This window comes from Paenibacillus sp. sgz302114 (assembly GCF_056120345.1).
The window spans coordinates 1-57,006 of the sequence record NZ_JBVYOI010000015.1; the positions used below are offsets into that span (position 1 = coordinate 1).

56 protein-coding genes (1 of these 56 only partly in view) are annotated in these 57,006 nt (G+C 53.6%); 34 read left to right on the plus strand and 22 right to left on the minus strand.

Annotation, left to right across the window (positions count from 1 at the left end; translation table 11 throughout):
* Positions 1–93, plus strand: a 93-nt coding sequence (locus AC0LWF_RS24100; RefSeq protein WP_474654169.1) for an IS3 family transposase, incomplete at its 5' end; no start/stop codon positions are given.
* Between the two features lie 64 nt (positions 94–157).
* On the opposite strand, the gene AC0LWF_RS24105 is transcribed toward AC0LWF_RS24100, so the two are convergent.
* On the minus strand, positions 158–3,028 hold the full coding sequence (locus tag AC0LWF_RS24105) for a response regulator (RefSeq protein ID WP_474654083.1): 2,871 nt from the start codon (positions 3,026–3,028) through the stop codon (positions 158–160).
* A 167-nt stretch (positions 3,029–3,195) separates the two neighbouring features.
* On the minus strand, positions 3,196–4,425 hold the full coding sequence (locus AC0LWF_RS24110) for a multidrug effflux MFS transporter (protein ID WP_474654084.1): 1,230 nt from the start codon (positions 4,423–4,425) through the stop codon (positions 3,196–3,198).
* A 198-nt stretch (positions 4,426–4,623) separates the two neighbouring features.
* Between AC0LWF_RS24110 and AC0LWF_RS24115 the strand changes: the two genes are divergently transcribed.
* From AC0LWF_RS24115 to AC0LWF_RS24165, 11 genes are all read left to right on the plus strand, one after another.
* On the plus strand, positions 4,624–5,439 hold the full coding sequence (locus tag AC0LWF_RS24115; RefSeq protein WP_474654085.1) for an amino acid ABC transporter substrate-binding protein: 816 nt from the start codon (positions 4,624–4,626) through the stop codon (positions 5,437–5,439).
* A gap of 18 nt (positions 5,440–5,457) precedes the next feature.
* Entirely contained in the window at positions 5,458–6,132 is a 675-nt protein-coding gene (locus tag AC0LWF_RS24120) for an ABC transporter permease subunit (protein ID WP_474654086.1), read from the plus strand.
* 38 nt (positions 6,133–6,170) lie between these two features.
* Positions 6,171–6,917, plus strand: coding sequence for an amino acid ABC transporter ATP-binding protein (locus AC0LWF_RS24125; RefSeq protein ID WP_474654170.1), 747 nt, complete (start codon positions 6,171–6,173; stop codon positions 6,915–6,917).
* Positions 6,918–7,764: 847 nt separating this feature from the next.
* Positions 7,765–9,099: an arsenic transporter gene (locus tag AC0LWF_RS24130; RefSeq protein ID WP_474654087.1), complete on the plus strand. Its 1,335-nt coding sequence runs from the start codon at positions 7,765–7,767 to the stop codon at positions 9,097–9,099.
* A gap of 27 nt (positions 9,100–9,126) precedes the next feature.
* The gene (locus tag AC0LWF_RS24135; protein WP_474654088.1) at positions 9,127–9,804 is read left to right on the plus strand and encodes a DUF2642 domain-containing protein; all 678 of its coding nucleotides are present in this window, start codon (positions 9,127–9,129) and stop codon (positions 9,802–9,804) included.
* A gap of 347 nt (positions 9,805–10,151) precedes the next feature.
* Positions 10,152–10,982: an electron transfer flavoprotein subunit beta/FixA family protein gene (locus AC0LWF_RS24140; protein ID WP_474654089.1), complete on the plus strand. Its 831-nt coding sequence runs from the start codon at positions 10,152–10,154 to the stop codon at positions 10,980–10,982.
* Positions 10,979–12,025: an electron transfer flavoprotein subunit alpha/FixB family protein gene (locus tag AC0LWF_RS24145; protein WP_474654090.1), complete on the plus strand. Its 1,047-nt coding sequence runs from the start codon at positions 10,979–10,981 to the stop codon at positions 12,023–12,025. The genes AC0LWF_RS24140 and AC0LWF_RS24145 overlap by 4 nt, the downstream gene beginning before the upstream one ends.
* Positions 12,018–13,313: an FAD-dependent oxidoreductase gene (locus AC0LWF_RS24150; RefSeq protein WP_474654091.1), complete on the plus strand. Its 1,296-nt coding sequence runs from the start codon at positions 12,018–12,020 to the stop codon at positions 13,311–13,313. The genes AC0LWF_RS24145 and AC0LWF_RS24150 overlap by 8 nt, the downstream gene beginning before the upstream one ends.
* Entirely contained in the window at positions 13,314–13,610 is a 297-nt protein-coding gene (locus AC0LWF_RS24155; RefSeq protein WP_474654092.1) for a ferredoxin family protein, read from the plus strand. It begins immediately after the preceding gene.
* Positions 13,611–13,615: 5 nt separating this feature from the next.
* The gene (locus AC0LWF_RS24160; RefSeq protein ID WP_474654093.1) at positions 13,616–13,762 is read left to right on the plus strand and encodes a hypothetical protein; all 147 of its coding nucleotides are present in this window, start codon (positions 13,616–13,618) and stop codon (positions 13,760–13,762) included.
* Between the two features lie 139 nt (positions 13,763–13,901).
* A complete protein-coding gene (locus AC0LWF_RS24165) occupies positions 13,902–15,491 on the plus strand; it encodes a sensor domain-containing diguanylate cyclase (RefSeq protein WP_474654094.1) in 1,590 nt (529 codons plus the stop codon).
* Between the two features lie 180 nt (positions 15,492–15,671).
* On the opposite strand, the gene AC0LWF_RS24170 is transcribed toward AC0LWF_RS24165, so the two are convergent.
* Positions 15,672–15,890: a hypothetical protein gene (locus AC0LWF_RS24170; RefSeq protein WP_474654095.1), complete on the minus strand. Its 219-nt coding sequence runs from the start codon at positions 15,888–15,890 to the stop codon at positions 15,672–15,674.
* 409 nt (positions 15,891–16,299) lie between these two features.
* Complete coding sequence (locus tag AC0LWF_RS24175) at positions 16,300–17,220, minus strand: tyrosine-type recombinase/integrase (RefSeq protein ID WP_474654096.1); 921 nt, start codon at positions 17,218–17,220, stop codon at positions 16,300–16,302.
* 168 nt (positions 17,221–17,388) lie between these two features.
* Between AC0LWF_RS24175 and AC0LWF_RS24180 the strand changes: the two genes are divergently transcribed.
* The 3 genes from AC0LWF_RS24180 to desA all read left to right on the plus strand — a co-directional run bounded on the left by AC0LWF_RS24180 (position 17,389) and on the right by desA (position 19,324).
* A complete protein-coding gene (locus AC0LWF_RS24180; protein WP_474654097.1) occupies positions 17,389–17,592 on the plus strand; it encodes a cold-shock protein in 204 nt (67 codons plus the stop codon).
* A 112-nt stretch (positions 17,593–17,704) separates the two neighbouring features.
* Positions 17,705–17,977 (plus strand): HU family DNA-binding protein, encoded by a 273-nt coding sequence (locus AC0LWF_RS24185; RefSeq protein ID WP_474654098.1) that lies wholly within the window; start codon positions 17,705–17,707, stop codon positions 17,975–17,977.
* 354 nt (positions 17,978–18,331) lie between these two features.
* A complete protein-coding gene (gene desA / locus AC0LWF_RS24190) occupies positions 18,332–19,324 on the plus strand; it encodes a Delta(5) desaturase DesA (protein ID WP_474654099.1) in 993 nt (330 codons plus the stop codon).
* Between the two features lie 427 nt (positions 19,325–19,751).
* Here desA and AC0LWF_RS24195 read toward each other — a convergent pair whose 3' ends face one another.
* Positions 19,752–22,073: a bifunctional diguanylate cyclase/phosphodiesterase gene (locus AC0LWF_RS24195; RefSeq protein ID WP_474654100.1), complete on the minus strand. Its 2,322-nt coding sequence runs from the start codon at positions 22,071–22,073 to the stop codon at positions 19,752–19,754.
* A gap of 200 nt (positions 22,074–22,273) precedes the next feature.
* On the opposite strand from AC0LWF_RS24195, the gene add reads away from it, so the two are divergent.
* The 3 genes from add to AC0LWF_RS24210 all read left to right on the plus strand — a co-directional run bounded on the left by add (position 22,274) and on the right by AC0LWF_RS24210 (position 24,946).
* Positions 22,274–23,299 carry an adenosine deaminase gene (gene add, locus AC0LWF_RS24200; RefSeq protein ID WP_474654101.1) on the plus strand — a complete coding sequence of 342 codons (1,026 nt, stop codon included), beginning with the start codon at positions 22,274–22,276 and terminating at the stop codon, positions 23,297–23,299.
* A 45-nt stretch (positions 23,300–23,344) separates the two neighbouring features.
* A complete protein-coding gene (locus tag AC0LWF_RS24205) occupies positions 23,345–24,463 on the plus strand; it encodes a ThiF family adenylyltransferase (RefSeq protein WP_474654102.1) in 1,119 nt (372 codons plus the stop codon).
* Positions 24,464–24,745: 282 nt separating this feature from the next.
* Complete coding sequence (locus tag AC0LWF_RS24210) at positions 24,746–24,946, plus strand: cold-shock protein (protein ID WP_090575021.1); 201 nt, start codon at positions 24,746–24,748, stop codon at positions 24,944–24,946.
* Positions 24,947–24,997: 51 nt separating this feature from the next.
* On the opposite strand, the gene AC0LWF_RS24215 is transcribed toward AC0LWF_RS24210, so the two are convergent.
* Together AC0LWF_RS24215 and AC0LWF_RS24220 are read right to left on the minus strand one after the other, a co-directional pair.
* On the minus strand, positions 24,998–25,417 hold the full coding sequence (locus AC0LWF_RS24215) for an ImmA/IrrE family metallo-endopeptidase (protein ID WP_474654103.1): 420 nt from the start codon (positions 25,415–25,417) through the stop codon (positions 24,998–25,000).
* A 14-nt stretch (positions 25,418–25,431) separates the two neighbouring features.
* On the minus strand, positions 25,432–25,845 hold the full coding sequence (locus AC0LWF_RS24220; RefSeq protein ID WP_474654171.1) for a helix-turn-helix domain-containing protein: 414 nt from the start codon (positions 25,843–25,845) through the stop codon (positions 25,432–25,434).
* Between the two features lie 195 nt (positions 25,846–26,040).
* Here AC0LWF_RS24220 and AC0LWF_RS24225 point away from each other — a divergent pair, with 195 nt between their 5' ends.
* The 3 genes from AC0LWF_RS24225 (at position 26,041) to AC0LWF_RS24235 (ending at position 30,848) form a co-directional block, all read left to right on the plus strand.
* Positions 26,041–26,421, plus strand: a complete 381-nt coding sequence (locus tag AC0LWF_RS24225; protein ID WP_474654104.1) for a phage holin family protein — start codon at positions 26,041–26,043, stop codon at positions 26,419–26,421.
* A gap of 81 nt (positions 26,422–26,502) precedes the next feature.
* On the plus strand, positions 26,503–28,839 hold the full coding sequence (locus AC0LWF_RS24230; RefSeq protein ID WP_474654105.1) for an ATP-dependent DNA helicase: 2,337 nt from the start codon (positions 26,503–26,505) through the stop codon (positions 28,837–28,839).
* Between the two features lie 134 nt (positions 28,840–28,973).
* Positions 28,974–30,848: a glycoside hydrolase family 127 protein gene (locus tag AC0LWF_RS24235; RefSeq protein WP_474654106.1), complete on the plus strand. Its 1,875-nt coding sequence runs from the start codon at positions 28,974–28,976 to the stop codon at positions 30,846–30,848.
* Positions 30,849–30,957: 109 nt separating this feature from the next.
* On the opposite strand, the gene AC0LWF_RS24240 is transcribed toward AC0LWF_RS24235, so the two are convergent.
* The 5 genes from AC0LWF_RS24240 to AC0LWF_RS24260 all read right to left on the minus strand — a co-directional run bounded on the left by AC0LWF_RS24240 (position 30,958) and on the right by AC0LWF_RS24260 (position 35,482).
* Positions 30,958–31,737 carry an anti-sigma factor gene (locus AC0LWF_RS24240; protein ID WP_474654107.1) on the minus strand — a complete coding sequence of 260 codons (780 nt, stop codon included), beginning with the start codon at positions 31,735–31,737 and terminating at the stop codon, positions 30,958–30,960.
* Entirely contained in the window at positions 31,737–32,309 is a 573-nt protein-coding gene (locus tag AC0LWF_RS24245) for an RNA polymerase sigma factor (RefSeq protein WP_474654108.1), read from the minus strand. The genes AC0LWF_RS24240 and AC0LWF_RS24245 overlap by 1 nt, the downstream gene beginning before the upstream one ends.
* Before the next feature lie 97 nt (positions 32,310–32,406).
* On the minus strand, positions 32,407–33,318 hold the full coding sequence (locus AC0LWF_RS24250; protein WP_474654109.1) for a cupredoxin domain-containing protein: 912 nt from the start codon (positions 33,316–33,318) through the stop codon (positions 32,407–32,409).
* 10 nt (positions 33,319–33,328) lie between these two features.
* Positions 33,329–34,927, minus strand: a complete 1,599-nt coding sequence (locus AC0LWF_RS24255; RefSeq protein WP_474654110.1) for a plastocyanin/azurin family copper-binding protein — start codon at positions 34,925–34,927, stop codon at positions 33,329–33,331.
* Positions 34,928–35,020: 93 nt separating this feature from the next.
* Entirely contained in the window at positions 35,021–35,482 is a 462-nt protein-coding gene (locus tag AC0LWF_RS24260; protein ID WP_474654111.1) for a GNAT family N-acetyltransferase, read from the minus strand.
* Between the two features lie 241 nt (positions 35,483–35,723).
* On the opposite strand from AC0LWF_RS24260, the gene AC0LWF_RS24265 reads away from it, so the two are divergent.
* Positions 35,724–36,236: a metallophosphoesterase family protein gene (locus tag AC0LWF_RS24265; protein WP_474654112.1), complete on the plus strand. Its 513-nt coding sequence runs from the start codon at positions 35,724–35,726 to the stop codon at positions 36,234–36,236.
* A gap of 24 nt (positions 36,237–36,260) precedes the next feature.
* Positions 36,261–38,246, plus strand: coding sequence for a GTP-binding protein (locus AC0LWF_RS24270; RefSeq protein WP_474654113.1), 1,986 nt, complete (start codon positions 36,261–36,263; stop codon positions 38,244–38,246).
* Between the two features lie 565 nt (positions 38,247–38,811).
* Here the strand turns inward: AC0LWF_RS24270 and AC0LWF_RS24275 are convergent.
* A complete protein-coding gene (locus tag AC0LWF_RS24275) occupies positions 38,812–39,150 on the minus strand; it encodes a cupin domain-containing protein (protein ID WP_474654114.1) in 339 nt (112 codons plus the stop codon).
* Positions 39,151–39,328: 178 nt separating this feature from the next.
* Positions 39,329–40,363 carry an NADH:flavin oxidoreductase/NADH oxidase gene (locus AC0LWF_RS24280; protein WP_474654115.1) on the minus strand — a complete coding sequence of 345 codons (1,035 nt, stop codon included), beginning with the start codon at positions 40,361–40,363 and terminating at the stop codon, positions 39,329–39,331.
* Between the two features lie 175 nt (positions 40,364–40,538).
* Between AC0LWF_RS24280 and AC0LWF_RS24285 the strand changes: the two genes are divergently transcribed.
* The 4 genes from AC0LWF_RS24285 to AC0LWF_RS24300 all read left to right on the plus strand — a co-directional run bounded on the left by AC0LWF_RS24285 (position 40,539) and on the right by AC0LWF_RS24300 (position 45,187).
* A complete protein-coding gene (locus AC0LWF_RS24285; RefSeq protein WP_474654116.1) occupies positions 40,539–41,684 on the plus strand; it encodes a nitric oxide synthase oxygenase in 1,146 nt (381 codons plus the stop codon).
* A 132-nt stretch (positions 41,685–41,816) separates the two neighbouring features.
* Positions 41,817–43,694, plus strand: a complete 1,878-nt coding sequence (locus AC0LWF_RS24290; RefSeq protein WP_474654172.1) for a DEAD/DEAH box helicase — start codon at positions 41,817–41,819, stop codon at positions 43,692–43,694.
* A 99-nt stretch (positions 43,695–43,793) separates the two neighbouring features.
* On the plus strand, positions 43,794–44,318 hold the full coding sequence (locus AC0LWF_RS24295; RefSeq protein WP_474654117.1) for a GNAT family N-acetyltransferase: 525 nt from the start codon (positions 43,794–43,796) through the stop codon (positions 44,316–44,318).
* Between the two features lie 473 nt (positions 44,319–44,791).
* Positions 44,792–45,187, plus strand: coding sequence for a VOC family protein (locus AC0LWF_RS24300; protein ID WP_474654118.1), 396 nt, complete (start codon positions 44,792–44,794; stop codon positions 45,185–45,187).
* A gap of 60 nt (positions 45,188–45,247) precedes the next feature.
* On the opposite strand, the gene AC0LWF_RS24305 is transcribed toward AC0LWF_RS24300, so the two are convergent.
* The gene (locus AC0LWF_RS24305) at positions 45,248–46,750 is read right to left on the minus strand and encodes a stalk domain-containing protein (RefSeq protein WP_474654119.1); all 1,503 of its coding nucleotides are present in this window, start codon (positions 46,748–46,750) and stop codon (positions 45,248–45,250) included.
* 88 nt (positions 46,751–46,838) lie between these two features.
* Positions 46,839–47,381, minus strand: coding sequence for a Gmad2 immunoglobulin-like domain-containing protein (locus tag AC0LWF_RS24310; RefSeq protein WP_474654120.1), 543 nt, complete (start codon positions 47,379–47,381; stop codon positions 46,839–46,841).
* 130 nt (positions 47,382–47,511) lie between these two features.
* Here AC0LWF_RS24310 and AC0LWF_RS24315 point away from each other — a divergent pair, with 130 nt between their 5' ends.
* From AC0LWF_RS24315 to hmpA, 3 genes are all read left to right on the plus strand, one after another.
* Complete coding sequence (locus tag AC0LWF_RS24315; protein WP_474654121.1) at positions 47,512–48,033, plus strand: hypothetical protein; 522 nt, start codon at positions 47,512–47,514, stop codon at positions 48,031–48,033.
* 69 nt (positions 48,034–48,102) lie between these two features.
* Positions 48,103–48,837, plus strand: coding sequence for a WecB/TagA/CpsF family glycosyltransferase (locus AC0LWF_RS24320; RefSeq protein ID WP_474654122.1), 735 nt, complete (start codon positions 48,103–48,105; stop codon positions 48,835–48,837).
* 251 nt (positions 48,838–49,088) lie between these two features.
* Entirely contained in the window at positions 49,089–50,342 is a 1,254-nt protein-coding gene (gene hmpA / locus AC0LWF_RS24325) for an NO-inducible flavohemoprotein (RefSeq protein ID WP_474654123.1), read from the plus strand.
* A gap of 23 nt (positions 50,343–50,365) precedes the next feature.
* Here hmpA and AC0LWF_RS24330 read toward each other — a convergent pair whose 3' ends face one another.
* The 3 genes from AC0LWF_RS24330 to AC0LWF_RS24340 all read right to left on the minus strand — a co-directional run bounded on the left by AC0LWF_RS24330 (position 50,366) and on the right by AC0LWF_RS24340 (position 51,799).
* Entirely contained in the window at positions 50,366–50,869 is a 504-nt protein-coding gene (locus AC0LWF_RS24330) for a Crp/Fnr family transcriptional regulator (protein WP_474654124.1), read from the minus strand.
* A gap of 86 nt (positions 50,870–50,955) precedes the next feature.
* Positions 50,956–51,462, minus strand: a complete 507-nt coding sequence (locus AC0LWF_RS24335) for a ferritin (RefSeq protein WP_474654173.1) — start codon at positions 51,460–51,462, stop codon at positions 50,956–50,958.
* Between the two features lie 112 nt (positions 51,463–51,574).
* Positions 51,575–51,799 carry a DUF1450 domain-containing protein gene (locus AC0LWF_RS24340; RefSeq protein ID WP_474654125.1) on the minus strand — a complete coding sequence of 75 codons (225 nt, stop codon included), beginning with the start codon at positions 51,797–51,799 and terminating at the stop codon, positions 51,575–51,577.
* A gap of 211 nt (positions 51,800–52,010) precedes the next feature.
* Here AC0LWF_RS24340 and AC0LWF_RS24345 point away from each other — a divergent pair, with 211 nt between their 5' ends.
* The 4 genes from AC0LWF_RS24345 (at position 52,011) to AC0LWF_RS24360 (ending at position 54,931) form a co-directional block, all read left to right on the plus strand.
* Positions 52,011–52,208, plus strand: a complete 198-nt coding sequence (locus tag AC0LWF_RS24345) for a YwbE family protein (RefSeq protein ID WP_474654174.1) — start codon at positions 52,011–52,013, stop codon at positions 52,206–52,208.
* 97 nt (positions 52,209–52,305) lie between these two features.
* A complete protein-coding gene (locus AC0LWF_RS24350; protein ID WP_474654126.1) occupies positions 52,306–52,773 on the plus strand; it encodes a CcdC family protein in 468 nt (155 codons plus the stop codon).
* Positions 52,774–52,779: 6 nt separating this feature from the next.
* Positions 52,780–54,375 (plus strand): ankyrin repeat domain-containing protein, encoded by a 1,596-nt coding sequence (locus AC0LWF_RS24355; protein ID WP_474654127.1) that lies wholly within the window; start codon positions 52,780–52,782, stop codon positions 54,373–54,375.
* A 97-nt stretch (positions 54,376–54,472) separates the two neighbouring features.
* On the plus strand, positions 54,473–54,931 hold the full coding sequence (locus AC0LWF_RS24360; RefSeq protein ID WP_474654128.1) for a MarR family winged helix-turn-helix transcriptional regulator: 459 nt from the start codon (positions 54,473–54,475) through the stop codon (positions 54,929–54,931).
* Between the two features lie 542 nt (positions 54,932–55,473).
* Here AC0LWF_RS24360 and AC0LWF_RS24365 read toward each other — a convergent pair.
* The 3 genes from AC0LWF_RS24365 to AC0LWF_RS24375 all read right to left on the minus strand — a co-directional run.
* Positions 55,474–56,055, minus strand: coding sequence for a hypothetical protein (locus AC0LWF_RS24365; RefSeq protein ID WP_474654129.1), 582 nt, complete (start codon positions 56,053–56,055; stop codon positions 55,474–55,476).
* Between the two features lie 6 nt (positions 56,056–56,061).
* Positions 56,062–56,436, minus strand: a complete 375-nt coding sequence (locus AC0LWF_RS24370) for a hypothetical protein (protein WP_474654130.1) — start codon at positions 56,434–56,436, stop codon at positions 56,062–56,064.
* A 313-nt stretch (positions 56,437–56,749) separates the two neighbouring features.
* Positions 56,750–57,006: the 3' end of a YceI family protein gene (locus AC0LWF_RS24375; RefSeq protein WP_474654131.1), read on the minus strand. The gene runs 277 nt beyond the window's last position; 257 of the gene's 534 nt are visible here — the last part of the coding sequence; its start codon lies beyond the right edge, outside the window — the gene reads right to left on this strand; the stop codon is at positions 56,750–56,752.

Genomic DNA, 57,006 nt, shown 5'->3' on the forward strand with positions numbered 1-57,006 from the left:
GTTCGAGAATATATTCACTACTATAACTCAATTCGTATTCAGACGAAACTAAATAACCAGTCGCCGGTTGAATTCCGACGACTGGCTGCTTAACTTGAAAGGTGTTTTGATCCCTGTCTCACAAACAGGGGTCAGTCCCTAATCAGGGACCGACTTTTTATTCTATCCAGCTCGCTTCAAGCAGCACCGCCTGCAGCTCTAGCTCCGCTTGCAGCAGGAGGGCGCTTGCATCCTCGCGTTCGTCCGCCTGCAGCGCAGCTTGCAGCTTGGCCATTAATGCGGAGAGTCGGTCGGCTCCGATGTTGGAAGCGACGCCTTTCAGCGTATGGACATGCAGTACCGCTGACTTCAAGTCGCCTGCAGTGAAAGCTTCACGCGCCTCATGCAGGCTGAACGCGTGTTTGTTTATGAACAGCCCGATAATTTGGTGGTACAAGGCGCTATTGCCGCCTAGCCGCCCGACCACGGTTGCTTGGTCGAGATGCGGCTCAGCCTTGATGGCGGAAGCCGCAGCTTCTGCTGCCGCCTCAGCCGCCCCAACTGTAAGCTCTTGCTCCCGCGTCCGCTTCAGTAGCCGTTGGAGCATGCTGTACAGATCGATGGGGTCGAACGGCTTGGTTAAATAGCCGTCCATGCCGATAGATAGCACTTGATCCTCCACGCCTTTCATGGCATCCGCGGTCATCGCGATAATCGGGATGGCTTTGCCCTCAGCCGATTGACGGATTGCCTTGGTTGCTTCGTAGCCATCCATCACCGGCATTTGCAAATCCATCAGAATCGCGTCATACCGCCGCTCTGTCGCATGGCGGACGGCGATTTCACCATTGCTCGCGACGTCGACTTCGATGCCGACTTCACGCAGAAGCTCTTTGGCCACGAGCTGATTAATCTCGTTGTCCTCGACGAGCAGGACGACGGCATCCTTCAGCGATGCGAACTGAATCGAATAATCGGATGTCGACCGTTTCGTAGAGAAGTGCGGCCGGAACAGTGTGATGATTTCATTATACAGCTGGGACTGGCTAATGGGATGGAGCAGCGTTTTGGCAACCGAATCAGACTGTGCTGCCATTTGCAGCTCCGACTCGTGATAGGCGCTAATTAAGATGATCGACTGGCTCGGCGACGTGAACGTCTCATGGATCGTGTCGGCTAGCTGGAGCACATTCGCGCCTTCCAGCTTCCAATCGAGGAAGATCAAATCATACATGCCGCCGCGAGCAATGTTCTGCAAGGCGTCATCCACACTTTCCGCAGTGCTGACGACGAATTGGAACTGCTCGAGCTGACTGCGCAGCACCTGCTGCATCTGGCTGTCATCACAAATAATAAGGACGCGCAGAAACGTCAGCTGCGGACTGACTTCCTGAGCCGAAGCAGCAGATGCTGCAGCCGCAGTGAAAGGCGCCGTAAAAGTGAAGCAGCTTCCATTGCCAGCCTCGCTCTCTACCTCAATTGTCCCTCCCATAAGCTCCGCCAGATTTTTGCTAATAATGAGTCCGAGTCCGGTACCCCCAAATTTGCGTGTCGTTGTCATATCTGCCTGTGTGAATTCTTTGAACAAAGTGCTCAGCTGCTCATCGTTCATGCCGATGCCGGTATCGCGAATCGTGAAGGACAGCATCGACGTCTGATCACTCTGCGAGATTCGATTGACCGAAATCGTAATTTGTCCCTGCGAAGTAAACTTGACCGCATTATTAGCCAGATTCAGCACAATTTGCAGCACCCGGAAAGGATCGCCCACGAGCATCTGAGGCACATCGGGATGTACGAAGAAGTGGAACCGCAGCCCTTTCTCATTCGCTTTGAAGCTCATCATGTTCGATACATTGTGCAGTACCTCGTAAAGGTCGAATTCGACTTTCTCCAGCACGACCTTGCCTGCCTCAATCTTGGAGAAATCCAGAATGTCGTTGACGATGGCGAGCAGGCTCTTCGCTGCCGTAATGATCTTATCAATATAGCCGCGCTGCTGATTGTCGAGCCGAGACTGCTGCAAAATATAATTTAGTCCCACAATTGCGTTGATCGGTGTGCGGATTTCATGGCTCATCTGCGCGAGAAATTGGCTTTTGGCTCGATTGGAGTCATCGGCTTCCTTCCGTTTCTGCAGATCCGTAATGTCGATCGCGTTCCCTATAATGTCGATGAGCTGCCCGTTCTGAATGACCGGCTGCAAGGTGACATGTACGGCGGTTCCGCCCATTGTCGTCTCATACGAGATGGTCTCGTCAATGGAGAACCTGGCATAGTTCTTGTCCAAGAAATCGGCAAAGTCATCCTGGAACAAGCTTGTCTCGGCAAAAGATTTATTGAACAGCATGGAAGGCAGAAGTCCGAGATGCTTCAGCAGCTGCCCTTCCGCGAGATTGTAATAGTAGGTGCCGTGCTTGCGCTGGAAGCGGAATGTAAGCCCGGGCTGCATACGCAGCATGCTGATCATATCTTGCTCCACTTGTGCGATACGTCTCTTGTTGTGGTGGTTGTGGATTAAATAATAGAGAAAGGCTGCGATAAAGAGGGAGTAGCAGGCTTGGCTGATAATGTAGGACCAGACGGTCTCTAAGGCAATCTGATTCGTAAGCCATAGCGCGAAGTAGTAGTAGTTGAGAAGAAATAATGAACCGATGATCCACCTGGACCAGTAATGCTTGAAACGTTGAAACAGATAACCGGTGCCGATCGCAGCTGAGAAACCGATCGCCATCTGCAGCGGATTAATGGACCCCTCCTTCAGGAAGCGTCCGATATAAACGACGATTAACTCTGTAATTGCCCCAATCGGTCCGCCGAAGTACGAGGCCATCATTAGGGCGATGCCCCGCATGTTAAGCGGCGCATTACTGCTAAAGGTGATGCTGAAGAACAGCAAGATAATGCCTAGAAGACCGAACACCGCGCCTACGGTCAGCTTATATTTCCATGTCGGCTTCGGACTGCGTTCATCGCGAATGAAGAAGGGGGAGACGAAGAATAAATAGACCGACAAAATAGCGAAATTGAGTATCAGGTCCCTTAGCATACGCGATCACCTTTCGATTAGGATTTCCTATCTACTGTAACGCATAACGGGATTGGCTGTATAGGATTTGTTTACAACAGATGGCAGATTTGATGAGGGAGCGAAGACAGCTGCGGATAAAAAAATCCCTTCATACAGAAGGGATCTCGGCACTGCTTGTTATGAAGTTAAGCTGATCTAGGCCCTGCTCTTCTTACGAGCAGGAAGTAGAGCAGGAGGGCGCTGACATCCAGCACGGCAATGATAAGGCCCATCGGGATTGCCGTCCCGCTGCCGGCGATGCCGACGAATGGTGCAACGATTGAACCGAACATGAAGGACATGAGCCCTTGCAGCGCCGATGCACTGCCGGCTGCTTGCCCTTGATTCCGCATCGCAAGCGAGAAGCCCATCGTCGAGACCATCCCGACGCTTGCAACGACGAAGAAGAGCGGGATTAGCACGAGCACTAGGCGGGCATGAGCAAGCAGCATGGCAAGCAATGTGACGCCGCCGATTGCGGCGATGCCAAGGCCAGTGACGAGCAGCTTCGCTTCGTTGAAGCGGCCTGCGAGTCGTCCAGCCAATTGGCTGGCGAGAATAATGCCGAGCCCATTGATGGCGAAGCAGACACTGAATATCTGCGGCGATACGCCGTAAATATCCTGCAGTACGAATGGCGAGCCGGAGATGTATGCGAACATGGCTGCCATGACAAAGCCCTGCGCAAGCGCGTAGCCCATGAACACGCGGTCGGTCAACAACCTGCGGAATGTGATGACCGTGTTCAATATGCCGCCTTGAGCCCTTCGCTCACGCGATAGTGTCTCAGGTAAGCCGAGCAATACCGCGAGGAACATGATAAGTCCGATGGCGGCGAGTACGATAAACACGCCCTGCCAGGTCGTAAAGTGCAGCAGCTGCCCGCCTACTATCGGCGCAGCGATCGGCGCGATGCCGTTAACGAGCATGAGGAGCGAGAAGAAACGGGTCAGCTCAGGGCCGGTGTACAAGTCGCGCACAATGGCGCGTGCGATGACAATACCCGCCGAGCCGGCAAGTCCTTGAATGAAGCGCAGGACGATGAATGTCCCGATCGACGGGGCAATGGCGCAGAGCAGCGAGGACACGGCATAAAGGATGAGACCGGTTAGCAGCGGGCCTCTGCGGCCGCGCACATCGCTAATTGGGCCGGCGAAGAGCTGGCCGATTGCAAGCCCGATGAGGCATGCCGTTAAGCTGAGCTGCGCGAGCGAAGTGCTCGTATGCAGGTCGCCCGCGAGCTTCGGCAGCGCTGGCAAGTACATATCGAGCGAGAGCGGGCCGAATGCGCTGAGCGAGCCGAGCACCGCTGCTGTCCATAGCCGCCGGGAGCGGGGCATGGCAGCGGATAAGCTGGTCGTTGGATCGTTTATCATAGAACGAATAATTCCTTTCTTGCGGTGATGGATACCCTTGCGGGCAGGCCGATTACAGGATGAAGATCATTATAGAACTGCCCCTATGGACTGTCAACGAATGCTCGTGTGTGCCGGAGAAACGATGGGAGAGCAGGAGGAATGAACCAAGTGGGAAGCTGGCATACTATCCCTAATTGGCAAAGGGAGGCTTTTCATATGATGATGAATTGGCGATCTATGCGTTATACAGGGCTGGCGGTTGTTATGCTATTGTCCTTTACGGCGTGCGGCAAAAATGATTCAGGCCATGTAGCGGAAGCTCCAGGCACGAATCTACTTGAGTCCATTAAGGGGAGCGGCGAGATCAAGATTGGGACGGAAGGGACCTATGCGCCGTTTACTTTTCACGATAAGGACGGGAAGCTGACGGGCTTCGATGTTGAAATTGCGGAGGAAGTGGCAAAGCGAATCGGTGTGAAGCCGAATTTCATCGAGACCAAATGGGACGGCATGCTGGCGGGGCTTGATGCGAAGCGGTTCGATATGGTCGCCAACGAGGTGACCATTCGGGAGGACCGTCAGGAGAAGTATGATTTCTCCGACCCGTACATCGTGTCCAAGGCAGTCCTCATTGTGAAGGACAACAACACGGACATTAAGAAGCTGGCTGATCTGAAGGGCAAGAAATCAGGGCAGTCGCTTACGAGCGACCTTGGCGATATTGCCAAGGGTAATGGAGCAGAGCTCGTACAGATCGACGGCTTCAATCAAGCGATCGACTTGCTTGTATCAGGGCGGATCGACGCGACAATTAACGATAAGCTGAGCTTCCTCGATCTGAAGAAGCAGAAGCCGGATGTGCCGATTAAAGTGGTCGATGAGACCAACAATGCGTCGCAGAGCGGGCTGTTGTTCCATAAGGGCAACGCGGAGCTCGTAAGCGCGGTGAACAAAGCTTTGTCGGATATGAAGGCAGACGGGAAGTATCTGGAGATTTCGTCAAAATATTTTGGCGAGGATGTATCGAAGTAAAGAGGGCGGTTAGTCTTTATGAGTAATCGAGAGCGGCTATGGCATATTTTCGTCGATTCGTTTTGGCCTCTGCTGCATGCGGGGATTGCGTTTACTGTACCGCTGACGCTAATTTCGTTCGCGCTCGGCCTGCTGCTTGCACTGGTAACTGCGCTGGTGCGCATATCCGATTTTCCGGTGCTGACTGCGATAGCCCGCTTCTATGTGTGGATTATTCGCGGCACGCCGCTGCTTGTGCAGCTGTTTATTATTTTCTACGGGCTGCCGAGTCTAGGAATTGTTATAGATCCGTTCCCAGCTGCGATTATCGGCTTCACGCTGAGTGTCGGCGCGTATGGCTCGGAGATCATCCGGGCGGCGATTATCTCGATTTCGCCTGGGCAGTGGGAGGCAGCGTTCTCGCTCGGGCAGACAAGGGGGCAGGCGCTGCGCCGGATTATTCTGCCGCAGGCTGCCCGGGTGTCGGTGCCGCCGTTGTCGAATTCGTTCATTAGTTTAGTGAAGGATACATCGCTTGCGACCACGGTGACGTTCATTGAACTGTTCGGGAAGGCGCAGCAAATTACGGCGGCGGTGTACGAGCCGCTGCTTATTTATTGTGAGGTCGCGCTCATCTATCTCATGCTATGTACGGTGCTGGCTATGCTGCAGCGCAGGCTGGAGCGATATTATGAGCGGTTCGAGGCGCGGTAAAAGGTAAAAGCAGAACGGGTGGTGATGAGCGGGTGGCGATGATCGAGGTGCGCGGATTGACCAAAGCTTTCGGTGAGCTGGCTGTGCTGAAGGGCGTCGATTTGACGCTGGAGCGGGGGAGTGTGCTCGTCATTATCGGCCCGTCCGGCTCAGGCAAGTCGACTCTGCTGCGCTGCTTGAATGTGCTTGAGACGCCTTGTTCGGGAACGATTGCAATCGGTGAAGCGAATATGGCGTTCACGAGCGGCGTGAAGGTGAAGCAGGCTGATGTGCTTGCGTTGCGGCGTCAGTCGGGGATGGTGTTCCAGGCCTATCATCTCTTTCCGCATCTGACTGCATTGCAGAATGTGACGGAAGGCCAAGTTACGACGCTGCGGCGGTCGAAGGAGGAGGCAAGGGAGCGCGCTTTGGCGCTGCTCACGAAGGTTGGGCTGCGGGAAAAAGCAGATGCCTACCCGCATCAACTATCCGGCGGCCAACAGCAGCGGGTAGGAATCGCGCGGGCGATGTCGATTGATCCGCAGCTGCTGTTGTTTGACGAGCCGACCTCGGCGCTCGATCCCGAGCTCGTGCGGGAAGTGCTGAAGGTCATCCGCGAGCTAGCCAAGGAGGGGCGGACGATGATGATCGTCACGCACGAGATGAAGTTCGCCCGCGAGGTGGCGGACCGAATCATTCTTATTGATGAAGGCGTTATCGTCGAGGAAGGCCGCCCCGAGCAGATCTTCGGCAGCCCGAAGCAAGAGCGGACGAAGCAGTTTCTGTCGAGGCTGATGGACTGGTGAGCGAGAGTAGGGCTTGCAACTTGCGATGGGGTAGGTGAGCGGCGAGGTGCTTGTGGTGGCATGCGACGGCAGAGTAGAAGCTCTGCCGTTTTTTGTGCTGCGCGGCGATATGCCAGTACGAGAGAGTAGTTCGAGTGTAAAGCGAGTGCAAAGCGAGTAGAAAGCGAGTGGAAAGCGAGTGGAAAGCGAGTGCAAAGCCGAGACGCAAAGCTGAGAGAGCACATATGTGCTCTCAGCGACCAAAACGCGCCAAAAGTTGGCCAAGAGATCCAATATGATCTCTCAGCGCCGCAGCTCAAGCAACATAGAGGTTAGAGAGCACCGAGAGATCCAATACGGTCTCTCGGCAGTAGAATCGCGCCAAAAGTTGGCTGAGAGATCATATATGATCTCTCAGCGCCGGAGTACAACAAACTAACCAATATTCCTGAGGCTGAGAGCGCATATATGCTCTCTCAAGAGCAAAAGTGGCGGCAGAAGAGAGGCCGCCAGTCCCGAGAGAGGGAAAGCCCTCTCTCAGCATGTCTGTCGCATCAAAACCTCCTCTTAGCTCGTCGAAAGCGCGAAAACCTCTCCACGCAAAAATAGGCTCTAGGCACTTGTCTGCACCGTACAACTATCAATCAGAGATATCTATCAATAATTGATAGGAGATGGTTTTCATAGAGTTTAGGATATTGACCAGTACGAGCCATCTGCCATGCACATATACATACAGTACATAACTGCATTAGCAGGCATACGAAGGGAGCGAATCTATGAAAATAGCAGCCTGATGATGGGTTTTAATCAAGAAGGTTCCGAAAGGAGAATAGAAGAATAGAGAATCTTGAAAAGAGGGTAAAGCATGCACGACATCATGGATATTCTCACCATATGTATATTCTTCCTGACGATCGGCTTCATTTTCTGGAAACCGAATATTAACGAGGCGATACCGGCCACCGTCGGTGCCGCGCTGGTGATGCTGACCGGCACCGTATCGCTCTCCGACCTCGGGGCCATTACCGAGACCATAAGCGGTGCCGCCATTACCATAATGGCGACCATCGTGATGGCGATCGTACTCGAAAGCTTCGGCTTCTTCAAATGGTCGGCCGAAATTCTGACCCGCAAGGCGCGAGGCTCCGGCATTCGCTTGTTTTGGCTAACGAACCTGTTCTGTTTTCTAATGACACTCTTCGTCAACAACGATGGGAGCATCTTCATCACTACGCCGATTCTGCTGATGCTCTTAAAGAACATGGGGCTCAAAAATCATCAAAAAATTCCTTACCTGCTCTCCGGCGCACTAATCGCCACCGCCTCCAGCGCGCCAATCGGCGTCAGCAACATCGTTAACCTCATCGCACTCAAGATCGTCCACATGAGCCTGTATATGCAAGCCGCGATGATGTTCGTTCCCGCATCACTTGGACTGCTGCTGCTCACCTTCCTGTTATTCGCCATATTTTACCGCGCTTTGCCGAAGAGGCTGCCTGAAATACCTGCATGGAAGCTAATACCTGGAGGCCATCCGCTTAAAGGAGAGGCACCTCCAAAAGAAAACCGCCCAAAACTAATGCGTAACATTTTAATCTTTGTTTTCTGCGTTCGTGTCAGTCTGTTCGTCGCTTCGTACGTGCATTTTCCGGTATCGCTAATGGCTGTCATTGGTTCCGTGTTCCTGCTCAGCTGGCGCTGGATTTACTTCAAGATACCGCCGGTCGATATGGTGAAAAAGACACCGTGGTATATCTTGATCTTCGCCTTCGGTATGTATGTTATCATCTATGGACTGAAAAATATCGGTTTGAATGAATGGCTCATCGACTTCCTGCAGCCGCTTGTCTCAGGCAGTCTGCTGCATGCAAGTGTGTTGATGGGCGGACTGCTCAGCGTCATGTCCAATATGTTCAATAATCATCCGGCCTTAATGGTCGGAACGCTTACCTTAACGAATATGGGACTCGACCCGCTTACACTTAAAATCTCTTATCTCGCAAGTGTAATTGGAAGCGACATCGGCTCGCTCTTGCTGCCGATTGGCACATTAGCCACGATTATGTGGATGCACATTGTTAAGAGAGGCGGCGTGAAAATTACCTGGGGCCAATACTTGAAAGTAACGATACTGGTTATTCCGATTACGGTGCTGTTCACGCTCGTGCTGCTGAACTACTGGGTTACCTGGTTATTTTAACTTTTACAATTGGAAGGGGGGATTGATTTGAATGATTTCAAGTCGTTAATCGGTGAGAAGGTCGTTATCGAGGTTTCAGGCAAGCGCCTGCTGCAAGGCAAGCTAATCGATGTCGGATCCGACATTGTCGTCCTGCTCCATCAACAAAGGTATCTCTACATTCCGTTTACGCATGTGCACAATCTGAAGGCAGATGGTTCGTGGGAGGAAGGAAGTGAGAGCGGAAACCAGACTGAAGAGCCATCTATCGGGCTGCAAGTGGAAGAGTTGACTATAGCGAGAATATTGCAGGAAGCAAAAGGGCTCTTCGTCGAGATTTACGTCAGCGGCAATAAGTCGATACACGGTTATTTGAACGGCGTTATGAACGATTATTTTACACTCTATTCGCCGATATACGGTACAGTCTATGTCGCTCTGAGCCATATGAAGTGGCTGATTCCTTATCCGACGTCGCATGTTCCTTATGCACGGAGCACAGGCACTTCACAGACGGGGCAGACGCAGCCGAATCTCGCCAAGACGTTCGAGGATACGTTGAAGAAAGAGGAAGGCAAGGTGGTAGTAATTGACCTGAGCGGCGCATCCGAGAGGATCGGCGTTATCAAGCGAGTAACCGGGGGCATCATCGACGTTGTAGATGCGGACGGGAATAGCACACTGCTCAATCTCATGCACGTGAAGACGATGGTTGTACCGAAGTAGGCCATGCAGGAGGCTGCGGGTATGAACGATTTCGTTATGCTCTTATCCCCCAAAAAAAGAGACCTTCAATAGAAGGCCCGAAAAGAGATTCATGCACACGATAGTTTATGTGAACGAGAGAGAGATAGCGTGAGTAATTTGTCCGCAAAGACAAGCTGGCGCGTTAAAAATAGGTAAGAGATGATCTTGCGGGCTGCTGATGAGGCAGCCTGTTTTGTTTTGGATGTACCGCTACAAAAATAAATTGCGCGGCTTATTCACAAATTATGCTGCCCATCCTCCGAACTATGCATTTTCTACCCCGCGTGCCTATATATTTTAGTATTTAGACGAGAGGTGCTGAAGGGATGCTGCATATAGTCGCCTGCATTAAGCAAGTGCCGGATACGAAAATCATCAAGATGAATCCCAAGACGAACACGATGGATCGTGCCAGCGCGCCGGCGATTCTGAATCCCTATGACGCGCATGCGGTGGAGGAAGCGGTTCGGCTGAAGCAGCGCTACGGTGGCATCGTATCCGTGCTGACGATGGGACCGCCGCCGGCTGTCAAAGCGATTCGCAGGTGCATCGAGATCGGCGCAGACGAGGGCTATATGATTTCGGACAGGGCGTTCGCCGGCGCGGACACGCTCGCTACGAGCTACGCATTAACGAAAGCGCTTCACAAAATCGCCAAGGAACGACCGATCGACCTCATCATCTGCGGCAAAATGACAATAGACGGCGATACCGGTCAAGTCGGGCCAGGCATTGCACGGCGACTCGACATTCCGCCTCTGACTAGCGTGAAGAAGATCGTCGAGATCGACAAGGAGAAGGGCATCGCCATCCTTCACCGCAAGCTGGAGGACGGCTACGAGGTCGTGTCGTCGACGCTGCCATGCTTGTTCTCGGTTGAGAAGGATATCAACGAAGTGCCGTATTCAGCGATGCCGAATATGCTGCGGGCTGCACGGTACAACCCGCATATTTGGTCGGTCAATGAGTTGGAGGATGTGGATAAGACTCAGCTGGGCCTCAAGGGATCGCCAACAATCGTTTCCTCGGTATGGGCGCCGCAGAAGCCGCAGGGAGGGCAGATGCTTGAGGGCACATCGGCGGAGCAAGTTAGCCGGCTGCTCGGCATTCTGTTAGAGAAGAAGGAACTGTTCGAGGTAGGAGGTGAATCGTCATGAGCTTCGATGATTACCAAGGAACGTGGGTGTTCATGGAAGTGAAGGACGGCGCAATTGCTTCCGTCTCGCTGGAGCTGCTCGGAGCGGGCAGGCAGTTGGCGGATAAGCGTAAGAGTCAGCTGGCTGGCGTCCTAATTGGCGACGGCGTGACGGCGCTTGCGCAGGAAGTGATTGAGTATGGGGCGGATGTGGTGTACGTCTACGATGCACCGATTTATGAGCATTACCGCACAGAGACATTTATGAAAGCGCTTTTAGCCTGTGTGGAGAAGCATAAGCCGGAGATTTTGCTCTACGGCGCGACTTCGACCGGCAAGGATCTAGCGAGTGCTGTAGCGACGGACCTGCCGACCGGGCTGACCGCAGATACGACGCAGCTCGATGTTGAAGAGGACACCGGCCTGCTGCTCGCCAGCCGTCCGGCGTTCGGCGGCAACATAATGGCGACGATTCTGTGCAAGAAGTACCGGCCGCAGATGGCGACGGTAAGGCCGAAGGTCGTTCGCGCGCTGCCTCGCGATAAGGAACGCATCGGCATTATTATCGAAGAAGCGATTGAAATTCATGAAGATGATATCCGCACGAAGGTGCTTGAAATCGTAAGAAATACGGTGCAGACGGTGCGTATCAGCGAGGCGGATATTATCGTATCCGGGGGCAAAGGGATGGGCAGCCCAGCAGGCTTCCAGCTCATTCGCGAGCTGGCGGATGTGATTGGCGGAGCCGTCGGCGCAAGCCGCGATGTGGTGGAGGCCGGATGGATCGGCCATCACCATCAGGTTGGCCAGACCGGCGTGACGGTGACGCCGAAAGTGTACTTTGCCATTGGCATCTCGGGCGCCATTCAGCACATCGTCGGGATGCAGAACTCGGGGCTCATTATCGCAATTAATAAGGACCCGAATGCGCTTATTTTTGGGTCTTGCCATTACGGCATTGTCGGCGATGCGTTCGAGATCGTTCCGCTGCTCATCGAGCAGTTCAGGCGCGCGCTCGGCAAGCCGGTGCTGACCGCGCACGAGAGGAGAGTTCCCGATGCCTGAGAAGTTTGATTGTATCGTCGTCGGCGCGGGCCCGGCGGGCATTGCTTGCGCCTACGAGCTGGCGAAGGCCGGCGTCAAAGTGCTGCTGCTCGAACGCGGCGAGTATCCGGGTTCGAAGAACGTCATGGGCGGCGTGCTGTATCGGCAGATGATGGAGGATGTTATTCCGGAATTTTATAAGGATGCGCCCGTGGAGCGCCCAATTGTGGAGCAGCGCTTCATGATGATGGATAAAGAATCGGCCATTACCTTCGGCTATAAAGGGCTGGAGTGGGCGCGCGAGCCTTACAACAACTTTACCGTGCTGCGAGCCAAGTTCGACCAATGGTTCGCAAGCAAAGCCGTCGAACAGGGCGCACTGCTCATCAACGAGACGGTCGTTCTCTCCTGCATCGTCGAGAACGGCAAGGTGGTCGGCGTGCAGACCGACCGCCCGGACGGGCAGCTGTATGCAGACGTCGTCGTGCTTGCCGACGGGGTGAACTCATTGCTTGCGAAGTCGCTCGGCTTCCACAAGGAGTTCAAGCCTGATGAGGTCGCGCTTGCGACGATGGAAATCTTGAAGCTCGATAAGAAGGTGATCGAGGACCGATTCAATCTTGAGGAGGGGCAGGGCTGCACGATCGAGCTGTTCGGCGATGCGACTAAGGGCATTCTCGGCACAGGGTTCCTCTATACGAACAAGGACACGCTGAGCCTCGGTGTCGGCACGCTGCTCTCCGGCATGATCAAGCATAAGCTGAAGCCGCATCATCTGCTTGATTACGTGAAGAATCATCCGATGATTCGCCCCTACGTGCAGGGAGCCGAGCCGCAGGAATATCTCGCCCACCTCATCCCTGAGGGCGGCTACTACTCCATGCCGAAGGTCGTCGGCGCAGGCGTGCTTGTCGTCGGCGATGCCGCGCAGCTCGTCAACGCCATTCACCGCGAGGGCTCGAACATGGCGATGACGTCAGGCCGTCTCGCAGCGGCCACGATTGTGCAGGCGAAGGAGGCAGGCGACTTCTCGGAAGCGTTCCTAGACCGCTACAAGAAGGATCTAATGGCGGGCTTCGTCGGCCAGGATTTGAAGAAATACAAAGATTCTACGCACCATTTTGACAAATTCCCGCAATATTTCGAGCAGTACATCCCGATGATGAACCGAGCGATGAGCCAGATGTTCACCGTAGACGGCACCTCAAAGCGGGAGAAACAGAAGAAAATATGGCGGGATCTCGGCTCAGCCAAGGAGAAGGTGAAAATCGCGCGGGATATGTACCGGGCCTGGAAGGTGATGAAGTAAATGAGCGATGAGGCGAAGGCGCAATCCATTGAAGAGAAGCAATACCTAGTGCGGTTTAACGCGGATACGAAATCGCATCTGACCGTACTTGACGCCGAAGTGTGCATGACGAGCTGCCCGGATAAAATCTGCACGATCTTCTGCCCAGCGGAGGTGTACAAGTGGGAGGAAATCCGTATGCATGTCGGCTATGAAGGCTGCCATGAATGCGGAAGCTGCCGCATCGGATGTCCGCACCAGAACATTAAATGGGAATACCCGAAAGGTGGTCACGGAATCGTTTTCAGATTGGGGTGATAACGATGTTCGAGGTCGGCGATTATGTGGTGTTCATGCTGGACGGTGCAAGAGGGACGATAGTAGAAATTACATTGGATGGCCTTTGCCACATTGCTTGGGAGGATCGCTTCGTCAGTTGGGAGAGGATGGAGCTGCTGCAAAAAATGTAGCCGCCTGATGGCCGCTTGCGTTACCGCTGTGCAGACAGCGGTTTTTTTACTTTAATTTACATAAAATTGCAGAGAAAAGAAGGAATTTCGACAGAAATTGTCGAATTCATTGCTATCGGCTCGAAAGGGGGCAGGTAGTATGATCCGTTCAAAAGGTTTATCAACACGCTTCATGGTCAGCGGAATCGTCGTATTATCTGTACTCATTACGGTTGTGATCAGTTTAATAACAAGCTATCGCAGCGAGAAGAACTCTCTTATCACGATGAGTTTTCAGATGAATGCTATGTATACGAGCAAAATTGCGGTAACGGTTAACGAACTGTTCATCGCCCAGAAAGCTGCTATGAAGGTGTACGCGGAGCAGATCGGCAAGCATTGGAATAGGGCCGATTTGGATGAGCAGGCTGCGTATATCCAGCGCACAAATTCGATGTTTAATACGATTGTCCTAATTGATAAGAACGGCGTCCTGCGAAGCATTTCGCCGGAACAGTCTCCTCCGCTGAAGAACAAGAAGATCAATTCGCAGGGTACGTTGCAAGCTCTGAAAGAGCGCAAGCCGCTCATATCGGAGCCGTATATCAGCGCGGCGAATGCGCTCATTGTGATGATCAGTCATCCGGTTTATGACGCGAACGGAGAGTATTTGGGCTTTATCGGCGGAACCATTCGGCTGCATGAGTCGAATTTGCTCAATGCCATGCTTGGCGAGCGGGAGAAAGCCGTCGCAAGTGGCAGCTCTTACTCGTATGTTGTCAGCGCAACAGGAGTTCTGCTTTATCACCCCGACAAGAACCGGATCGGCGAGCATGTTCTGCGTAATCCGGTCGTCTTTGAGCTGGTTGCAGGCCGGAGCGGTACGAAACGAATATTGAATCTGGAGGGCGTCGACATGCTCGCCAGTTATTCGTATATCAAGGAAACGGGCTGGGGCATCGTCTCCCAGACGCCGACCGATACCGTGCTGGAGGCGGCTAAACGTCCGATGGTGCATATCGCAACTTATGTCATATCGATCATGCTCGTCATCTTGCTCGCGATCTACTGGGTCATTGGCAGAATGTCTCAGCCGCTTGCGAAGCTCGCGCAATACGCTGCGCTTCTCTCCACGACGAAATCTCTGCACGCAGAAGTGCCGCGTATTCACTCGTGGAACAGCGAAGCGAACGTACTGCATCGCGCCTTCGTGATGGCGGTCAGCCGGATCCGCATGCAGCTCGATCATCTGGCGCTGGAAGCGCAGACCGATGCGCTGACCGGACTGAACAATCGCCGGACGATGGACAAGTTTATCGGCACTTGGCTCGCGCGGGATATCTCGTTCACCATCATGCTTCTGGATCTGGATCATTTCAAGCAAGTCAATGATAATTACGGTCACGAGAAGGGCGACGAGGTGCTGAAGTTTCTCGCTGCGAATATGCGAGCACTCTTCGACGAGAATCATATCTGCTGCCGCTACGGCGGTGAAGAGTTCGTGGTGCTGCTGCCGGAGACGAGCGAGGATGAGGCGGTCCGCCGCGCGAATAAGCTGCGCCGCTTCATGGCGGAGACGAACAGCCCGGTGGGCAGGCCAGTTACGCTGTCGATTGGTCTCGCCAGATACCCGGATACGGCGCAGGATGCCGAGGCGCTGTTCCGCAGCGCGGATGAGGCGCTGTACCGTGCGAAGCATCTAGGGCGCAATCGCATCGAATCGGCGAATAGCGCGGCTGTTGTTTCGTAGACTTCGAAAAGGAAAGGGCTGACCATCAGATTGAACTGCACCCCGTCAAGTAGACAGTGCAAATAATAAAAGTCACTTAGTTTTCGTTGAAGAAACAGGTGTGAAATATAAAATGGATAAGCAACCGCAATCGTTTTTGGAAATGAAAAAGCACTCCCGAAGGAGTGCTTGAAAAACCTATTATTCATAAGAAGAGTTTTCTAAGTTATAAATTGAATACCCTTTTTCATCGATATACTTATAAATCTTATCCATTTCTCTTAACGCAACGCTTCTGTTTGAGAATCTTCCCACTTCATTTCCGTCAGCTAGTATAGCCCACCTTCCTGAAGAAGTTTCTGCAATAGTTAAACTTTTAGTGAAATAAATTGCTGTCCCATCTTGCGATCGAATAAACAATATCATCACTCTCCTTTCGAAAGTTATATTCTTCGCAAGGAAGGAATCTCCTTTATTTGCCTCGACATGTTCGGACGGCGAAATCTCAGACAATTACGGCCAGATTGAGGAGATCACCCTCCCCGTCAAAGTCGCCGGAATGTACTTCGCCAAAGCTGTCTGCCGATTCTTCGTCCGCTATATTCAGGCGGACCTTAAGGTAAGTAAGCACAGACGAAAAAAGAGTCTGGTCAAGGAACTATGGTGTACCAGGAATTACACACCTTTCTTTGTTTGCATGGTTGCTAGTCACTCCCATGATACTAAACAAAGAAGGTGTTTTTTTGTTAAGAGAAATAAATGGATTCGTTCGACTCCTTCAGTCTTAAGCAGTTCATGTTAATTTGCAGCTGCGTAAGTTGAGTTATTCTCATCCCCTCATTTCGACTTCAGATTGCATATCTGCACGAGTTGCCTTGACGTAAATCATCGTTGTGTCCAAACTATCGTGTCCCATAATTTGCGCCAAGCGGTGCAACGGGGTGTTTCTTGCCATCACGTAACCGAACCGGTGCCGAAGATAGTTGGCGCTCAATCCTTCGAGCCGCGCTGCTTTCATATATTTATGAATCATATGACGTAAGGCACGTTCTGTTAAACGATCGCCAGTTTTCTCCGATGGAAACAGATAAGGACTGTCCGGAGGGACTTCTGCCAGGTATTTTTCTAAAGCAGCTCGACACGTAGCATTCAAAGGTACTTCCCGCTGATTATTCCGTTTTCCGGACCGCACCGTAAGCTGACCGCTTCGTTTTCCGATTTGAATATCTCCGGAAGCCAGGTCGCAAACTTCCATTGTTCGTAAGCCGGTGTGAACCATCACGATAAGAATCGTCAGATCCCGAAGGGAACCACCGTGCTCAGCCGTAGCGATCAATGCAGCTTCTTCTTTGTCAGTCATCTGTCGAGGGCTTGCCTTTTCTTCCGGAACCAATTTGACCGGCTTTGAAGGATCACGGCGATTTTTAGATTCCAACACGGCCCAATTAAAAAAACGTTTCAGTGTTATAAGTCGCCGGTTAATCGTGGCTGGTTTCAATTTCATCACTTTTTGTGAATCTTCCCGATACCGTATTAAAGTTGGAGTAGCCACATCTGCAATTCGAAATATAACTTCTTCCTCTGGTTGTACGGCTGTTTCAAACCAATTGATAAAATGTTTCATGTCGCTTGCGTATTCCTTTAGCGTCTTGGGATTCAAATTTTCGCGGATAGTGAGAGCGTGAATGAAATCCTGTATAAACTGCTCACCTTGTTCCGAAATTCCGGAAATTCCGGTTCTCTCTCTCATTAGCAAAGCCTCCAAATCTTGACTAACATTAGCGGACATGATATTCTTATGTTAACCGAAACATTAGCGGACATCAAATATGCGTTCTGAAAATGTCTAACAATCGCATATCTTTATTAGCGCTCATTAAAATGGTCGTATTAAAAATTTTATTTTTGGAGGAATTCTATGCAAACAGGTACAGTTAAATGGTTTAATGCTGAAAAAGGCTTTGGTTTTATTGAAATCGAGGGCGGAAATGACGTATTCGTTCATTTCAGCGCAATTGAGGGCGATGGTTACAAATCGTTAGATGAAGGTCAACGCGTCCAATTTAATGTGGCCCAAGGCAATCGTGGACCGCAGGCTGAAAACGTTTCTAAACTATACTAAAATTTTTCAAGCTGTCCTAACCGTGGGACAGCTTTTTGTTTATTATTGCTTGCATTCATATAAGTAGGCTGTCATTTTCATAATTTAAAATCATAGAAGTGAGGTATTTTAAATGAACAAAGAACAATTGATCGTCGATGTGGCGAAATCTAGTGGGTTTTCAAAAAAGAATGCTGAAAAAGCTGTAACGCATGTTTTGGACTCGATTTTTGAAGCTTTAAAGCAAGGCGAAAAAGTCCAACTAGTAGGCTTCGGAAAATTTGACGTCCGTAGTCGTGAAGCACGCATGGGAATAAACCGCAAAACCGGTGAAGAGGTGGAAGTTCCAGCGGGTAAAGTTCCCGTATTCACGGCAGGCATGACTCTGAAGAGAGCTCTAAATTAAGCTTAATGAACAAATGCTCATAGAAAATAAAGATGTGATCACATCAGAAAAGCGGTTAGATTATTAATATAAATACACATGATACGAACGTTAGTGTCGCATTCTCGACCATTGATGACATTATTAATTTTTATTCCAACAAACAGAGTTTGCAGAGCAAAGTGGACGATCAGAGCAAATTAAAAAATTACGCAAGTAAGGAAGGGGATGGTATATCATAATTGGAGAAAAGATTCTTTGCAACCGGCCTATAAGAATAATTAAGAAGAGGTCATGGTTAATGAAGGTCGGGAACCTCTTGGTAAGTTCGGGAAATTCGTCGCTACGAGTGGTTCCCAAGAAAAGGGGATTACTATGAAATCACTTCAAGAGTACACCCGCTGGAAGAAGGACATGGCTCCTCACAATAAATCGGATTTGAGGAAGAGCGTCTGGCAGTTGATCAATAGCATCGTTCCTTTCATCCTGCTGTGGGGTCTCGCTTATGTAAGTCTTACTATCTCAATATGGATCACACTGGCGCTTACAATTCCAGCAGCCGGATTCATGATTCGAATATTCATTATTTTCCATGATTGTTGTCATCAGTCATTTTTCGCAAGGAAAAAAACGAATGCAATTATTGGGACGATAACGGGAATCCTTACCTTCTTTCCATTTGAGCAATGGAAGAATGAGCACTCCATTCATCATGCGACGAGCGGGAATTTATCCCGTAGAGGCACGGGCGACATATGGACGCTGACTACGAGGGAATACGCGGCGCTCTCCCCATGGAAGCGTCTAAGTTACCGCTTTTACCGTAACCCACTTATCATGTTCGGGCTCGGACCGGTATTTATTTTTTTGATAGTATACCGATTGAACCGGAAGAGTGTCAGACGCAAAGAGCGCATGAACACGTACCTAACGAACGCAGCGCTAGCAGGCTTGATCGGACTGCTCTGTTGGTCGCTGGGATGGAAGGATGTCCTACTTGTGGAGGGTATGATCCTCTACCTGTCCGGCGTTGCGGGCATATGGCTCTTCTACGTGCAGCATCAATTCGAGAATACCTATTACGAGAGTGCGGATGAGTGGGATTTCGTCAGTGCAGCGATGCACGGGAGCTCCTATTATAAGCTGCCCAAAATCCTGCAATGGATGACGGGGAATATCGGCTTCCACCATATTCATCATCTGGATCCTCATGTGTCGAACTATAACTTGCAGCAAATACACGAGAGCAACGCCGCAATGCATGACGTTCCTGTCATTGGGCTTCGTTTGAGTCTACAGGCGCTTCGATACCGACTATGGGACGAGAGCGGCAAACGATTTGTGGGGTTTAGGGGTCTGAAAGGATAAACCGTTGAGAAAACAACGAAGTCGCAAAAAATGCGGCTTTTTTTATTTGCGTTTGTCGGCGTTTGTTGGTTTGCCAGCTCACAAGCACTGCTAGCACTAGGCTTGCGTTGTAACCATTTGTAATAGCTGGAACGTGGAATCACTGCAATTTCACATAGCACCTTCACATCGGATTTTAGGTGCGGCTTCCTGTGCGATCCTCCGATCCTTCAAAGCCATAGACTTCATATCGCTGTCGCCATTTAACCAAAGCTGTTTTTAAATCCTATATTTGTATGTAGCTGCCAGATGTCAAGTTCGCCACAGCCAATCTCTTCGATTATGGTGAGTTTCTCATCCGCACGGCATTGAATTTTTGACATAGAAAATGCTCCCCTCATAGCGTCAGGCTTTTATTATTTCACCTGTCTACTATTTGGGCTGACCATCAAATGATGGCCAGCCCTTTTGTATGATTGCGTAGAATGTGCTGCGCGGTTTCGGCCGATTTCGGCGGATAGTAGAAGTAGCCTTGAATCTCGTGGCACTCGCCATTTTGCAAGAAAGCAAGCTGCTCGCTTGTTTCGACGCCCTCGGCGATGATCGTCAGCTCCATATGTTTGGCCAGCAGCAGCATAGCGAGTATGATAGCCTCATCCTTGGGCTCCTTGCCGATGCCAATGACGAAGGAGCGGTCAATCTTGATCTTGTCGACGGGCAGCCGTTTCAAGTAGCTCAGCGAAGAATAATACGTGCCGAAATCATCGATGGACACCCGCACATTGTCGCTGCGCAGCTCCTGCAAGACGGCGGCATTGTTGTCGTGCATCGCCATGTTCTCCGTGATCTCAAGCTCCAGATAAGCGGGATCGAGCCCGGTCTCGGCGAGGATCGCTTTCACTTGCGCCGCCAGATCGTAGCGCGGCGCGAACTGCCGCGCCGACAGGTTAACTGCGATGGTGACCGGCGGCAAGCCCGCATCCTGCCACGCTTTGTTCTGCGCGCAAGCCGTGCGCAGCACCCATTCGCCAATCGGAATCATCAGCCCTGATTCTTCGGCAATCGGAATGAAGACGGTCGGCGAGATGGGGCCGATCTTCGGGTGAGTCCAGCGCAGCAGTGCTTCAAGGCCGGCGATGCGTCCTGTTGCAAGCTCAATCTGCGGCTGATAGAACAATTCGAACTCCTGGTGGTCGAGCGCGCGCCGCAGACTGTTCTTAATGTACATTTTCTGCTGCAAATCGGCATTCAAGGTATCGTCGTAGATCCGGTAAGTGTTTTTTCCCTCTTCCTTCGCCTGATACATCGCCGCATCCGCGTATTTCATAAGTGTGTTGGCATCCTGGCTGTGGTCGGGGAAGATCGTTATTCCGATGCTGGCGGTGACGAAATATTCAATCTGCTGCAGCAGGAACGGTTCATAGAACAGATTGACCAGTCGCTGAGCGAGCTGGTGCACCTGCGTCAAATCGGTTAGCGTAGGCAAAATAATCGTAAATTCATCGCCGCCAATCCGCGAAAGCGATTCTCCCTCATTGAGAGGCTGCTTCAGGCGCTGGCCGACCTCTTGCAGCAGCAAATCCCCATAAGAATGACCAACCGTATCATTAATGAGCTTGAACTGGTCGAGATCAATGAAGAACAGCGCGAACCGCTCGTCGAGGGCAGTATGAGAGGTGACGACGGCGTCTAAGTGTTCCTGAAAAAACATCCGGTTGTGAAGCCCTGTCACCGTGTCGTGGAAAGCGACCTTACGCAAATTCCGCTCGCTTCCTTCGAGCAGCAGGTACTGCTTACGCAGCGCATCCTCTGCCTCGCTAAGCTTATCGAAGGTGGCTGCCAGCTGTGTATTCGCGGTCATCAAGTTGCTCGTCCGTTCCTTGACCATTGCTTGGAGCTTATGCTTCTGGGTAAGCTGAAGGTAGATAATGTAGATGAGCAGGGCGCATCCGAGCGAGCATAGCAGACGAATAACGCGGATTTTCGTATCAATAAACGCTGCTTTGGCCGTGGTCGGCACGCCTGCCAGCTGCCATGTTCCTTCGCTCAGACGAACCGTTGTGAGCTGTGGCGAGCGTTCGAACAGCGCAGCATCTCCGAATATCGTTTTTCCATTGGCTCGCACTGCCATCTCGATGCCTTTATTCTCCTTCGTCAAACCAGCCTCGGCGAGGATGGGAGGCACATCAAGCACAACAGAGACGAAGCCCCAGAACTCGTTGTTTATGAAGATAGACTGCCGGGTCAAGAGGCCAAGACCGCCTTGCGTCAGCTCGAAGGGACCGAGAATCGTCTTTTGGTCGGTCTGCTTCGTCCGCTCGGCATTTTGACGTATAGCTGGATTTTCATGGGTTAAGAGGTTGAGGCCGATGATGCTCTCATTGCTTTTTAGCGGATAAACGAATTTGGCGATGCCGCCGGGGTAGACGGATAAATTGCGGATGCCATGCATCGGTTGAACAAAATGGACGGCGAATGTATCGAACTGCTTTTGGCTGAGCGTATTGCCGCTCATAATGGATGTATCGATGAACGCTTTCAGTCCATCAGAGAGAAGCATTCTGCGCTCGAGCGCAAGTGTAAGCGAGGAGGCATTGGCGGCTAGCTCGACGGATGCATCATGATCGAGATCCTTGTGCATCCACTCGCTGTAAATGTCTGTCACCCAGTAGAAGCTGCTGCCAAGCAAGACTGTGATAAGCATGATAAGGAGCCAAATTCTGCGCGGTGCATTATATCGCAGAGGGGCATGCTGGGATAGTGTATCCATTACGTTATCGCCCCTTCAAGATTCATTGTTAACCCATACGAAGCATTCGGCATAAATCGACAAATTCCTGCCGAGTTCGGTATAATGGACTGTCACAAGAGTGATAAATTATTGCAAAAGGGTCAACATAGAGCTGGTCCGATTCGATTATGATAGAAATACATAGATACGCATCTCAAACCGAGAGGAAGAGGATTGGTATGAATAGATGGCATCTGCTGCCGAAAGTTGATCTGCATGTTCATCTGGATGGCAGCCTGCGTCCAGTCACGGCGATGGCGATTGCCGCAGCTGAAGGTATCGAGCTTCCTGTCACCGATGAAGCTGGGCTGATTCCGTACATGCAGGTGGATGATGATTGCCGCAGCTTGCCGGAATACCTCAGCAAATTCGATTTTACGACCCGGTTCATGCAGTCTGGTGCAGCTCTGGAGCGTGTTGCTTACGAGACGCTGGCGCAGGCGGCCTCGCATAATTGCCGTTACATAGAAGTGCGTTTCGCGCCGCAGCTGCATCGCCGCCGGGGGTTGCAGACTGATGAGACCATCCATCATGTCATCGCGGGCATGAAGCGGGCGGAGCAGGAGTTCGACATTGTTGGCCGAGTAATCGCGATCTGCATGCGGAATCACGAGCAGCAGCAGAATCTTGAGGTTATTGAAGCTGCTGCGAAATTTGAAGGAAAAGGGCTCGTTGCCGTTGATTTGGCTGGCGATGAAGCTTCGTTCCCGCCGGAGCTGTTCCGTGGGGTGTTCGCGCTTGCGCATAAGCGGTCGCTGCCGGTGACCATTCATGCCGGAGAGGCGGCAGGGGCTCAGAACGTCTATGAAGCGGTGAAGAATCTGGGTGCTTCGCGGATCGGGCACGGTGTACGGCTTCGGGAAAATCCCGCTATTCTGCAAATGATTCTGGAGCAGCGGATTCCGCTTGAAATGTGCCCGGTGAGCAACATTCAGACGAAGGCTGTAGCGGACTGGGATGTGTATCCGATTCGCGAGTACTTCGAGAAAGGGCTGCTCGTAACGTTGAATACGGACAATCCGAGCGTCTCCGGCACCGACATTGCGCGTGAATACCGGATCGTGTCGGAACGGTTCGATTTTACCGACTCGGAGCTGGCTGCTGTTATTCGTAATGGCGTAAACGCAGCGTTCCTTGAGGATTCGGTGAAGAAGGAGCTGAAGCAGCGCGTGGAGAAGGATTTGGCGGCGCTCGGCATCAAATAAATGCGAGCATTCGCAGCTAGTTGTATTTGAAAGGAGCAAACGAACTTGGATCAATCGTCATCCACGCAATCGGGACGGAACAATAATGACGATGAGCACCGCGAAGCGGCAAGCGGCGGCGTCGGCGAGCGCACCTCACAGCGGGAGCGCTATTCGCGGCAGCTGCTGTTCCCGCCGATTGGCATTAGCGGGCAGCAGAAGATCGCCGCCGCCACGGTTGTCGTAGTCGGTATGGGAGCGCTTGGAACCGTTATCGCCAATCATATGGCGAGAGCGGGCGTCGGCAAGCTGCGCATTATTGACCGCGACTACGTCGAGCGAAGCAACCTGCAGCGGCAGATGCTGTACGACGAAGAAGACGTGCAGCAGGTCCGGCCGAAGGTTGTAGCCGCCGAGCGGAAGCTCTCGCGCATCAATAGCGACATCACGATCGATCCGATCGTCTCGCATGTGACGGCAGATAATGCCGAAGCTCTGATTACCGGTGCCGATCTGGTGCTCGATGGCACGGATAACTTCCAGACGCGGTTGCTCCTGAACGATGTCTGCTTCAAGCTTGGCATCCCGTTCATCTACGGCGGCGCTGTTAGCTCCCACGGCATGACCGCGGTGTTCATCCCCGGTCAAACCTCTTGCCTTCGCTGCCTGCTAGGTTCCGGCGACAGCGGAGGCGGCGGCGACACCTGCGATACGGTCGGCGTCATCTCGCCGATTATCGACATCATCGCTTCCCTGCAAGCGGTCGAGGCGCTGAAATTCATGGTCGGCGCAACCGATGCGCAGCGCCAAGGGCTCCTATCGCTGGAGATTTGGCAGCACCAGATGATGGATCTCAAGCTTCCTCCGCAGCGGACGAGCTGCCCGACGTGCAGCCTGAAACAATATCCTTCGCTGCAAGCGAGTGATGCCGATCATCAACAACGGCCGGTAACCTTGTGCGGCCGCGAAACGGTCCAGATCAGCGGCAAGCGACCGCTTCATTTGCAGCAAATGGCCGAGCGGCTCGAACGATCATGCACCGTGACCCGCAATCCATATCTGCTGAAGGTTGAGTTGCCCGAAGGCGAACGGCTTGTCGTCTTCCCGGATGGACGTGTGCTCGTCCAAGGGACTGAAGATTTGGCGCGTGCACAAACCTTGTATGACCGGTATATCGGGTCTTAAATTATTTTTTGGTAAACTGAGTATAGAAAAGGTCTCGACTGCTTATAATAGCAGAGGGCAAAGGTTTTCCCCGTTCTCTGCAGAGGTACTCGAGGCCTAAGAAGTTCATTGCTTTTCAACCATAGATATGCTAATATGATCTTAGTCATAAAAGAACCTGAATTCACATATTGAAAAGGGTTGTCATTTGTGCGAGATGGTACCTTTTTCAATGTGTGATTTTTTTATTTGTCGTAAACGAATAAAAAGTACATGTTAATTTAATTTTGGAGGTAATTCCCAATGCAACAAGGAACAGTTAAATGGTTTAACGCTGAGAAAGGTTTCGGCTTCATCGAAGTTGAAGGCGGCAACGATGTATTCGTACATTTCTCCGCAATCGTAGGCGAAGGCTTCAAGACTCTTGACGAAGGCCAACGCGTTGAGTTCAACGTTGTTCAAGGCAACCGTGGACCACAAGCAGAAAACGTTGTAAAACTGTAGTTTTATAGCGAACAATGGAACTGCCCTTAACTTATGTTAAGGGCAGTTTTTTTATTGGTCATAATAACGGGTCAGCTCGGTTGGGATGTTGTTCCTCATAAAGTATGTGTCGATCGACTCGCCTTCATCGGGTTGTTCATTGTGCAGCAGCAGCTGAACCGCAAATTCATTCGCTTCTGTCTCATATCGACCTGCTACGAAGAAGGAACGCTCGTCCAGGAAGAAGCGGCTAATTCCTCGATGCAGCTGGTCATGTCCGAGCTCATGTGCGCAGACAACCCGCTGCCATATGTCGGAGAGGTTCTGGTTAATCGCAATAAACCGCCGCCGCAGTGTGCGAAGATAATAGCCCCGGCAGTTGTCCGGCAGGTCAAGGAACTGAACGTTTACTTTCAAATGAGCTGCCAGCTTGAAAGGGTCGGCGGTGCCATGTTTACGAACAAGCTTGCAGACAGTCTGTTCAATGCTCATTCTATTCCCCCAAATCAGCCTTCCGAGCGCGGCTTGCTCCGTTTATTCATTTTTTTGGCATCCCAGAACATGCCCTCCATAAAACCAAGCACTCTTGCTTTTTCCTCCGCAGTCAGCGGTACGCCATCAAACATAACCTCTTGCTGATTTAAAAAGGTTTTGAAATCTTTGACGTCCTTGCGAGTCGCAAACTCTGGAATCGCAGCTGTGCCGCCTGCGGCATCAAGCGAAACGGGATTCTCAGAACGTCCAAGCAAATAGTCGGCGGTCGTATGCAGCACATCCGCGAGGTCGCCTAGCATTTCATTGTTCGGGGTGCTATAGCCAGTCTCATAGTTGGATATTGTCGTTTTCTTCGCATTTACAAGCTCCGCTAATTGCTCTTGTGTATAATTCATCGCTTTGCGCCGCTCCTTTAAACGATCCATTAACACATCTACCGACCACCTGTTCGTATGTAAGTTCAAGTATATTGTACTACATCATAGAAATAAAGCAATATTTATTCAAGTAACTCATATTAACTGATTGACATCCCAAGAATATGGGACTAATATTTCTGTATCCAAGAAAATTGGACTGTGCTTGTTTCGTTCATAATTAGGCGAAGGAGGGAAATTAATATGTTGTTTTTTGCGGCGCTTGGAGGGTGGGATAAAGCACTGCAAGTGCTACTTGTGCTTATTATTGCGGAGTATGTTACGGGTTTCTTGCGTGCAATTAGATACGGAACGGTCAATGCCGATGTGGTCGGCTGGAGTATTGTCCGCAAAATGCTCATTTTGTTCATTGTGGGGCTTGCGTCGATGCTGGATGGGTGGAACGAGCACGGTGTGCCGATTTTTCGTACGGCAGCTATTTATTTCTACTGCGGGCGTGAAGGGCTGTCTCTCATCGAGCATTTAGGTGCCAATGGGATTCCGCTTCCTAGGGTGATAAAGGATTTTCTAGAGCAGCTTAGCGAACATAAGAATGAGAAGCGTAGCCGTAAGACAAGGTTGTAATTGATGCTTGCCGCGGGACAAGCTTATGCTACAATAAAAGAACAAACGTTCGAATTCCGGTCTTATATAACAGGAGATAAAATGCCAAAAAAAGTGCAGCTGTCGGTGCGATCGCTCGTGGAGTATGCGTATTTAAGTGGGGATATCGAGTCGGGGTTTCATACGGCTGCCTCCATGACGGAAGGGACGAAGGCGCATCAGCGCATTCAGAAGCAGTACGGCGAGCAGGATGAGAAGGAAGTTTACGTGAGTACGGAGATCGAGCGGGACGATCTCCTCTTTGTCATTGACGGGCGCTGCGATGGACTTCTTGCGCCAGCCGGAGAAGACGCTCTCCTGACCGTTGACGAAATCAAGTCCACCTCCGGCAAGCTGCCGGAGCTCCCCGAGCACACTTATCCCGTTCACTGGGCGCAGGCCAAGTGCTACGCCTACATCATCGCGCAGGAGCGTGGTCTCCAAGGAATAACGGTGCAGCTGACATATGTGCAGGTAGATACAGAAGAGGAGCGGCGCTTCCAACAGACGTTAACTGCGTCCGAGCTGGAGCGGTTTGTCCACGAAATGATTAGCTGCTACTACGCGCGCGCGGCACAGCAGGTGGAGCATCAGGAGAAGCGCGACCGCAGCATCAAGGAGCTGGCGTTTCCTTTTCCGGCTTATCGGGAGGGACAGCGCAAGCTGGCGGGGGCGGTCTACCAGTCGATTGCAAGCAAGCACAAGCTGTTTGCCAAGGCGCCGACAGGCATCGGCAAGACGATCTCGACGATCTTCCCGGCGGTCAAGGCAATCGGGGAGGGCGTGCTGCAGCGGGTTGTTTATTTGACGGCGAAGACGATCACTCGAACATCGGCTGAGGAAGCTTTTGCACTGCTGGAGGCGAGAGGGCTGCACTTGCAAGTCGTCACGCTGACCGCCAAGGAGAAGATCTGCTTCCAGGAGGAGGTGCGCTGTTCCAAGGAGCACTGCCCCTACGCAAACGGCTACTACGATCGGATTAACGAGGCGCTGCTCGACCTTCGCACGAACGAAACGCGCATTACCCGTGAAGTGATCGAGACGTACGCGCGCAAGCATACGGTATGTCCGTTCGAATTTGCGCTGGATGCGGCTTACGGGGCCGACGCCATGATATGCGATTACAATTACGTCTTCGACCCGCGCGTCAACTTGAAGCGCATGTTCGAGGAGCAGAAGCGGCGCACTGCAGTGCTTATAGATGAAGCGCATAATCTCGTAGACCGGGCGCGAGAGATGTACTCGAGCACGCTCGATAAAGCGGATTTTCTAGAGATGCGGCGAGCCTACAAAGGGAGGCCAAGCCTTACTGCACCTGCCGTCTACACAGCGGCCAAAGCTGTGAACGAGTACTTCATCGCGCTGCGTAAATCCATCGGTGAGAAGCAGCAAGAGGTGACCAGAGAGCTGCCGGAGGCACTGGTCGGTCTCGTTGAGCAGTTCATAACGGAGGCGGAGCGGGAGCTGCTCAGTGCTAACAGCGGGGAGGCGAACCCGCAGCTGCTGGAGCTGTATTTTCGCTGTCAGAGCTTCGTTCGTATCGCCAAGCTGTACGATGAGCGGTATGTCACGTACACCGAATGCGAGCGGAGCGAAGTGCATATGAAGCTGTTCTGCTTGGATCCGTCGCATCTGCTGCGCACGATGAGCAAAGGATACAGGTCCATGGTGTTTTTCTCGGCGACGCTGACACCGCTCCATTATTATATGGATATGCTCGGCGGCAGCATCGAAACGGATTATTCGGTCGTGGTGCCGTCCCCGTTCACATCGGAACAGCTAGAGGTGAGCATTAGTCCACTGTCGACGCGCTATCAGGATCGGGAGCGGACGATTGATCGGGTTGTGGAGCAGATCGGGTGGATGGCGGGTCAGCGGCAGGGCAACTATCTCGTGTTCTTCCCTTCGTACGCGTATATGAATGATGCGGTAGAGCGGTTCCTAATAGCCAATCAGGGTGAAATAGAAGCAGGGCGCATGAGAGCAATCGTGCAAGCGACGCGAATGTCGGAGGAGGAGCGGGAGCGGTTTTTGGCTGCTTTTCAGGCGGATACGCAAGAAACGCTAATTGGGTTCGCCGTCATGGGCGGCATTTTCTCGGAGGGGATCGACCTCGCCCGCGACCGCCTGATCGGCGTAGCCGTCGTCGGCGTCGGACTGCCGCAGGTCGGCCTGGAGCGCGATATTATGAAGGCGTATTTCGATGAGACTGGGAGAAACGGCTTCGAATATACGTTTCTGTTCCCCGGCATGAATAAAGTGCTGCAGGCGGGCGGCCGTCTCATCCGGTCAGAGGACGACAGAGGAAGCTTGCTGCTGATTGACGACCGCTATCTGCAGCCTCGGTATAATCGGCTGCTGCCGCAGGAGTGGCTGGACTATCAGGTGTTGCGGACATAAAAGCGATAATAGTGGTAGAGAGCTTTTTGACATTATTCCTGTTCCGCTCATCCAAGTTTTGGGTGTACTATGAAAGGGATAGTAGATGAGCATCCGTACATTTCGTGCAGAGGGAGAAAGGTGGTCATAATCAAATGCAAGGAACGAAACAGCAGAAGTGGCAGGGTATTCCGTTTAATCAGGTGAGGATTGAGGATAGCTTTTGGCGGCCGAGGCTTGATCTATTGACACAGGTGACACTGCCGCTCTGCCTGACGAAGAGCGAAGAGACGGGGCGGATTAGCAATTTTGCCAAAGCGGCTGAGCTAGTGGATGGCGAGTTCGAAGGCATTTATTTTAACGATTCCGATGTATATAAGGTGCTTGAAGGTGCTGCTTACAGCTTGATGACGAACCGTGACGCGGTGCTGGAGGCGGAGATTGACCGCATTATCGGCCTGATTGCTGCCGCGCAGGAGGAAGACGGCTATCTGTGCACGTACTATACACTCGTCAAGCCGGATGAGAAGTGGACGGACATGGAGAAGCACGAAATGTACAATGGCGGTCATCTCATTGAAGCGGCGGTTGCGTATTACGAAGCGACGGGCAAAAGAGTGCTGCTTGACGTGGCCTGCAGACTTGCCGATCATTACGATTCGGTGTTCGGCCCGGGCAAGCGCCACTGGGTGGAAGGGCATGAGGAGATCGAGCTCGCGCTGGTGAAGCTGTTTCGGGTAACGGGCGAGGAGCGCTATTGGAAGCTGGCGCTATGGCTCCTTGAAGAGCGGGGACATGGACACGGCGTTGGCGCGATTTGGGATAATAAAGAGTGGGGGCCAGCCTATTGTCAGGACGACGTGCCGGTTCGGGACATTAAGGAAGTGAAAGGACACGCTGTCCGCGCCATGTACTTGTACACGGCGATGGCCGATGTTGTGCACGTATCCGGCGATACGACCTATATGGATGCGCTGCATAGAGTATGGGAGCATACGGTCGAACGGAATATGTACATAACGGGCGGAATCGGTCCATCGAGACATAATGAAGGGTTTACGCATGACTTCGACCTGCCGAATGACAGTGCCTATTGCGAAACGTGCGCCGCGATTGCGATGGTGCTGTGGAATCATCGGATGAACCTGCTGACAGGTGATGCGAAGTATGCGGACATTATCGAGCGTGAGATGTTTAACGGCGCACTTGCTGGCATTTCGCTATCCGGCGACCGGTTCTTCTATGTCAATCCACTCGCTTCCGAAGGCAATCATCATCGTGTGCCTTGGTTCGACTGCTCATGCTGTCCGACGAACCTCGTTCGGTTCCTCCCTTCGATTGGCGGTTATGTGTATAGTCGCACGGACGATGGGCTTGTCGTGAACCAGTATGTGAGCGGCACTGCTTCGTGCGAAGCTGGGGCTGAGGGCACTGCTATCACGTTGGAGCAGAAGACCTCTTATCCGTGGAGTGGACAAATCGAGCTGACGGTTGGGGCGGTCGCGGGAGCTGAGGGGGATGGCGGCGGTGGCACTGCTCACGGCAATGCGTTTGAGATTAAGCTGCGAATTCCGGGCTGGTGCCGAGGCTATGGCGTTTCCGTCAATGGCAGTGCGGTTCGAGGCGCCGATCTGTTGGTGGGCAAAGGTTATGTGACGCTGAGTAGGGCGTGGAAAGCAGGCGACACCATTGCGCTCAGCTTGGATATGGCTGTCGAGGCTGTACGTTCCCGAGAGGAAGTCGTCAGCAACGCTGGACGTGTTGCGTTCCAGCGCGGTCCGGTCGTGTATTGCGCGGAAGGCATCGACAACGAGGCGTTGGCGTACGATCAGTTCGAAGTTTCGGCAGCCGCTCCGTTTGCAACTGAGCATCGGGCAGATCTGCTCGGCGGGGTTGTCGTTCTGACAGGCAAAGCGGCAAACGGCAATCAGGTGACGCTTGTTCCTTACTATGCGTGGGACAATCGAGAGCCAGGATTTATGCAAGTTTGGATGAAAGAGAAGCAGGCGCATACTTTGTATCGGTTTTAGTCGTTTATGAGTAGAAGAAGCCATAGCGGGTCAGCAGCAATGCGACCAGCTATGGCTTCTTTGTTGTATAGTGAGCTCGTTTATTCCGCGTTCGATGCGGCAGGGGCGGTCACACGGAGGAGCCGTACACCTTCGTCCCGCGCGGATGATCGCCTTTATCATCGGGCTCAATCGTAATGCCGATGCTGTCAAAATCCAGCTTTGCTGACTCCATCGGCATCGCGAGCAACCCGACTCCTCGGTCAGATGGACCGACACGGAACGTGCCTGCGCTCTTGCGGACGCCGTCCTTCACGAGCCAGATTTGATAGGCTTCGCTGCCGCTCGTTGTCGCAGCTCCGAACAAATAGACGACGAACTGCCTGCTCTGCCCGTTGTCGACGATACAAGCGACGCCGGATGATTTGCCGGCGAGCTTGCCTGCGGCTTGGAGTGGGACGAGCTCCTTAATTTGAGCGGCTGATACGTTCAGCGCCTGCTCAACGGGAAGTGGTGCTCGCTGCTGCTCGCTGCGCAGCTGCCAGTTCCATGCGCCCATGAGCACGAGGCCGGCTACTGCTGCAGTCAGTAGAGCGGGGGTCAGCTTCCGGAATAGGGAGTGTCTTCTTCTCGCAGCCGAACGGCGCAAGGATCGGCCGTTGTCTGCCGGCTGAGCGGCAAGAGCGGCGTCCATGACCTGCTGCTTCAAGTCAGGCGGTGGTTCGATTTGGTGAATATCCGTGGGAAGCGCCTCCCATACCGTGCGCAATTCCTGGAGCTCCTGCTGGCAGGCTTCGCAGTGAGGGAGATGAAGTTCAAAGGCTGCTTTCTCCTCTGCGTTGCAGGCATCCGATACATACTCGAGGCAAAGCTCGCATGCTGGCGGCAGCTGCTGTTCTCTCTTCTCCATCACATTCCCTCCTCTTCTGCCGGCATATGTCTGCGCAATATTTTTAACGTCTGATGCAGTCGGTTCTTTACGGTGCCAAGCGGCTGATTATAAGCGGCGGCTAGCTCGCTTAAGCTGTAACCCTGCCAATAGAAATGCTCAAGCAGCATGATCTGCTGCGTGGACAAATGCTGATAGGCGCTGCGAATCTGATCCTTGAAAGACTCCCGTTCCGCGCGATCCTCCGGTGACGGTGCGCTCGAATCGGGAATACGGTCGAGCTCCTCGGGTGCAAAAGATAGGAGCGGAGCGTTCTGCCGCCGCTGCTTGCGCAGCCAGTCCGTCGTCATATTGCGCGTGACGGTAAGCAGCCAGCTCGTGAACCGGCCCTTCTCTGGGTTGTAGTCCGACTCGGTCGTCCACAGCCGGATGAAGACGGACTGCACGATATCCCGTGCAGCCGGTTCGTCCTTGAGCGCCTTGAACGCAAAGGAATAGACGAGCGCTCCGTAGCGATCGTAAAGAGTAGATAGCGCCTTCTGCTGTTTGCATTTGATGAGCAGCATCAATTCATAATCGCCAAGATTGTTCATGTGAGCCGGCCTCCCGGTCAGACATCAATTACAAGCTAGTATACCAAAATCATGCATACAGGGTAACCTTCCTGCTCGGATGGTTACCCTGCGCATATTATTTGGCAACGGTGATCGTCGCCTGCATGCCAGGATGCGGCGTGCAGTAATAAGAGAATACGCCTTCTTTGTCAAAGGTAATGACTTTGCCTTCATCTTTGCCGAGCAAGTCCGTGTCGAAGCTGCCATCATCAGCCGTCGCCGTATGCTTCACGTCGTCCCGGTTAATGAACTTGACCGTATCGCCCGGGTGAATGGTCAATGTGTCCGGCGTAAATCCGAAATCCTTAATTTCCACCACATACTGCTTGCTCTGCGGCTTCGTATCTGTGCTGCCGGCCGCAGGCTTGTCGGTCGCAGGCTTAGTGCTCGGCTTCGTCGCCGGTTTATCAGCAGGCTTCGATGTCTGCGGCTTCGTCACAGCAGGCTTCGCCGCATCCTTCGCCGGTGCCTTGCCGCCGTGATCGTCGCCAGCTTCGCCTTTGGCGCCTCCGCCGTGATCATCGCCAGCTTCGCCTTTGGCACCACCGCCATGATTATCGCCAGCTTCGCCTTTGGTGTGGCCGCCGTGATCGTCGGCTGCATCGCTCTTCGAGTCGGCCCCGCTTACATCACCGGCAGCTCCGCTATTCTTCGAATCATCCGAGCCGCCGGCAGCAGCAGTCGTTCCGGTATCCTTCGAATCCGAACCGCCCGCCGTCGTCCCGTCATCAACCGCAGCGGATGAGCCGTCGTCAGCTGCGACGGTTGAATCCCCTCCAGACGCATTGTCCGCCGTCTTCGTATTCGTCGTATTCGTCGCCGCCGAATCATCCATCGCCATATTGTTATGATTCTGATGATTTTGCTCCGCCGCCGAATCTTTCTTGCCGCAAGCACTCAGACTTAGCACGACAACGAGCAGCAGGCAGAGAAGGAAGTAACCTTTGCGCCGAGTAACTGGTCTCCTGTTCACCCCGTTCCTGGTCATAAGCATTCACTCATTTCACAATAATTTGGCCGGTCATAAACTTTTTGTGCGGCTCGCAGAAATAGTCATACGTACCTGGCTTCGTTAGCGTAATCGCGTACGACTCGCCTTTTGCCAGAAGAGGTGATTCGAAGCTGCCATCCACTGCAACGGCATTGTGCTTCATATCATCGTAATTCGTGAAGATAATCTGAGACCCTGCTTCAACCGTAAGCGGACCAGTGCCGAAGGAGTATTCTTTAATGTCGACGTGGTATGTCTTGACCGCAGGTGCTGCTGTGCCTGCCGTTGTGCCCGTGAATTTCGCTGGATTGACCACGAACCAAACGTTGTTGACCGCTTGCCCGTTCGAATCGCCGTGCGCAGCGTCTTTAATAAAGTAGTACAGCGGATAGCCTTTGTAGGTCGTTTGTTTGCTGCCATCAGCGCGTGTAATCGTACCGAAGTCGGAGCTCGCAACGCCAGTCGGCGTACTGTTGCCGTCCGCCAGATAAGCAGGCCAGTTCACGAGGCAAGTGCCTTCGCAAACGCTTTTATTCGGAGTATCCTTGTCAAAATAGTACAGCGTGCGACCATTTTCATCCGTCAAATAGTTGCCAAGTGTAGTGGATGTGCCTAGCATAGCGGCATAATCGGATTTAGCCACGAACCAGACGCCGCCGACGCCTTCGCCGTTCACGTCACCGGCAGCCATATCTTTTACAAAATAGTACAGAGGCCAGCCTTTATACGTCGTCTGTTCTGTACCATCAGCGCGCTTATACACGCCGAAGTCATCTGGGTTCAACGAGGATGGGATTTGCAGCTTGTCGGCATAGAAGATCGGCCAAGCGGTCAAGCATTGACCCTGGCACGACTCGAGATTCGCTGCGTCCTTTGTGAAATAGTAGAGCGTGCGGCCTGCGCTGTCGGTTAGATACGTACCGAGCTTCGCATTCGTACCCAGTCCGATGCGCGTACCGCCAGGCTGCTCAGCGGATGCTGCAATGACACTGCCCGCTTGCAGCTTTGCAAACAACGTCGTACCAGCCGGAGTCTTCGCATTCAACGATTCGATAAGAGCTGTCGCAATATCGTCGTTTGTCAGCATGGACACGCCCGCGATTTGCTTCAATCCTTTGCCTGCTGCAAAAGAAAGCGTATCCGCGTACTTGTAGTCCGTACCGGATTTGTATCCAAGCACCTCGAGCAGTACTTTGTAGAACTGCTGTGCGCTAATCATCTCCAGCGGGTCAAACTTGCCGCCGCCGGTGCCGTTCCAGCCGAGCTCTGCGTGCGCTTTCAAGTATGCGAGCACCGGTTTGTTCGCTTTGCCTACGAGTGCGGAATCGCTGAAGCTATCCGTACCTGTATAAGCAAGCGCATCCTGCAGCTTGCCCTGAAGGCGCAAGGAGATAATGGCGGCCTGGAGTCGCGTGGACATTTTGCCTAAGTAATCGCCCGTAACGCCTTTGCCGTCCCCAAGCAGCAGGCCGAGCTTCGCGGCTGCTTCGGCATCGGTTGCCGCAACGTTCGTTTCTTCTTCTGCGGAAGCGCTAAGTACAGGTAACAGTAAAGATAAGCATAAGGCGAATGCTAGCAAAAAGAGCCCAAACCTTGTTCTCTTCATTCGTCAATTCCTCCTCTAATAGTGGCTGTCATTAGGAGGTAACGATGGAGAGCCCAAATCGGTTTGAGCTGAAATGGATTATTTTAAAAAATATTATAGCAATGACTTCTCGTACACGTTAATCCAGAAACCGTCAATGACACTGGCGCCGCGGTGTTCGTAGCCATTATTAAGGAAGAGCTTCTTTGCCCCAAGCTGGTTCGTGAGGGCGTCGAGATAGATGTTGCGGAAGCCGAGCTCCTTCGCCCGCTCTTCAAGCTTCGTCAGCATACGTTGACCGTAGCCGTTCTGCTGGTATTCGGGATGGACGCGCAGCCGCTTGATCTCCGCCGTCTCCTCATCCAGCTTCTTCAGCCCGCCCATTGCCACAACGATTCCATCGGCATTCGTACCGACAATGAAGTCGCCGCCGCTGCTGAGATACTGCGCATCAATATGAAAAATATCATGGTAATGATGGTGCGTCGGCTCCACGCCTGCTGCAGATATGACAAGCAGATGAAGCTGCCAAATGTCGTCGTGGTCGGCTGGGGAATAGCGTCTAATGTGGATCAAGGGGCATCGCTCCTTTTCCGAGACAATCTTTGAAAAAACATGATGACTATGTAATATAATCTAACACAAATACAAGCTATATTGATAGGTTTTTATTGGTTGTCCAACGAAAAATAGGCTTATTCGTTATTTGTAGTTACTTTGTGTTAGGTTTGTGTAAAGAAAAGGATAATGATTGAATAGCGCAAGCATTTGCTCAATAATGAGAGAAAGACGTAACGAGAAGGAGTTGAGGGCGACAATGAAAGTGGTCGTTGTATCGGATACCCATATGACTCGGATGGCGAAGAAGCTGCCGGAGCGGCTAATAGAAGAGTTGAAGAGTGCGGATGCCATCTTGCACGCGGGGGATTGGATGGCGCTGTCGGTGCTGGAAATGCTGGAGCAATATGTGCAGACGGAAGGCGTAGCAGGCAACAACGACGGCAGTGAAATTGTCGCGAAGCTGGGCTGGCGTAAGCTGCTGGAGATTGAAGGCGTGCGAATCGGAATCGTTCACGGTCACAAAGGGACGGGCGGTCGATCGGATACGGAGCTGAATGCGTATCGGGCTTTTGAGAAGGGTCAAGTGGATGTGATCGTGTTCGGTCACTCTCATATACCGGTGAAGCGGGAGCGAGAAGGGGTACTCATGTTTAATCCGGGATCGCCGACGGATAAGAGAAGGCAGGCGCAGTATTCATTTGGGATCCTGACGATTGAGAGCGGTAAGGTGAAGTCAGCGGAGCATATTTTCTACGATAATAAGAATTGAATGTAAAAAGGGGAATGGCTTACGATGAACGCGCAGCAGCACAACTTGCGCAATGTCGGCATCTTTGCCCATGTTGATGCGGGGAAGACGACGACAACGGAGCAGATGCTCTATCTTAGCGGCCATATTCGGTCGCTTGGCAGCGTAGATACAGGAACGACGCAGACGGACTGGCTTGATGTCGAGCGGGAGCGGGGCATTTCAGTGCGGGCAGCGGTAACGCGGCTGACTTGGAAGGATACGCCGATTAATCTGGTCGATACGCCGGGGCATGTTGATTTTTTGTCTGAGGTGGAGCGGTCGCTGCGCGTGATGGACGGCGCTGTGCTGATCATCTCGTCGGTGGAAGGCGTGCAGGCGCAGACGGAGATTATTTGGCAGGCGCTTCGCGACTTGAAGATTCCGACACTGATCTACGTGAACAAAATGGATCGGATCGGCGCCGACCCCTTAGCTGTGCTCGGGCAAATCCATCGGCTGTTCTCGCCGCAGGCGGTACCAATTATGGCGCCTGATGGAGTGGAGGCGGGCTTCGGTGGGGCGGTATCTGTGGTGGACGAGACGGCAGCTGAGTGGGCAGAGGCGTATCGCCGAATGCTGCTGGAAGCGGTGGCGGAGCAGGAAGAAGCGCTGCTTGAGGCTTATTTGGACGGGCAGTCTATCGGCAAGGGGGAGATTGAGGCTGCGCTTGTTGATGGGACGCATCGTTGCGCACTGTTTCCGGTGCTGTTCGGGGCGTCGGGCAGGGGCATCGGCGTTGAGGCGCTGCTGGATGCGGTAGTGGCGTATTTGCCGGGGCCAGGTGGGTCGGAGGATGGCGCGGTGTCGGGCGTAATCTTCAAGATGGAGCGCGATCCTGTCATGGGCAAAATCGCTTACGTCCGACTTTACGATGGCGTGCTGCGCAACCGTGATGTGGTTCTAAACTATAGCCGTGATGTTCAAGATAAAGTGACGCAAATCCGTCGCGTGACCGGGCAAAAGACCGAGGACATTGGCGTGCTGAAGGCAGGGGACATCGCCGCCGTCTATGGGTGGAGTCGGGCGCGGATTGGCGATATTATCGGCAGTCCCGAGGGAGTTCCCGGTGAGATGCGGCTGGCTGTGCCGCTGCTGACGGTGCAGGTGCATTGGCAGAATGCCGCGGAGTATCCGGCGGTCGTGGCTGCTTTTCAGGAGCTGGCGGACGAGGATCCGTTGCTGGATTTGCAGTGGCTGCAGGATGAGCGGGAGCTGCATCTGAAGGTAATGGGGCCGATCCAGATGGAAGTGCTGACATCCATTCTGCTGAGCCGGTTTAAGCTGGTGGTGAGCTTCGGCGCACCGTCCGTCATTTATAAAGAGACGCCGGCATCGGCGGGTGAAGGGTACGTGGCGTATCTGATGCCGAAGCCGTGCTGGGCGATTTTGCGTTTTGTTATTGAGCCAGGCGAGCGTGGCAGCGGACTCGTGTATAAGTCGCTCGTGCGCGGAGAGCGTCTGCTCGAGAGCTACCAGAACGAGGTGGCGCGCCGAGTGCCGGAAGCTTTGCAGCAGGGGCTGCGCGCTTGGGAGGTCACCGATCTCAGCGTGACGCTCGTAGAAGGGGAGCATCATGTGTGGCATACCCATCCGCTGGATTTTGTCATCGCGACGCCGATGGGCATTATGAACGGACTGGCTCGTGTAGGTACAAAGCTGCTCGAGCCGATGCTGCGTTTCCGTTTGTCGGTGCCGGAGGAATACGGCGGCAAGCTCATGAACGAACTCGTCGTCATGCGCGGCGAGTTCGATGCGCCGACGCTTAGGCAGGAGCGCATGGAAATCGAGGGGCTGCTGCCTGTGGCGACAACGCTCGATTTCCCCGCGCGGCTTGGCGCGATGACGAAGGGTCGCGGCACGCTCACGACCTTCTTCGCCGGCTACCGCGAATGCCCGCCGGACGTAGATGTGGAGCGCCAGCGCCGCGGAGTGAATCCGCTCGACGAGGCGAAGTATATTCTCGCGATGCGGAATGCGCTGAGCGGGTAATTGCGTTGGGAGAGGGGATCCTCTCTCAGGGGTTGCGCCGAGTAAACGGTATGGCGCCGTTCCGGCGCGGAGGTCGGTTAGCTGGCGGTGAGAGCGGGAAAACCCGCTGAGAGATCATATACGTGCTCTCAGAGTAAGAATTGGTCGTGATTAGCAGCGAAATAAAGCCGAGAGAACATATATGCTCTCTCGGCAACTAATAACTAGAGAGAGTGCGCTGAGAGAACGTATAGGTTCTCTCAGTGAGTAAAACCTTCGAAAAACGGATGGCAACGCAGTCGAGAGTCACGAAATCCGACTATCGAGCAGCGCAGCAGGCGATTTCGAGATTGAGAGATGTGAAACAAGACTCTCAGTCTAGATAGTTAGTTTAATGTGCAGGCTCGGTCGGGGGCGGGATTGCAACGGTGAGGTAGACGGAGTTTGGTCTAAGACACAAGTCGGCGCTTGATGCCGCCGACGCTCCCGAAGCATCAGCTTCTGGGGCGATACCCGCCCGAGCGGCCGCCCGGGCAATACGCAAAAAAGCTTAGAGTCAGTCCACCTGACTCTAAGCTTTTTTCATTCACGCGTTATGCCGGTCGCCGCGTGTTGTCGGCGATGAGACGACGAGGAACTCCGCCGCCTCGTCGGAGACGTTGCGCACTTGGTGCGGCGTAAGAGGCGGTACCTCTACGCCTTGCTGCGGCTCAAGTGCGACAACCTCGCCGCCCACCTCAATCGCGAGCGCGCCCGACAGTACAAAGAAGAACTGCCGCGCCTGCTCATGATAGTGGCGCACCTCGCTCGTCCCCGCAGGCATGCGCTCGTGGATGACGCTCAGCCGCTCATCCTTCACGAGATGCCAGCCGTCGCACACCTCGCCCCACACGTAGTGCTCCGCGTTGTGTTTGCTTACCTTCATACTCCTGCCACCTTAACCTTACGTATATCCGCGATCGAGACGCCGCCCCACATATTCGCGCATTGCCTACTCACCTTCATCGTTCCGCTTCATAGCTCTGCATGATCGCTCTGCTTCATAGCTCACGAACTCTACCTTCAGCGCATTACCTCCTGCGCCGTCCCAGCCTAAAACCGCATCAGTACCCGCGCTGGTACTGACGCGGGATCCACTCTGCGGCAGCGCCGCTCTTAGCAGCGGTCGCCTGCAGCGCATGCAGCGCCCAGTACGGATCGCGCAACATGCCGCGAGCGACCGCGACGAGGTCGGCGTGGCCATGCGCGAGCGTTGCGTCCGCGAGCTTCGGCTCGTCGAGCAGGCCGACGGCGATGACAGGAACGCCGAGCGCGTCTTTCACCGCGCGGGCCAGTGGCACTTGATAGCCGGGATAGATCGCCGGCTTAACCGAACCAACCGGCGCCTCGCCGCCGCTCGATGCGTGAAAAATATCCACGCCTGCGTCCAGGTACCGCCGGAAGATCTCAATGCCCTCCTCCACGGTATAGCCTCCGTCGGAGAACTCTGCCGCCGATATACGCATAATGAGCGGCATATCGGCCGGCATGACGCTTTTCACGGCGGCAACCACCTCGCAGCCGAACTTGGCGCGATCAAGGCCGTACTCATCCTCGCGCTTGTTCACAACCGGCGAGTGGAACTGATGGATCAAATACCCGTGCGCGCCGTGCAGCTCAATTGTGTCGGCACCAGCTTCAACAGCGCGGCGCGCAGCTTCCTTGAACTTCACGACAAGCCCTTCGATCTCATCAATCCGCAGCGCGCGCGGCGTACGGTAGGACTCGTTGAATGCAATCGCCGATGGCGCAACGGGCTCCAAGGAATCCTCTGCTTTTCGCCCGGCGTGGGCAATTTGGATACCGATCTTCGCTCCGTGACGATGCACTTCATCAATAATCCGGCGATATGCCGGAATTTGCTCATCCGACCATAGGCCAAGACAGCGGTCTGTAATACGGCCGTCCGGCTCAACGTCGGTCATTTCCATAATGATAAGTCCCGCACCGCCTACAGCGCGGGAAACGTAGTGCACATAATGCCATTCATTCGGCGTGCCGTCATTCGCTTCCACGGAGTATTGGCACATCGGCGCCATTACGATCCGATTCTTCAAAGTCAGGCTCTTCGATGCAAAAGGGGTCGATAAACGATTCATCTCACTTCACTCCTCCTTGAGCGTTCGGCTCTTCTTTCTACACAATGAAGAGTATAAACGACTCACTTACATTTTTAAAGTAAAATACAAATCCACACAGACCCGTCACAGCAATTGCCCATCAAATCCGGTATAATAACAGCAACAATCACCAATAGGCAGGGGCTATTTCATCATGATGAACACGCATTTGCAAAATCACACCGCCGCAAAGGCGGACCACGCCAATCAGCTGCTCCAAGAGGCTGAAGCGTACCTGAAACAGTACGGCAGCGAGCTCTCCATCGCAGAACCGGTAATTGCGGCCAGACTGAGTCAAATCACCAGTGAGATCGAGGCGACTGGCACCTATGCGCACACGCTGGAAGAGCTTTCTTACGGCGCAAAGCTTGCTTGGCGCAACAACAACCGCTGCATTGGGCGGCTGTTCTGGGACTCGCTCATTGTGCAGGACGCGCGAAGCGCACGGACCGCGGCTGACGTGGCGCAAGGCGTGTTCAACCATATGGAATATGCCACGAACGGCGGTAAAATATTACCAACGATTACGATTTTCTCACCCGCAATCAACATGGACGAGCCAAGTATCCGACTGTGGAATGACCAGCTGGTTCGTTATGCGGGCTACGAGCGGGAGGACGGCACGGTGCTCGGCGATCCGATCTCTCTCGAGCTGACTCGAGTGTGCGAGCAGCTGGGTTGGCGCGGTGCCGGGACTGCCTTTGACGTGCTGCCGCTCATCGTTCAGATGGGACAAGAACCGCCAGAATGGTTCGAGATACCCGCAGAGCACATCCTCGAAGTGCCCCTGACGCACCCTGATCTGCCTGCTTTTGAAGAGCTGGGTCTGAAGTGGTACGGGGTTCCTTTTGTCAGCAACATGCGGCTTGAGATCGGCGGGCTGCACTATACGGCTGCGCCATTCAATGGATGGTACATGGGGACGGAGATTGGCGCGCGCAATCTGGCGGACCCTTTTCGCTACAATAAGCTGCCAAATGTAGGGAAGCTGATGGGGCTTGATACGAGCCGGGAATCAACGCTGTGGCGCGACCGGGCGCTGGTGGAGTTGAATGTAGCGGTACTGCATTCTTATAAGGAAAAAGGGGTCACGATCGTCGATCACCATACAGCCAGCAAGCAGTTCAGCTTATTTGCGGAGAAGGAGCGGCAGCGAGGCCGCATTCCAACTGGGCGGTGGTCATGGCTTATTCCGCCGCTGTCTCCGGCGACGACGGCCGTTTTTCATACGAGATATGAGGATTTGGAGCAGAAACCGAACTACTTTTATCAGAAAACGCCTTATTCGGAGCAGCAATAATTACATGATCGGCTCCCGAATGTGGTACGATAGGAGTACCGGATTTTTACAGAGATGAACATGCAGCCGCCGCCGTGCTTCGGGAGACGGCTTCGTTTCATTTTGAACGGGTGGCTTGTAAACATAAAAGAGGTGGATGTATTGGCAGGTTTTGAACAATTAGGTATTGGCAAGGAACGGGTGCAATCGCTGCGTACTGAAGGAATTCAGGAGGCGACGCCGATCCAGGAAGGCGCGATACCGGTCATTTTGCAGGGCAGCGATGTTATCTGTCAGGCGCAGACGGGAACGGGCAAGACGCTTGCGTTCCTGCTTCCGATGCTGGAGAAAATCAGAGCGGATCGCGATCAGCTCCAAGGCTTGATTCTGACTCCGACGCGCGAGCTGGCGCTGCAAATTACGACTGAACTGAAAAAGCGGCTTGCAACGCGGGAAGAATTTAGCGTGCTTGCGGTTTATGGCGGACAAGACGTGGAGTCGCAGCTGCGCAAACTGAAGCGTGCGGTTCATATCGTTGTGGCAACGCCGGGGCGTCTGCTGGACCATATTCGCAGAGGGACGATTTCGCTTGGCGCGGTCAAAATGCTCGTGCTTGACGAGGCTGATCAAATGCTGCACATGGGCTTCCTGACTGAGGTTGAGGAAATTATGCAGCAAATGCCTTACCGTAAGCAGACGATGCTGTTCTCGGCGACGATGCCGGCTGGCGTGCGTTCGCTCGCAGCGCGGTTCATGATTGAGCCGAAGGATATTACGGTTCGTACGCAGCAGGTGACGCTGAAGGCGATTCGCCAGCTGGCGGTGGAAGTGAGCGCTAAGGGCAAGGAAGAGCATCTGAAGCGGTTGCTCGGAGAGCACAACCCGTATTTGGGCGTTATTTTCTGCCGGACGAAGAAGCGCGCGAGTGCGCTGAACGATTACTTGCAGGAAAATGGTTTTAGCAGCGACGAGCTGCACGGCGACTTGTCGCAAGCGAAGCGCGAGCAAGTCATGAAGCGGTTCCGCGATGCGAAGCTGCAATTGCTTGTCGCAACAGACGTAGCGGCGCGCGGCCTCGATGTCGAAGGCGTAACGCATGTCTTCAACTATGACATTCCGGAGAATGCCGAGGGCTATATTCACCGGATCGGTCGTACAGGCCGTGCGGGCGAGGACGGAATGGCGATTACGCTAGTGTCGCCGCATGATCGTCTGGAGCTGGCTGCCATCGAGAGAGGCATCCATCAGACGATTCCCCGTGAGAACAGCCGCGGCGGCGTAACAGTCGTTCGCGAAGCGCGCAAGCAGTCGGACAAGCGCGAGGGCGGCGAAGGCGCTCGCCGTGGCGAGGGTCGTAGAGGCGCTGGCGGTGGCTGGTCGGGCGGCCGCTCGGGCGGAGCAGGCCGTGGTGGCCGTGGCGAAGCAGGTGCAGGACGTGGCCGTGGTGAAGCGGGTGCAGGAGCAGGCAGAGGCCGAGGCGAAGCCGGTGGCGAGAAGCGCGCGGGAGCGGGCGGAGCCTACTCGGCAGCAGCGAAGCGCGGCGAAGGCCGCGGCGCGGCGCGCGACACGGTGTCACCGCAATGGGGCGCAGGGACAAGATCGGAAGCGCCTCGCGGTCGTGGCGCAGCGGCGGCGGGATCGTCGCGCAGTGGCGGCGGTGACGCGCAGCGCGGAGGCCGCGGGCGCTACAGCACGCCGGCACGCGAGGAAGGCGCCGGCGTTGCTCCTCGCGAAGCGGGCCGTAGTCGCGGCGAAGGCGCAAGCGGTGCTCGCGAAGCAGGCCGTGGCCGCAGCGAAGACACGCGGGGCCGCGGAGCAAGCGGTGCTTCCGCGCCACGTAGCGGCGGGCGCGCAAGCGCAGCGCCGCAGTTCCCGGGCAGTGGCGAGCGGGGTCGCGGCGGCAGCGGCGGCGATCGGAGTCGCAGCGGTGGCGGCGGTCGTCCGTCGGGCAGTGGTCGCTCAGGCGGCGGACGCTCCGGTGGAGGCAAGCCGAGCGCTGGCGGTCGTCCGCAGCGCGGTCGGTCGCGCTAACGGGTAATAATGAACTTAAAAGCAAGGCACAGGATGAACGTAATCGGTGTCTTGCTTTTTTTTATATATTTACAGCATGGGATGGAAGGTGGAAACGGTATGGCCAAATTAGTGAAACCATCGACGGAGTTGCAGGAAGCGTATATGACCTTTTATGAGGAATGGATCGCGAGCGGAGAAGACATTGTGCCGTGGGTGGTAAGTGTAGATCCGAGCGATTTTGGCGCATATGTGCGCGAGTTGAACGAGGCGCATCTGGAGGAGAAGGTGCAGGAAGGCTGGGTACCGGGTTCGACCTATTGGCTCCTCGACGAAGCGGGCAAGGTGGTTGGAGCAGTCAACATCCGCCACAGGTTGAACCAGAAGCTGCTTGAGAGCGGCGGTCACATCGGCTACGGCGTCATTCCGTCCGAGCGGCGCAAAGGCTACGCATCCCAGATTCTTGCTGAGGCGCTGCAAAAGACAGACGCGCTTGGCATCCGAGAAGTGCTCGTCTGCTGCGACGAAGGCAACATCGGCTCGGAACGCACCATTCTAGGCTGCGGCGGCGAATACGATTCGAGCTTCACCGAAGCGCACGGCAACGTCGTGAAGCGCTTCTGGATCGCACGCAGCGCCAGCTGATTCCGCCCTCTGCACCTGGCGAGCACCAGCTGAACACGCGAGAGCGGAAAAACCCTCTCTCACCGAGTAAACTCGGGCAATTTCACTTTATCTCTGAATTGTGCCGCATTCCAATTCATCCCTATACACGAAGACTGCGCCGGCCTGGAACCGACTCTTCGCGCTAACGAACTCAGCTAAAGCTATTGAGTTGTTTCGGATGGTTTTAATGTTGTAACGAACCGGAATGACGCTATTTGCAGCAAAAGAGCCGCTTTTCCCCAAGAAACCACCCAATAGCGCCATCTCAGTTCGTTACAATTTCAGAATCGCCATATTGGCACGAATAACGTGTGTATGATTCGTTAGACGATGAGCGGACCGCTCGCTGAGAGTGTTTCCTACAAAGCCTCTGGGCTTTATCGCCGTTCCTCATTTTGCTACACTTGAGCTATTACAACTTGGACAGATTTTTCATAAGGAGGGCATTATAGATGACGAAGCTTCGTCCATACATTTATTCCGATAACGCAAGGGAGCAGGCGAACTTCTATGCGGATGCTCTTGGAGGCGAGATTCTCAGTATCCAAACGTACAGCGAGATGCCCGGCGCATCGAAGGATGGGAATGATGGCGTGATGCATCTTGTGCTTCAAGCAGCCGGGCTGCTGTTCTATATGGCTGATGCAGGACCGGTTGAGCGTGGCAACGGGCTTGATCTGACGCTGGAGTTTGAAACGGATGAAGAAGCAGAAGAAGTGTTCGGCAAGCTGGCGGAAGACGGAACGGTCATGATGCCGCTCGAGCGCATGTTCTGGGGTACCCTGTTCGGCCGGGTGATGGACCGCTATGGAGTACGCTGGCAAATCGCAACGCAAGCCGGTATGTAACAGTAGAAGAGCCGTTCACGGTGAAGGCAATTAAGCCTTCGCGTGAGCGGCTCTCGTTATTTAGTCGACGTCCGAGATCTTCCAAACCCCGTTCTCTTGCACGAATACAATCCCTCGGGATCCGACTGGTCCATACTTGTCAAACAAGTACGTAAATGTTACATCCGCAAGTACCGCCCCGGATGGCCGCTCCATGAATTTGATATCCTTCACGCCTGCAATAATCTGCTGCCCTATCCAATTGAATGGCGATTGAAGCTCCCGGCCCTTTGCGAACAGCGAATTAAGCGCGTTCACATCGCGGTTATTCACCGCCGTCACATAGGCATTAATGAGCTTAGCCGCTGCAAGCTTCCGTGAATCAACGGCGTACTTCTCCGGCACAAGCAGCTGCGGCTTTACCGTCAAGTTGGCGCTGCGTACAGCCTGCGCCCAATCGACCGTGCTGCCGAAGGCCGTCGCCGTTGCGCGCAGCGGCAAATACACCGCCCCGTGCAGCAACACTGGCTTAGAGCTAGTGCCTGTGAGCTGCGTGCCGTTCACCCAGACGGAGAGGGAGCGTCCGCCAGCTGCTAGTGGGCCTTTATCCGGCTGCACAGCGCCGAGCAGTGCAGCTTTGTGCGCGGCGTCCCATGTGACCGGCCAGCTGAGCGCATCCGCGAGCGCCCGCATTGGCAGGAGCATGACGCCTTTCTGGACGACGGGTTGCAGCGAAGGGCTGCTTACTGGTACTCCATTAATGGAGAACAGCGGCTTGGCCGGTGCTGTAACGGTCATTTCCGTCGTGCTGGCTAGACTGCCGGTATCGTAGTAGAGCCATCTTTTGCCGAGGCTCAGTGGCTTGAGGGAACCATCGAGCGCCTTGCCGTAGGCAGGCATCGTAAAGGTGAAGTCATAACGCCCTTGTGTAATCGGTGCTTCATAGATGAGCAGCGCTTGGCGGGATGGGTAGTGCACGCCGCTTGCTGACGTAAGACCGCCGAAGCTCCCGTTCTCATTGATAAAGATACGGATCATGCCAGTCTCGCTTGCAGCGTCGTTGCCTTTCATATGAACCGGTTTCCCAATCTGCGGCTTCGACGTGCTGTAAGTAGTCTGGTTTGGCGCGATTAGCAGACTGCGCAGCTCTTTCACTGCTGCAGCATCCTTCGCCATGTAATTGTCGCCGGCATAGCTGAAATAGAGCTTATCCGCGCCGCCAATCATCATTCCGAACGTGCTGTCGTCCGCTAGCGTGACGTTGACCTTAGTCATAAAAAAGAGCAGCATACTGTCCATCGAAGCCGTCTCCATATCCTTCTCCGCCTTGCTCATCAGGCGATTCATGATATCCGCGATCTTCTCGATGGAATGTTGGTCTTCCATCCGCGAGTCGAATAGCGGGACATAAACCATATCGGAATGGCTCATATGAACCTCCGATATATCCTCGGTTTGAAAAGTAACAGCGGATGTGATATCAGCGACCGGTTCGGCCATCACTGCGGGCACGGTAAGAGCGCCGGCCCCCGCCCCAAGAAGCAGAGCAGCAAGTCCTAGCTTCAGTAATCTCGCTTGAATCATGAAGAGTATCTCCTCCTCGAAGTGTTCTTGTAACCGTATAGACTATTCCACTTACGAGAAGGTTGCATCGTAGATGATCTATATCTCTTCAGTCTCCAGTAGGCTCATTGTTGCTTGCAGCAATAGACGGTTTATCCGGCACGTCCAGCGCACTTGTATTAACGAGCTCTTTTTCAAAATTGTACGAGAGATGCAGCACATGAACAGGCGTTCCGTCCTTGGCGCTCAGTTCATAGATGGTTAACGTACCGACCGGGCTAGTCGGCGCTTCGTCCAGTTTCACGGTAAACTCGAAATTGCCCCATTCCGGCGCACCCATATCCGCCATGACTTGGCCTTCGTCAAGCACGTTGTGGCCGTCTTCGAACGAATATCGGAATGCCGCTTCAAAGACTCTTGCCTGCCCTTTGACGGTGAACGATTTGCCCACTTCGCTGTCCTCCGCAGGACCGTAGACACGAAATGCATCATTGCTGGCAACTATAGCTGGTTTGGCAGGCTCGGGTGCAGGACCTGGCGTATTACCGGTATTCGTATTCGAATGATTTGGCGTCGAAGACGTTCCTGCACATCCTGTTGCGAGGATCAGCAGCATAAGGAGGGGGATGATGATCGGCAATCTTCTTCTCATTCCAATCACCTGCTTTTTTCATCTTTTAAAAATCATCTAAATCCTTGCAGAAGCAGTTGTTGCTCTTCTGAAATTAGTATACGCTTGGGAAAGCAGCTTGAATCAAGGATTATAGCGGGAGGTGTTACCCATGTTTGAGTGGAAACGACTGCTCCGGTTCAATCGTTATATCGGTAGAGGAAACGAAGAGATCGACTATCAGTGGCCTACTTCCAAGTTCCCTATCATCAGCATACGTACAAGCGCAGGAACCGGTAAGCCCAAAATCGCTCTTGGACTTATTGCGCTTGGCGATATCGCGATTGGAGTTGTGGCGGCAGGCGGTGTTTCGCTCGGCGTGCTTTCGTTCGGAGCCGTTGCGGTTGGCGGCATGCTTGCGCTCGGTGCGGTTGCGATTGGCAATGGACTGGCAGCGGGTGCAGTAGCCATCGGCGATCTGGCAGTGGGTGCGGTAGCCATTGGACAGTCTGCTGTCGGAGCGGTAGCAATCGGCGAATATGCGCTTGGTGCTGTTGCGCTTGGAGAGCATGTTGCTGGAGTGGTAGCTATCGGTGAACGCGTATACGGCATTGTCGCCATCGGAGAACACGGCTTCGGGCTCGTTCCGATTGTCGGAGATTTTATAAGATGGATTGTCGGCTTGTTCCGCTAGCTTTTAACAAATTTCGCCTTTATGCTACAATGGACAACAAGAAGAGCGTACAAAGGAAGGTTACCGTAAATGGATACCGTTAATATTTTGGGAGTCCCGTTCTCGAAACGGACGATGGATGATACAGTGAAGCTGCTGCAGAAACAGCTGGCGAGCACGGACAAGCCGTTATTCCACTTAATTACGGCGAACCCGGAGATCGTGATGGCAGCAAGAACGAACGCGGATCTGCGGGCGATTGTGCAAGCGGCAGACCTGATTACGCCGGACGGCATCGGTGTCGTGCTCGCTGCCAGATGGCAAGGCGACCACGTGCCGGAGCGGGTAACGGGCTACGATATGCTCGTTAAGCTGCTGGAGGGGGCGAAGAACCAGCCTTTATCGCTGTATGTCGTTGGTGCGGATGAAGAGACGAACGCGAAGTCAGTGGAGATTATTCAAGCTCGTTATCCTGGCGTTACGATCGCTGGACGGCATAACGGCTTCTTCAATGCGGAGCAGGAAGAAGCCCTTGTCGCGGATATCGAGCAGAAGCGCCCGGATATGGTCATCGCTGCGCTTGGTGCACCGTTCTCGGAGAAGTGGATTTATAAGCATAAGAGCCGCATGAAAGCGAAGATTGCTTTTGGCGTTGGAGGCAGTCTCGATGTCATCGCCGGCAAAGTGAAGCGTGCGCCGGTCATTTGGCAGAAGCTCAATGTGGAGTGGCTGTACCGGCTGCTCAAGCAACCGTCTCGCTGGCGCAGACAGCTCGTGCTGCCGAAGTTCGCGCTGACCATCCTTACTTCGCGCAAACCGCGCTAATTCGTGAAGAGTCCTTGGGCTGTTGAAGGGCTCTTTTTTTCAAATTCTAAAGAAAGTATAAGTTTTCGATATCCTTTGCTTGGAATTCACCGCGAAACGTAAGCTTTTGCCGAAAGGACGGCGTCAGCCGTTTTCACTTGTTGTCACAGATCGTTTCGAAACGATGTGATTGCAATCACATCGGCTAGTCGTCTCTTCTCGCTATACTTGAGTCATCATAAGACCAAGCCAATGAAAGCGGGGAGTAAGCTATGCTAAGCGATAAAACGATCCAAATCATCAAATCGACCGTGCCGGTGCTCGAAACCTATGGAACTGCCATTACGAAGCGGTTCTACGAACTGTTGTTTACGCGTTATCCGCAGCTGCTGAACCTGTTCAATCATGCCAACCAGCGGCAAGGCAAGCAGCAGACCGCGCTTGCGAATGCGGTCTATGCGGCGGCGCTGCATATCGACAAACTGGAGATGATTCTGCCGGCGGTGAAGCAGATCGCGCATAAGCACCGCAGTCTCGGCGTGAAACCGGAGCAATATCCAATCGTAGGAGACATGCTGCTTACGGCAATCAAGGATGTGCTCGGCGAAGCGGCGACGGAGGAAATTCTAGGAGCGTGGGCGGAAGCATACGGCATCATTGCAAAAGTGTTCATCGACGTAGAAGCTGGCATGTACGAGGCAGCAGAGCAGCAGCAAGGGGGTTGGGCGGATTACCGGGCATTCCGCGTGGAACGGAAGGTTATTGAGAGCGACGTCATTACTTCCTTCTACCTGGTGCCGCAAGATGGAGGCGCTATTGCTTCTTTTGGGCCGGGGCAGTACGTGAGTGTGAAGGTGGACATTCCGGGTGAAGCCAATACGCATATCCGTCAGTACAGCTTATCCGATGCGCCAGGCAAGCCTTATTACCGAATTACGGTGAAAAGGGAAGAGGCACAGCGGGCCAAACCAGCCGGGAAAGTCTCGGTGTACTTACATAAGCAAGTTCAGTGCGGGGATGTACTCTGGTTGTCGGCGCCGGCAGGCGACTTCACGCTTGATCAGCAGGATGATCGGCCGCTTGTGCTTCTCAGCGGTGGGGTGGGTCTGACGCCGCTAGTCAGTATGCTGAACACGGTCGCAGAAACGAATCCGGGAAGGAGAGTGATCTTCATTCACGCTGCTCAGAATGGCGATGTTCACGCGCTTAAGCAGCAGGTGATGCAGTTGGCTGTTCGACATCCTCAAGTTGCCGTGCACGTTGTTTACGATAAGCCGACGCCTCGTGACCAAGAACTGCAAGCTTACGACAAAGGAGGCTTTATCGATCTTCCGTGGCTTACGAAAGTCATTCCAACGACGAATGCGGCATTCTACTTCTGCGGTCCGGTTCCATTCATGCGGACGATGAATAGCTTACTGAAAGAGCTGGGTGTTAATTCCGAGGACATCCACTACGAGTTCTTCGGTCCAGCAGGTAGTTTGGAAGCGGGCGAGACTGCCGCGCAGGCTCATCCGCAGCTCTAGCAACAGATGCTAGCGGTAACGGGCTATGATTTCTTTCGGGAACGCAGCAGCCGGTTAATCGTCTCGCGGCGCAGTCCGATCAATTGGCCGATTTCGTCCTGCGTTAGCAATTCCGTCAATGTGGCAGGAGCAATGTAGAGCTGGAACCAGCTTTCAAGCTTACGCAGCTTCTCGGCCGGCGTAACCTCGGTTAGCTGATCGATGCGCTGCTGCATCATCCGAAGTTTATTTTGCAGCTGAAGAGCGACTTGGCGGCATCGTTCGGAATCCTGCTCGAGCGCCTCATACCAAGCGGCCTCGGGAAGAACATCGACCTCGCAAGTCACGAGCGCGACAGCCGAGCCGTTGTACGGATTCGGGCTTATGAGCGAATGATGGGGGATTGTCTCGCCCGGAACGATAATGTTCACGATGAACTGCGAGCCGTCTTCATGAACGCGAACGATCTTCAGCATACCGGACTTCAGATGATACAACGGTCCATATTCACCTTGCCGAAATAGCATTTCACCTTTATGTAGAATCATAGCGCATGTCTCCTGTATCTCGATAAAAACAAATCGCCCCCATCTTGCCGGTTATGGCAGACTGAGGGCGATTATTAGGTTCTGATCTAGGCAGTCGTTGGTGGAACGAATGTCCGCGCTGCAAATTCAGTATCAAGCATGAAGAACGCATTGCTGTCTTGATCAATCCGCTTCAGCTTGTTAATGATGCTGTCGAACATGGCTTCTTCTTCGACTTGCTCGTCAATGAACCATTTGAGGAACTGCATCGTCGCGTGCTCGCGATCATTCAAAGCAAGGTCGGATAAGTGATATATCCGCTTCGTGACTTCTTTCTCGTGCTCGAAAGCATGCTCGAAAGCATCTAGGATGGAGTTATATTCATTGTTAGGTGTGCCCATGCCGACTAGGGTGGCGCGTTGCCCGCGATCATTTAAGTACTTGTACATTTTCATCGCGTGGAAGCGTTCTTCTTCGGCTTGAACAATAAAGAAATTAGCAAATCCATCGAGACTTTCTCCAGAACAGTAAGCGGCAATTGCCAGGTATACGTGTGCAGAGTAGAACTCGAAGTTCATTTGCTCGTTCAAAGCTTGGCTGAGTGAATCATTCATCATCGGCCGCACCTCCTTATTCAATTGTTTTATAAAAAGAAAAAGAGACGAAGCGTTAGCCCAGTTACAGTAGCTGACAACTTCTTCCCCTATGTTACCATACTATTCCACATTATCCTATCCGGTGCTTTAACTTCTTATACAGTTTCTCAGCGGACGGAGCGACAATGACTTCAGTCTTCCCAACCAGCACCATGCATTGCTTGGAACACAGCTTGCAGTTGCCTAGACAATCCTTCTTCTTCTGCTTCAGATCAGGGAACTCGTGCTTCAAAGCTTTGAAGACGGACTTCGAGCCGTGTTTGAAGTTTCTGCAACAATACTTGATCTTCTTCATCTGTCGATACCGACCTCTTTCGAAACGGTGGTTGGAGTTCACAATATAATGATATTAATTCTCATTCTCACTGTCAATCGTTATTTGCGAATAGTTGTTCACGCGTTGCGCCTCCAAGAGGGTGGCGACAGCCGTTTCAGCTTGCTTCACGTAGCTTACTGACTTATGATAGGGAACAATCCATGGAATAAAGGAGTTAGTTAGCATGAGTATGAATGGACAGCAGCGTTCCAATATTCGCCCGGGCATTACGGTCGATATTGTATTGAAGAAGGATCAGGCGAGCGGCCTTACGACGCGCGGCGTCGTGAAAGATATTTTGACGAATTCACCGAACCATCCGCATGGCATTAAAGTGAGGCTGCAATCAGGCGACGTTGGTCGGGTAAAAGCAGTGATTGAGGGATAAAATCGAAGGCACAGCGATTTGCAACGACGCAGCAAAATGAGTAGGATTAGAGGAAGTAAGCGATTTACTTCATATAGATAAAGGAGCCGCGCTTTCGATGACTCTTCCTCATCTAGCATCAATATTCGTTACGCTGCTCTCCGGCGTCGCCGTTATGTTCCTGCGGCTGCGTGCGAGCAATCGGCCGACGACGATGCGCAAAATCATTATTCCGCCGATCGGTATGTCGACCGGCTTTCTTATGTTTGTCGCTCCGGTTACACGGGTGCCTTGGTCGTGGGCGCTGCTTGCTTTTGCCGTTGGCGCGGTGCTCTTCGCATATCCGCTCATTCGCACGTCCAAGCTGGAGCGGGTAGGCGATGACATCATCCTGAAACGGTCCAAAATGTTTATATTTATTCTGCTCGGGCTCCTCATTATCCGCTTGCTTGTCCACGATTTGGTGGAGCAGTCCGTGTCGATTCCACAAACAGGCGGGCTCTTCTTCATCCTAGCATTCGGTATGATTGTCGTATGGCGCGTTGCGATGCTTCAAGCTTTTCTTAAATTGAAAAAGCGGGGGTAACAAAGGATGCATATGCCGGAAGCGACCTTACATATGGTTGATAGATGCATAGCAGGCGATTTAGCAACAGTTCGCGAGCTGCTCGCGAAGGATCGGGCACTAGCAGCGGTGAGCTGGGGCTACTTCACGCCGCTGCATTTTGCTGTGCGCGAAGGGCACTATGAGTTGACTCGGCTGCTTCTCTCCTACGGGGCTGATGCTTCGGAGCAGCCGTGCCTCAGCTGGCAGGATTCGCTGCTGCAGAAGGCGCAGGACCGCGGCCATGACGATGTTGCGAAGCTGCTGCGAGAGCATCTGCAGAGCACCTTGAAGGCGGAGCCGATCGGCGAGAAGCTGGCTGCGCTTATTCGCAATCGCGAGATTAGGCAGCCGCTGGAGCTGCTGGAGCAGCAGCCGGAAGCCATTCATGCGAGCGACGAGCGGGGTAATACGCCGCTGCACTGGGCCGTTATGACCCGGAATCTTGAGCTGATCGATCAGCTTCTAGCTAGGGGAGCAGACCCGCTCGCGAAGCGCGGGGATGGAAGTCAGCCTGCGCAGCTAGCGCTGGAAGGAGACTACTTCTACCGCGCGAACCGGAATTTGCCGTCTGCTGCCGGTAGAGATGCGAGCTTCTTGCTCGGCTATCTTGTCGGAAAAGGCGTGCCTTACGATATCTGCCTCGCTGCTGCGACCGGGGATGCAATGCGCATAGACGAGCTGCTGAGGCAGGATAGCTCTTTTGCGCATGAGCGAGATGCGTCAGGGCGCTCAGCGCTCTATTATGCTGCGAAGCGCGGGTTCGTAGAGGTCGTGAAGCGGCTGCTCGCCGCGGGAGCAGATCCGAACGCGGCGGAGCGGGATGCACCGCAGGGAGCGGCATTATATGCAGCGGTTAGAGGCGGGCATACCAGCTGCGCGAAGCTGCTGCTTGAGCATGGAGCTGACCCGAACGCTGAGGTGGAGGTAAGCGGTAACGCGGTTTACGCAGCGCTGCAGGAAGGCCGCCAGGAGCTGATCGAGCTGGTCTATGCATACGGCGGTAAAGTGACATTGACTGGCGCTTGTGCGCTTGGACGTATCGATTTAGTCGGCGAGCTGCTATCGGCGGCGAATCCATCGTCTGAGGGCGGCGGCGACTATGGGCCGCTTGCACAGGCGGCAAGCTGCGGCTATACGGCAATCGTCAGGCTGCTGCTGCGCCATAACGCACCGCTGAACGATCCTTGGTACGCGAGCAATTATATGCACTACGCTTGCTCGTTCGCAGATGCGGACACGGTGAAGCTGCTGCTCGAAGGCGGTGCAGACACGAACAACGCGAACTGGCTAGGCGTCAGCTATTTGCACCTGATAGCGTTGCAGGGCAAGCTGGAACTTGCGGAGCTGATGATCGCTCATGGCGCGAGTCTCGAGGCAGTCGATGACGAATACGGCACAACGCCGCTCGGCTGGGCGGCCAAATACGGTAAGATCGAGATGGCGGCATTGCTGCTCAGGCACGGTGCCGCAGTAGATCCGTGTGGTGTGCCGCAGTGGGCGACTCCGCTCGCTTGGGCACAGCGAAGAGGTCATGAAGCGATTGCTCAGCTGCTGCTTGCCCACTGCTCAGAGGCTGTCTAACAGTTGACAGCGCAGGCGTCACCTGATATTCTAGCAACATAAATTGCATGCAATTTAATTGTGTTATATTAGAGCAACTTAAGAGAGGGAGACAGCGATGGATAAGAGTGCGCAACTTTCGCTCGATAATCAGCTGTGCTTTGCCCTTTATGCCTGCGCACGTGAAGTGACGAAGCTGTATCGGCCGTTTCTGGATGAGCTGGGCATTACGTATACCCAGTATGTAACCTTGCTTGCGCTATGGGAGAAGGACGGAGTGCCCGTGAAAGAGCTCGGAGCGAGGCTGTACCTGGATTCCGGCACATTAACGCCGCTTCTGAAGAAGCTGGAAGGCATGAGCCTCATTCGCCGCGAGCGTGATTCGGAGGATGAGCGCAGCGTCCTCGTCCGCTTAACGGCTGAAGGCCGGGCGATGAAGGTGCAGGCGAAGCTAATACCGGAACGCGTCTTTTGCCAGACAAACCTGCCTCCTGGCGAGATAGCGATGCTGCGGGATCAGCTGCAGAAGCTGACAGCTGCAGTGCATCAGAGTACATGCGGGACGCAGGAATCGTAAAGCTTAAAAGTAAAGAACCACATTGTTACCGCGAGTTGGCGGGCAATGTGGTTTTTTTGTTTTTTTATGCCGGAAAAGCGATTCGGTGAGAGTTGCATATTGGATCTCTCACCCAACTTTTGGCGCGATTCTGATGCTGAGAGGTCGTATTTGATACTTTCGGCTATCTGCAACCTCCATTTACTTGGGTCGCGGCGGTGAGAGTTCCATATGGGATCTCTCACCCAACTTTTGGCGTGATTCTGATGCTGAGAGGTCGCATTTGATACTCTCGGCTATCTGTAACCTCCATTTTGCTTAGGTTGCGGTGCTGAGAGAGCAAATACGCTCTCTCGCGCATCGGAACGTCCGAAAAAAGAGCTGAGAGAGCAAATATGCTCTCTCAGCAAGGAAAACGGCGGGTAAATCCGCCGAAACGCGTCGGAGAGAGCAAATACGCTCTCTCGCGCACCGGAACGGCCAAAAAAAGAGCTGAGAGAGCAAATACGCTCTCTCAGAGGATTACCCCTCCCACCACGCCATGTTGGCATTGGAAGAGAGGATTACCCCTCCCACCATGCCATGTTGGCATTGGAAGAGAGGATGCCCGCAACCGACAGCGAGGCGCTGACAGTAATGGAGATGGACCGGTTCTCCGGCACGATGAGCCCGCCGGTGTAGTCGAAGCTGAACATGCCGGGATTGAGCGGGACGGTGAAGAAGCTCGTGCCGCCGGAGATGGCGCTCGATGAGCTTCGCGCTGTCATCGAGCTTGTTGCGGAGCTGCCGAATAGTGTGTTGAACGGCGTTAGCGTGGAAGGGGAGCTGATCGTTCCGGCGCGCGTAATCGATAGGGAGCCATTGAAGGAGGATAGCAAACTTAGCGAGACGCCGACTCCTCCTGTAATGCGAGAGACGTAGAGTGTGCGGCCGCTGCCGGAAGGATTGGAGATTTGGATGGTTGCCGTGACCGAGCCGCCGAGAATACCGAGCGAGGAAGAGCTCGAGAATGTGGTAATGAACCCACGGGCAGCAACGGTTGCGCGATTATCAGGCGGAGCTGTAACACCAGGCGCTGCATACGTATTGACAAGCTGGCCGAACAGCTTGCCGCCCGATTGGTCAAAGACAGAGTTACTGGGCATGCTTAGCTACGCCTCCCACCAAGTCAGATTAATAGCGCCTGTTAATGATCCCGTACCGAGCGTTACCGAGATGGTGCGGTTCTCCTGTACGATGACGCTGCCCGAGAATGCGATGTCGAACAAGCCCGCAGTCAGCTGCATAACGAAACATGTCGTCGGTGTGGCGCCAAGCGTCCCTGTGTTCTGTTTGGTCGTAGCAATGCTGGTCTTGGAGCTGCCGAATAGCGCGTTGAACGGTGTTGGCGTTGTACCGCCCGTTATCGTCCCGGCAGAGGTAACCGTGAGAGTCGCTGCCGTGGTGGCGCCGCCTGCTATGCGCGAGATATAGAGCTTCTTGCCGCTATCGGATGGGTTGGTTGCTTGGCAAGGGCAACATTCCAACGGGCGACCTGCGAAAGGCTGACAGATGCCGCGAGGTGAGTCCGAATTCCTTCACGGATAGGATAACGGTTGTCACGCATGCTATTTAGCCTAATATGGCTCTTTTGAAAATGTAACGGTTCTCAGCAACGTTATTTGGCGATTTGGGCAGCGAAATGATCCACTTTGGTGCAAATAAGCACTGTGGTAACCGCTACAATTAGAGATCGGCTATTACTGTGCAAATAAGCCCTCTGGCTACCGTTACGATATTCGCCAGGCGTCAAACAACAAAAAAAGGCCCCCAAAAATCGGGGAGCCCCACTCAACTCTATTAAGCTTGTTTGCCAGCCTCAAGCTCGATCGAGATTTTCACTTCGTCGCCGATCAGAACGCCGCCTGTTTCAAGCGCTGCGTTGTACGTCAAGCCGTAGTCGCTGCGTTTGATTGCGCCCTTCGCGCTGAAGCCGGCTTTCTCGTTACCCCATGGGTCTTTGCCGCTGCCCTCGTACGTTACTTCTAACGTTTCCGGACGCGTAACGCCGTGCAGGCTCACATCGCCAGTAACATCGTACTCGCCTTTGCCTGTGC

Coding starts and splice junctions, on each gene's coding strand:
- AC0LWF_RS24225 (WP_474654104.1), top strand. CDS start 26,041: ATGTTGTTTTTTGCGGCGCTTGGAGGGTGGGATAAAGCACTGCAAGTG.
- AC0LWF_RS24280 (WP_474654115.1), bottom strand. CDS start 40,363: ATGAATCGTTTATCGACCCCTTTTGCATCGAAGAGCCTGACTTTGAAG.
- AC0LWF_RS24160 (WP_474654093.1), top strand. CDS start 13,616: ATGTTCGAGGTCGGCGATTATGTGGTGTTCATGCTGGACGGTGCAAGA.
- AC0LWF_RS24340 (WP_474654125.1), bottom strand. CDS start 51,799: ATGAAGAAGATCAAGTATTGTTGCAGAAACTTCAAACACGGCTCGAAG.
- AC0LWF_RS24145 (WP_474654090.1), top strand. CDS start 10,979: ATGAGCTTCGATGATTACCAAGGAACGTGGGTGTTCATGGAAGTGAAG.
- AC0LWF_RS24230 (WP_474654105.1), top strand. CDS start 26,503: ATGCCAAAAAAAGTGCAGCTGTCGGTGCGATCGCTCGTGGAGTATGCG.
- AC0LWF_RS24210 (WP_090575021.1), top strand. CDS start 24,746: ATGCAACAAGGAACAGTTAAATGGTTTAACGCTGAGAAAGGTTTCGGC.
- AC0LWF_RS24105 (WP_474654083.1), bottom strand. CDS start 3,028: ATGCTAAGGGACCTGATACTCAATTTCGCTATTTTGTCGGTCTATTTA.
- AC0LWF_RS24165 (WP_474654094.1), top strand. CDS start 13,902: ATGATCCGTTCAAAAGGTTTATCAACACGCTTCATGGTCAGCGGAATC.
- AC0LWF_RS24250 (WP_474654109.1), bottom strand. CDS start 33,318: ATGACCAGGAACGGGGTGAACAGGAGACCAGTTACTCGGCGCAAAGGT.
- AC0LWF_RS24300 (WP_474654118.1), top strand. CDS start 44,792: ATGACGAAGCTTCGTCCATACATTTATTCCGATAACGCAAGGGAGCAG.
- AC0LWF_RS24305 (WP_474654119.1), bottom strand. CDS start 46,750: ATGATTCAAGCGAGATTACTGAAGCTAGGACTTGCTGCTCTGCTTCTT.
- AC0LWF_RS24235 (WP_474654106.1), top strand. CDS start 28,974: ATGCAAGGAACGAAACAGCAGAAGTGGCAGGGTATTCCGTTTAATCAG.
- AC0LWF_RS24360 (WP_474654128.1), top strand. CDS start 54,473: ATGGATAAGAGTGCGCAACTTTCGCTCGATAATCAGCTGTGCTTTGCC.
- add (WP_474654101.1), top strand. CDS start 22,274: ATGAATAGATGGCATCTGCTGCCGAAAGTTGATCTGCATGTTCATCTG.
- AC0LWF_RS24110 (WP_474654084.1), bottom strand. CDS start 4,425: ATGATAAACGATCCAACGACCAGCTTATCCGCTGCCATGCCCCGCTCC.
- AC0LWF_RS24310 (WP_474654120.1), bottom strand. CDS start 47,381: ATGAGAAGAAGATTGCCGATCATCATCCCCCTCCTTATGCTGCTGATC.
- AC0LWF_RS24240 (WP_474654107.1), bottom strand. CDS start 31,737: ATGGAGAAGAGAGAACAGCAGCTGCCGCCAGCATGCGAGCTTTGCCTC.
- AC0LWF_RS24320 (WP_474654122.1), top strand. CDS start 48,103: ATGGATACCGTTAATATTTTGGGAGTCCCGTTCTCGAAACGGACGATG.
- AC0LWF_RS24345 (WP_474654174.1), top strand. CDS start 52,011: ATGAATGGACAGCAGCGTTCCAATATTCGCCCGGGCATTACGGTCGAT.
- AC0LWF_RS24130 (WP_474654087.1), top strand. CDS start 7,765: ATGCACGACATCATGGATATTCTCACCATATGTATATTCTTCCTGACG.
- AC0LWF_RS24120 (WP_474654086.1), top strand. CDS start 5,458: ATGAGTAATCGAGAGCGGCTATGGCATATTTTCGTCGATTCGTTTTGG.
- AC0LWF_RS24270 (WP_474654113.1), top strand. CDS start 36,261: ATGAACGCGCAGCAGCACAACTTGCGCAATGTCGGCATCTTTGCCCAT.
- AC0LWF_RS24295 (WP_474654117.1), top strand. CDS start 43,794: ATGGCCAAATTAGTGAAACCATCGACGGAGTTGCAGGAAGCGTATATG.
- AC0LWF_RS24180 (WP_474654097.1), top strand. CDS start 17,389: ATGCAAACAGGTACAGTTAAATGGTTTAATGCTGAAAAAGGCTTTGGT.
- AC0LWF_RS24150 (WP_474654091.1), top strand. CDS start 12,018: ATGCCTGAGAAGTTTGATTGTATCGTCGTCGGCGCGGGCCCGGCGGGC.
- AC0LWF_RS24335 (WP_474654173.1), bottom strand. CDS start 51,462: ATGAATGATTCACTCAGCCAAGCTTTGAACGAGCAAATGAACTTCGAG.
- AC0LWF_RS24185 (WP_474654098.1), top strand. CDS start 17,705: ATGAACAAAGAACAATTGATCGTCGATGTGGCGAAATCTAGTGGGTTT.
- hmpA (WP_474654123.1), top strand. CDS start 49,089: ATGCTAAGCGATAAAACGATCCAAATCATCAAATCGACCGTGCCGGTG.
- AC0LWF_RS24275 (WP_474654114.1), bottom strand. CDS start 39,150: ATGAAGGTAAGCAAACACAACGCGGAGCACTACGTGTGGGGCGAGGTG.
- AC0LWF_RS24315 (WP_474654121.1), top strand. CDS start 47,512: ATGTTTGAGTGGAAACGACTGCTCCGGTTCAATCGTTATATCGGTAGA.
- desA (WP_474654099.1), top strand. CDS start 18,332: ATGAAATCACTTCAAGAGTACACCCGCTGGAAGAAGGACATGGCTCCT.
- AC0LWF_RS24350 (WP_474654126.1), top strand. CDS start 52,306: ATGACTCTTCCTCATCTAGCATCAATATTCGTTACGCTGCTCTCCGGC.
- AC0LWF_RS24355 (WP_474654127.1), top strand. CDS start 52,780: ATGCATATGCCGGAAGCGACCTTACATATGGTTGATAGATGCATAGCA.
- AC0LWF_RS24265 (WP_474654112.1), top strand. CDS start 35,724: ATGAAAGTGGTCGTTGTATCGGATACCCATATGACTCGGATGGCGAAG.
- AC0LWF_RS24215 (WP_474654103.1), bottom strand. CDS start 25,417: ATGAGCATTGAACAGACTGTCTGCAAGCTTGTTCGTAAACATGGCACC.
- AC0LWF_RS24195 (WP_474654100.1), bottom strand. CDS start 22,073: ATGGATACACTATCCCAGCATGCCCCTCTGCGATATAATGCACCGCGC.
- AC0LWF_RS24155 (WP_474654092.1), top strand. CDS start 13,314: ATGAGCGATGAGGCGAAGGCGCAATCCATTGAAGAGAAGCAATACCTA.
- AC0LWF_RS24255 (WP_474654110.1), bottom strand. CDS start 34,927: ATGAAGAGAACAAGGTTTGGGCTCTTTTTGCTAGCATTCGCCTTATGC.
- AC0LWF_RS24125 (WP_474654170.1), top strand. CDS start 6,171: ATGATCGAGGTGCGCGGATTGACCAAAGCTTTCGGTGAGCTGGCTGTG.
- AC0LWF_RS24175 (WP_474654096.1), bottom strand. CDS start 17,220: ATGAGAGAGAGAACCGGAATTTCCGGAATTTCGGAACAAGGTGAGCAG.
- AC0LWF_RS24365 (WP_474654129.1), bottom strand. CDS start 56,055: ATGCCCAGTAACTCTGTCTTTGACCAATCGGGCGGCAAGCTGTTCGGC.
- AC0LWF_RS24115 (WP_474654085.1), top strand. CDS start 4,624: ATGATGATGAATTGGCGATCTATGCGTTATACAGGGCTGGCGGTTGTT.
- AC0LWF_RS24140 (WP_474654089.1), top strand. CDS start 10,152: ATGCTGCATATAGTCGCCTGCATTAAGCAAGTGCCGGATACGAAAATC.
- AC0LWF_RS24330 (WP_474654124.1), bottom strand. CDS start 50,869: ATGATTCTACATAAAGGTGAAATGCTATTTCGGCAAGGTGAATATGGA.
- AC0LWF_RS24220 (WP_474654171.1), bottom strand. CDS start 25,845: ATGGATCGTTTAAAGGAGCGGCGCAAAGCGATGAATTATACACAAGAG.
- AC0LWF_RS24285 (WP_474654116.1), top strand. CDS start 40,539: ATGATGAACACGCATTTGCAAAATCACACCGCCGCAAAGGCGGACCAC.
- AC0LWF_RS24245 (WP_474654108.1), bottom strand. CDS start 32,309: ATGAACAATCTTGGCGATTATGAATTGATGCTGCTCATCAAATGCAAA.